This is a genomic window from Nocardia sp. NPDC050378 (genome assembly GCF_040655675.1).
Classification (GTDB): domain Bacteria; phylum Actinomycetota; class Actinomycetes; order Mycobacteriales; family Mycobacteriaceae; genus Nocardia; species Nocardia coubleae.
Genome location: NZ_JBFAKI010000015.1, coordinates 56,838 through 113,914, shown reverse-complemented (window position 1 = coordinate 113,914; position 57,077 = coordinate 56,838). Strand labels below are relative to the sequence as shown.

Here is a 57,077-nt window from a genome sequence, read left to right as displayed (position 1 = left end):
GTTGTCCACGGTGGTGCGCCAGGTATCGGCGGGCGACGGCAGGATGTAGGGCTCGACGAGCTCGAATCTCGTGACGGCCCACCAGGCGACGACGAGCACCGCCACCAGGGCGAGTGGCCGCCAGACGGTCGACCAGAGACCGGCCGGGGAGGGAAGCTTTCGGCGCCGGGGGCGAGCGGGTTGCGCCGCTTTCGGTGCGGGGGAACCGGCCTCGACGGACGTGACTACCGCCATCTGGAGTCCTAAAGCTAGTAGTGGAGCGGGATTCGAACTGCACCCGCTGGGAATGCGCTTTCCGAAGCTGGATCCGAGGCTAGTGTGACCCGACCCACAGTGTCAAGGGTTTCGAATCGGGCCAGGTCACGGGCGGCGCAAAACACTGCTGTCGCGCAGGATCACCCGACCGGGCACGAATTCGTGTGCGCGCGAGGACGTCGCGGTGTCGTCGAGCGCGAGCGCGACGGCCCGTTCGCCGATGTCCACCAGCGACAGCGCCACCGTCGAGAGTCCCGGCACGTGGTCGCGCAGCGTGGGAATGTCGTCGAACCCGGCGACGCAGACATCGTCGGGCACCACCAAGCCGAGCTCGCGCCAGGCCGCGATCGCCCCGATCGCCATCACGTCGCTCACGGCGAAGACGCAGGGCGGGACCGCCTGCCCGTGGCGCAGTTCCAAGGCCGCGGCGAGGCGACGCGCGGCGCTGAAACCACCGTCGCGGGAGAAGTCGCCCGCGATCTCCACCAGCGGTGTCACCCCCTGTGACGCGAGTGCCTCGACGAAGCCGTTGCGCCGGTCGACGGCGGTCCTGATGTGACCGGGCCCGCCGATCACCGCGAAGTCGCGATGCCCCTGACCGAGCAACGCGTGCGCCAATTCCGCTGATGCCACATAGTTTTCGGGCTCGACGGCGGCACCGAAGGACAGCGGTTGCCCGACGACGACCACCTTGCCGCTGTTGTCCAGATACCGCGCGCACTCCTTCTCGAGATCGCGGTCGAGATCGCCGCTCTGGCGCGACCCCGCGAGGATGATCGCGTCGGCGCGGTGCGAGATGAACGTGCTCACCGATTCGCGCTCGATGTCGAAATCGCGTTGCGTGCTGGCCAGCAGGACGAGCTTGCCCGCCCGGCGCGCCGCCGTCTGCACCCCCTGCACGATCGAGGAGAAGTAGGGGTCGGCGATGTCGTGCACGACGAGCCCGATCAGCCCGGTCGACGACCGCGCCAGGGCCTGGGCCTGGGCATTCGGCACATAGCCGAGCTCCGCGGCGGCGGCGCGCACCCGGTCGGCCACGCCTTCGCCGGGCACCCGCGACGATCCGTTGAGCACCCGGGAGGCGGTCGCCTGGGAGACGCCCGCCCGGATCGCGACGTCTTGCAATCTCACAGCCGCCATGACTTCGTGCCTCGTTCCCTCGGTTCGGGGTGGGGTTGACCGGACTCGGTGACTTAGCATAGCTTGGAAAGCGCATTCCGAGCTGACTTGTCCATCGCCGTGGTGCGGAGTTCCTCCGCACCGTCCGCGACCCATTCTGCGGGTCGTCAGCCACGCAAATCAGAAGAGGCACAGAACAATGCCCGATTCCACTCCCCCGCGCACGCTCCGCATCGCCATGAACGGCGTCACCGGTCGCATGGGTTACCGCCAGCACCTCATGCGCTCGATCCTGCCGATCCGCGACGCCGGTGGCCTCCTGCTCCCGGACGGCAGCCGCGTCCAGGTGGAGCCCGTCCTCGTGGGCCGCAACGCCGCCAAGCTGGCCGAACTCGCGGCACAGCACGGTATCGCCGAATGGAGTACCGATGCCGCCGCCGTCATCGCCGACCCGTCCATCGGCATCTACTTCGACGCACAGGTCACGTCCCGGCGCGCGGAGGCGCTCGCAGCGGCGATGAAGGCGGGCAAGCACGTGTTCACCGAGAAGCCGACCGCCGAAACGCTCACCGAGGCAGTAGAACTCGCCAGAGTCGCCGCGAACGCGGGCGTCACCGCTGGTGTCGTGCACGACAAGCTCTATCTGCCCGGCCTGGTCAAATTGCGCAGGCTGGTCGACGAGGGTTTCTTCGGGCGGATTCTGTCACTGCGTGGCGAATTCGGCTACTGGGTCTTCGAAGGCGACGGCCAGCCCGCCCAGCGTCCCAGCTGGAACTACCGCGCCGAGGACGGCGGCGGCATCGTCGTCGACATGTTCTGCCACTGGAACTACGTGCTCGAGGGGTTGCTCGGCAAGGTCGAGGCGGTCACCGCGAAGGCGACGACCCATATCCCCACCCGGTGGGACGAACAGGGCAAGCCGTACGACGCCACCGCCGACGATGCCGCCTACGGCATCTTCGAGATGGCGAACGGCGTTGTCGCGCAAATCAATTCGTCATGGGCGGTGCGCGTGTACCGCGACGAGCTCGTCGAGTTCCAGATCGACGGTACACACGGTTCGGCCGTGGCCGGGTTGCGCAAATGTGTCGCGCAGCATCGCTCGCATACGCCCAAACCCGTGTGGAACCCGGATCTTCCGGTCACCGAACCGTTCCGCGATCAATGGCTCGAGGTGCCGGCGAACGCCGATCTGGACAACGGCTTCAAATTGCAGTGGGAGGAATTCCTCGCCGACGTCGTGAACGAGCGGCCGCACCGCTACGGGCTGCTCTCCGCCGCGCGCGGAGTTCAGCTCGCCGAACTCGGCCTGCGCAGCTCCGCCGAAGGCCGCCGCATCGAGATTCCAGAGGTCACGCTGTGACCGCGGCCCCGACCGATGTGTCGGTACTGCTGCCCGCCGGCGACCGGCTCGAACGGTACGTGCTCGGCGCTCCGGGTGCGTGGACGCGGCCGCCCCGGCCGATCACCTCGCGGGTGGCTTTCGCTGCCGCGCATGTGATTCCGCGTGCCACGGCCGACAACACGCCGGGCGCGCCCGTGACGATCGACTGGGACGCGACGCTGGCCTACCGGCACGAGCTGTGGTCCTACGGGCTCGGTGTCGCCGATGCCATGGACACCGCGCAGCGCGGGATGGGCCTCGACTGGCGGACCACCGCCGAATTGATCCGGCGTTCCGGCGGTGAGGCCGCCTCCACCGGGGGCAGGCTCGCCTGCGGTGCGGGCACCGATCAGCTCGACCTCGACGGCCTGCCCGCCGGGTCGGCCGGGCTCACCAGGATCGTCGACGCCTACCGCGAGCAGATCGACGTGGTCACCGAGGCGGGCGCGCAGGTGATCCTGATGGCTTCGCGGGCTCTCGTGCGGGTCGCGGAGTCGGCGGCCGACTATGTGGACGTCTACGAGCGGCTGCTGGCGGGTGTCGACCGGCCGGTGATCCTGCACTGGCTCGGCACCATGTTCGATCCCGCGCTGCACGGCTATTGGGGTAGCGACGATATCGCCACCGCCACCGAGACCTTCCGGACGCTCATCGAGAACAACAGGTCGAAGATCGAGGGCGTCAAGGTCTCGCTGCTGGATGCCGGACACGAGATCGCGCTGCGACGCGCCTTGCCGCCGGGGGTACGGCTCTACACCGGCGACGATTTCAACTATCCCGAACTCATCGTCGGTGATACACAGGGGCATTCGGATGCGCTGCTCGGCATCTTCGCGGCGATCTATCCGGCCGCGTCGACCGCGCTGCAGGAACTCGACAACGGCAACGTGGCGCGGGCATCCGAAATACTCCGTAGCACACAGGAACTCGGGCGCCACATCTTCGCGGCGCCGACGTACTACTACAAGACCGGTATCGCGTTCCTGTCGTGGCTCAACGGTCGTCAGCCCGGCTTCTCCATGGTCGGCGGGTTGTCCACGGGCCGTTCCGTGCCGCACCTGGCCGAACTGTTCCGGCTCGCCGACCGGGCCGGGCTGCTGTCGGACCCCGAACTGGCCGTGCACCGAATGCGGCTTTACCTCGAACTGAACGGACTCGGATCATGACATCGGTTGTCGCGCAGCAGGTCCCGTACGACTCGGCGGCTCCGTACCGCTCACTGTCGCTGAACACCGCGACGACCAAGCGCTGGACCTTGGCCGAGGCGGTGGACGGTGCGGCAAGGGCCGGACTCGGCGCGATCGGACTGTGGCGTGACCGGGTCGACGAGGTCGGGGCCACCACCGCGGCCAAGATCGTGGCCGACGCGGGTCTGCGCGTCTCCAGCCTGTGCCGCGGCGGCTTCCTGACCGGGAAGGAAGACGGACCGGCCGCGCTCGACGACAACCGCCGTGCCATCGATGACGCGGCGACACTCGGCACGCGGGAACTGGTGATGGTGATGGGCGGGATCCCCGATCGGGATCTCGCCGGTGCCCGGGCACGGGTCGAGGAGCGGCTCGCGCTCCTGGTCCCTTACGCCGCCGACCGCGGCGTTCGCCTGGCGCTGGAACCGTTGCACCCCATGTTCTGTGCCGATCGAGCCGTGATTTCCACACTGGCGCAGGCACTCTCGATGGCAGCGCCGCATCCGGCCGACACCGTGGGCGTCGTGGTCGACACCTTCCATCTCTGGTGGGACCCGACCCTGGCGCAACAGATCGCGCAGGCCGGTGCGGCCGGGCGGATCAGTTCGTATCAGGTGTGCGACTGGCTGAACCCGATGACCGCCGACCCGCTGCTGTCCCGGGGCATGATGGGCGACGGCGTCATCGACTTCACGACCATCGGCCGCTGGGTCCGCGACGCCGGGTACCGAGGCGACGTGGAAGTCGAGATCTTCAACGCCACGGTGTGGTCCAGCGATGGCCACGAGGTGATCGAGACGATGAAGCGGCGGTACCGGGAGCTGGTACTGCCGTCTCTCGTCGGAGAGCGGACATAGCGGCTGATGCCGAGCAGGTCGCCCACCAGCCGCTTACCTCAGCTACCGCGTTCGCAGCACCCTGCGCAGGCCGTTTCGGAAGCGGGACACGATCTCCTCGTCGAGCAGGTCGAGCAACGCCTCGGCCTTGCTGGGACACCGATGATCAGGGTCGGGGAACCTCGACCAGCTCGGCCAAGCGCAGCCGGTGCGTCCCGGCGGTACCGAAGGCGAGCTGGTCGGCCTTGGCGCGCTTGAGGTACAGGTGGGCCGGGTGCTCCCAGGTCATGCCCATGCCGCCGTGCAGCTGCACCGCCTCCTCACCGGCGTGGACCGCGAGGTCGCTGCAGAACGCCTGGGCAACCGAGGCCGCGACGGGTGCGTCGGCGTCGTCGGTGGCGAGCGTGGCGGCGGCATAGCGGGCAGCGGCGTTGCCGGACTCGACCGCGGTGTAGAGCTCGGCCAGCCGGTGTTTGATCGCCTGGAAGCCGCCGACCACGCGCCCGAACTGGCGACGTTCCCGCAGGTACGCCACGGTCTCGTCGAGGCACCACCGCGCCAGACCGTACTGCTCGGAGGCGAGCAGGGCGGTACCGGCCGCGAGCGCCCGGCCCACCGCCGCCGCACCGTCGGCGACCACGAGTTCGCCTGCGGCACCGTCGAACCCGAGGTCCGCCAGCTGGCGGGTCATGTCGAAGGAGACGACCGGCGTGAGGTTCGCATCGGCGGTCGAGATCGCGTACAGCGCAACACCTTCCGGCCCCGTGGCCGGCACCAGCAGCACATCGGACTCGAGCGCACCGGCGACACTGGTGACATCGCCTGTGAGCCGTCCGTCGGCGTCCGCCGACACGGTGGGCGACACCGCGTGGGCGGCCGTGGTCAAGGGCACGGCCAGGGCGGCCGTGCGCTCCCCCGCCGCCAGCTGACCGAGCAGCGCCGAACCGGAGCCGAGCAGTGCGGTGGTCGCGACCACGGCACTGGTCAGGAAGGGCACCGGGGCGACGAAACGCCCGAGCTCCTCGAGCACCACCGCCGCCTCACGAGCCGAGGCACCCGCGCCACCGTCCGCTTCGGGAACGAGCAGTCCGGCCAGGCCGAGGTCGACGGCGATGTTCTTCCACAGCCCCGCGACCAGCGCGCGGTCGCCGTCGTAGAGGGCGGTGACCGCGCCGGGTTCGCACTGCGCGGTCAGCACCGAGCGCACCACGGCGCGCAGGTCGTCCTCGACTTCGGTGTAGAGCAGATCAACGTCGGTCATCGCGCGACTTCTTTCCAGGGACGGTCCTTGTCGGTACGCGGCTCGGCGGGCAGGCCGAGGATGCGTTCGGACACGATGTTTCGCAGGATCTCGGAGGTGCCGCCCTCGATGGAATTACCCTTGGCCCGCAGGTAGCGGTATCCGGCATCGCGCGCGTTCATGTCGACACGCTCGGGACGGACCATGGTCCAGTCGGAATAGCGCAGGCCTTCTTCGCCCAGCAGTTCGACCTCGAGTCCGGACAGCTGCTGCGCGATCCGGGCGAAGGACAACTTCATCGCCGAGCCCTCCGGACCCGGCTGACCCTGAGCCAGCTTCTGGCGCAGGCGAAGTCCGGTGAGCCGGGCGACCTCGGCGTCGACCCACAGCCGCAGCAACCGGTCGTGCAGCTCCGGGGTGCGCCGTTCCGGGTTCGCCCGCCACGTGTCGGTGACCACGCCGATCAGCCCCGATTCGCGGGCACTCGCCCGGCCGCCGATGGCGACGCGCTCGGTGTTGAGGGTGGTGTTGGCGATGCGCCACCCGTCGCCCTCGGCGCCGAGGCGCTGTTCGTCGGGGACGCGGGCGTCGGTGATGAAGACCTCGTTGAACTCGGCCTCACCGGTGATCTGGCGCAGCGGCCGCACCTCGATACCCGGCTGGGTCATGTCGATCAGGAAGTACGACATGCCACGGTGTTTGGGGACGTTCGGGTCGGTGCGGGCGAGCAGGATGGCGAAGTGCGCCAGGTGCGCGCTCGAGGTCCACACCTTCTGCCCGTCGACCACCCACTCGTGACCGTCGCGGACCGCGCGCGTGCTGACATCGGCCAGGTCGGAGCCGGCGCCGGGTTCGCTGAACAGCTGGCACCAGATCTCCTCGCCTGTCCACAGCGGGCGCAGGAAACGCTTCTTCTGCTCCTCGGTACCACAGGCCAGGATGGTCGGACCGGCCATGCCGAGACCGATCACGTTGGCCGCCGGATTGTTGTCCGGGGCCCCGGCCTGCTCGAAGAGCTGGTCCACCTCGGTCTGCCAGCCGTGCGGCAGACCGAGACCACCGTGGCCTTCGGGGAAGTACACCCACGCCAGACCCGCGTCGTAGCGAGCGCGCAAGAATTCCAGGCGCTCGGTGGTCGCGGGATCGTTGGCGGCGAGGAATTCCCGGATCCTGGTGCGGAGTTCGTCGATGGTCATCGGCTCTCCCGATATTTGCGCAGCTCGTTCTTGGCCAGCGCGTTCTTGTGGACCTCGTCCGGTCCGTCGGCGAAGCGCAGGGTGCGGTTGCCCGCGTAGGCGGCGGCCAGCGAGAAGTCCTGGGACACACCGGCGGCGCCGTGCACCTGGATGGCTTTGTCGAGAATCCATTGGACGGTGGCCGGGGTGGCGATCTTGATCGCCTGGATCTCGGTGTGGGCGCCCTTGTTGCCCACGGTGTCCATCAGCCACGCGGTCTTGAGCACCAGCAACCGCAGCTGCTCGAGCTTGACCCGCGACTCGGCGATCCAGTCGCGGATCACGCCCTGCTCGCTGAGCGGCTTGCCGAACGCGACACGCGCCTCGGCGCGGGCGCACATCGCCTCGATGGCCCGTTCGGCCACGCCGACGGCTCGCATGCAGTGGTGGATGCGGCCGGGCCCGAGGCGGGCCTGCGCGATGGCGAAGCCGTACCCCTCGCCGCCGATCAGATTGGTGGCCGGGACCCGCACATCGGTGAAACGCATCTCCGCGTGGCCGCCGTGCTCGTGGTCGTCGTAGCCGAAGACCTCCATGCCGCGGATGATCTCCACGCCAGGGGTGTCGCGCGGGACCAGGATCATCGACTGCTGCTGGTGCCTGCTCGCGGTCGGGTCGGTCTTGCCCATCACGATGAAGATGCGGCAGTTGGGGTTCATGGCGCCGGTTATCCACCACTTACGCCCGTTGAGCACGTAGTCGTCGCCGTCGCGCTCGATGCGGGTGGAGATGTTGGTCGCGTCGGAGGAGGCCACGTCGGGTTCGGTCATCGCGAACGCCGACCGGATCCGCCCGTCCAGCAACGGCTCGAGCCATTCCTTGCGCTGCTCTTCGGTGCCGAATTGGGCCAGCACCTCCATGTTGCCGGTGTCGGGCGCCGCGCAGTTCAGCGTGGCCGGAGCCAGATGACCACTGCGGCCGGTGATCTCGGCCAGCGGGGCGTACTGCAGGTTGGTCAGCCCGGCACCCTCCTCGCCGGGCAGGAACAGATTCCACAGGCCACGCCTGCGGGCCTCGGCCCGCAGCTCGGTCATGATCGGCACCGAATCCCAGGCCCAGCGGTTGTCGAGCTGGGACACCTGTTCGCGGAACACCGGTTCGGCCGGGTAGACGTGGGCGTCCATGAAGTCGATCAGCGAGGCACGCAATTCCTCGGTGCGGGCGTCGTAGGCGAAATCCATCAGCGGTACTCCTTCAGTGCGGTGAGGCCGGTTTCGAGGAGGGGCTCGATCGCCGAACCGATGGCATCGAAACCTTCGCCGACAGTCTGGCCGTGCAGATAGCGGTAATGGATGCCTTCGAGGATCGCGGCCAGTTTGAACGCGGCGAGCCCGAGATAGAAACCGAACCGCGACATGTCGCGCTCGCTGCGCGCGGTGTAGCGGGCGATGATCTCGTCTTCGGTCAGAAAGCCCGGTGCCACCGTCGCGTCGGCAACGACGGCGCTGCCCGCCCTGGCCGCGAGGCGGCCGTAGACGACCATCAGCGCCAGGTCGGTCAGCGGATCACCGAGGGTGGCCATCTCCCAGTCGACGACCGCCGCGAGCCGGTCCTCGGGATCGGTGAGCACATTGTCGAGCCGGTAGTCACCGTGCACGATGCCCACCGCCGACTCGGCGGGGACGTCCGCGGCGAGCAGCGCGTGCAGTTCCTCGGCCAGCGGGAGGTCGCGGGTGTGCGACGCGTCGAGCTGCTTCTTCCATCGGCGCACCTGGCGTTCCAGGAAGCCCTCGGGACGACCGAAATCGGCCAACCCGACTGCCGCGGGATCGACCGCGTGCAGTACCGCGAGGGTGTCGATCAGATCGGTCGAAATGGCGCGGGTGCGTTCGGATCCCAGCTCACGCAGTTCGGCGGCGGTCCGGTACGGCGTGCCCTCGATGTACTCCATCACGTAGAAGGGGGCACCGAGCACGGTGTCGTCCTGGCACAGTGCGTACATGGTCGGCACCGGGACGTCGGTGTGCTGTAGGGCCGCCATCACCCGGTATTCGCGGGCCATGTCGTGGGCGGTGGCCAGCACATGGCCCAGCGGTGGGCGGCGCACGATCCACCGGCTGGTGCCGTCGGTGACCACATAGGTCAGGTTCGATTTGCCGCCTGCGATCAGCGTGGCGCTCAGGGCCGAGCCCGCCACCGGGACCTGACCGCGTAGCCAGGTGGAGAACCGGCCGAGATCCAGGCCGGGAAGGTCGGCCGGGGTCTCCATCAGGCCACCACGAGGGTCAGCGATTCGACCACGCAGACCGGCTTGTCGCCGCCTTCGCGTTCGACCGTCACCCGGGAAGTGACCAGGTGGCCCGCGGCACCCGCCGCGACCGAGACCAGCTCGATGCCGGCGCGCACCTTCGAGTCCACCGGGACCGGCGCCGGGAAACGCAGCTTGTTTGCACCGTAGTTGACGGCCATCCGCACGCCCTCGACCCGGTACACCTGCGGGACCAGCAGCGGCAGCAGCGACAAGGTCAGATAACCGTGCGCGATCGTGGTGCCGAACGGACCGTCTGCGGCCTTCTCGGTGTCGATGTGGATCCACTGGTGATCACCGGTCGCGTCGGCGAACGCGTTGATCTGCGCCTGGGTGATGGTGTGCCACCCGGAGTAGCCGAGATGGGTTCCGACAGCACCCTCGAGGTCGGCGACGCCCTGGAAAACTCTCATGCCTTCGGCCCTCCCGCGACGTAGAGCACCTGACCGGACACGAAACCCGCTCCCTCGCCGGCGAAGAACGACACGGCGTGCGCGATGTCCTCGGGCACACCGGTGCGAGCGACCGGAATCTCCTTGGCCGCACCGGCTTTGAAGTCCTCGAACGGAATGCCGACGCGTGCCGCGGTGGCCGCGGTCATCTCGGTCTCGATGAAACCGGGGGCGATGGCGTTGGCGGTGACACCGAACTTGCCGAGCTCGAGGGCGAGGGTCTTGGTGAAGCCCTGCACGCCCGCCTTGGCCGCGGCGTAGTTGGCCTGGCCACGGTTGCCCAGCGCCGAGGTGCTCGACAGATTGACGATGCGGCCGAACCCGGCCTCCGTCATGTACTTCTGGACCGCGCGGGTCATCAGGAACGCGCCGCGTAGGTGCACGTTCATCACCGTATCCCAGTCGTCGGTGGTCATCCGGAACAACAGGTTGTCGCGGATCACGCCCGCGTTGTTGACCAGCACGGTCGGGGCGCCCAGCTCGGCGACGACCCGCTCGACGGCCCCGGTGACGGCCGCCTCGTCGGAGACGTCGGCGCCGACGGCGATCGCCCGGCCGCCCGCGGCCTGGATCTGCTCGACGACCGGCTTACAGGCGACCTCGTCGAGGTCGATCACGGCGACGGCCATGCCGTCGGCGGCGAGCCGACGGGCAACGCCCGCGCCGATGCCCCGGGCGGCGCCGGTGACGATCGCGGTCTTGGTCGGTGTGCTCATTGGTTTCTCCTGAGGTTTTCGCCAGTAGTGGTTGTCAGACGCCGCCGGTCAGCGTGACGCCGCCGTCGAGGACCAGTAGTTGTCCGGTGACCCAGGACGCGTCGTCGGAGAGCAGGAACGCCACCGCGCCCGCGATGTCCTCGGGCACGCCGAGCCGCTTGAGTGGGTAGGTCTCGGCGAGCTCCTGCTCCTTGCCCTCATACAGGGCGGTGGCGAACTTCGTCTTCACCACGGCGGGCGCGACCGCGTTCACCCGGAGCTTCGGGCCGAGCTCCACGGCCAGCTCCTGGGTGATATAGGTCAGCATCGCTTTGCTGGCACCATAGAACCCGATGCCGGGCGCGGGCTTGATTCCGGCGACCGACGACACGTTCACCACCGCGCCGCCGTGCTCGGCCATCCACGCCTTGTGCACCTGCTGGGTCCACGCCAGTGCCGCAAGGCAATTGACCTCGATGATCTTGCGCGCGGCCTGCAGGTCCATCTCGATCATCGGACCGTACACCGGGTTGATGCCGGTGTTGTTCACCAGTAGATCGACGCTGCCGAACGTCTCGATCGCGCGGGCGACGGCGTCTTCCTGATGCGTGGTGTCATCGGCGCGGCCCGCCACGCCGAGCGCGTGCTCGGGGCCGCCGAGCTGGACCACCGCCGCGTCGAGGGCGTCCTGCTTGCGGGCGGTGACGACGACCTTCGCGCCGTCGTCGACCAGGCGCTGCGCGATGCCGAGCCCGATCCCTCGGCTGGCGCCGGTGACGATCGCGGTCTTGCCCGCGAAACGGCCGGTCACGAGAGCCGCTCCAGCACCATGGCCATACCCTGGCCGCCGCCCACACACATCGTCTCCAAGCCGAACTGCTTGTCGTGGAAGCGCAGCGAGTTGATCAGCGTGCTGGTGATGCGGGCACCGGTCATGCCGAACGGGTGACCGACCGCGATCGCCCCACCGTTGATGTTCAGCTTGTCCTCGGGGATGCCGAGTTCGCGGGCGGAGCCGAGCACCTGCACGGCGAAGGCCTCGTTGATCTCGACCAGGTCGATGTCGTCGATGCTCAGACCCGCGCGGCGCAGGGCCTGCTTGGAGGCTTCGATCGGGCCCAGGCCCATGATCTCCGGCGACAGGCCCGAGACACCGGTGCTGACGACCCGGGCGAGCGGGGTCAGTCCCAGTTCTCTGGCCTTGGTGTCGGACATGATGACCAGAGCGGCGGCGCCGTCGTTGAGCGCGCAGCAGTTGCCCGCGGTGACGGTGCCGTCGGGACGGAACACCGGCTTCAGCTGACTCACCGCCTCGAGGGTGACACCGGCACGCGGGCCGTCGTCGGCGCTGACCACCGTGCCGTCGGGCAGTGTCACCGGAGTGATGTCGGTTGCCCAGAATCCGTTGGCGATCGCCTTCTCGGCCAGATTCTGCGAGCGGACACCGAATTCGTCCTGCTCGGCACGGGTGATCCCGGTGAACTGGGCGACGTTCTCCGCGGTCTGCCCCATGGCGATGTAGACATCGGGCAGCAGACCGTTCACGCGGGGGTCGGCCCACGACGGGGCACCACCGGCGGCACGTTCGGCGGTGCGAGCGACCGCGTCGGCGAAGACCGGATTCTGGGTGTCGGGCATACCGTCGGCATTGCCCTTGGTGAAGCGGCTCACCGTCTCGACCCCGGCCGAGATGAAGACGTCGCCCTCACCGGCCTTGATCGCGTGCAGCGCCATCCGGGTGGTCTGCAGGCTCGACGAACAGTAGCGATTGACGGTCGTGCCGGGCACCGTGTCGAGCCCGGCCAGCACGGCCACCGTGCGGGCCATGTTGAAGCCCGATTCGCCTGCCGGCTGACCGCAGCCGAGGACGAGATCCTCGATCTGGGTCGGGTCGAGGTCGGGCACCTGAGCCAGCGCGGCACGCACCATCTGCACGGTCAGGTCGTCGGGACGCATGTCCTTGAGCGAGCCCTTGCCCGCTCGACCGATCGGGGAACGGGCAGCGGCGACGATCACAGCTTCCGGCATTCGGATCTCCTTTGATGACTAAGCGCTTGCTTAGTAGCATAGTGCAGGGTGGTCTGGATCACCGTCAACAGCAAACCCGACTTCGATGCCTGTTAACCACATCACACCAGCCGTGACCAGCGCGGCTTCCCCGAGGCGAGATAATGGCGACCCCATGACCGAAACCACCGGACCCCGCGGCGACTCCACCCGCGCGCGACTCCTGGAAGCCGCCGTCGCGGCCTTCGCCGAGAAGGGCTTCAACGGAACGACGACGCGCGATATCGCCGGGGCGGCCGGCATGAGCCCGGCCGCGGTCTACGTTCATCACAGATCCAAAGAGGAACTGCTCTATCTGATCTCGCGATCGGGCCACGACGAAACCCTCGAGCTGATCCGGAAGGCGGCCGCGTCGTCCAGCGACCCGGCGATCGCCCTGCGCACCGTGATCCACGATTTCGCCGTCCATCACGCACGCGGTCACACCGGCGCCCGGATCGTCAACTACGAACTGAACTCACTGAGCCCCGAACACCTGACCGAGATCCGCGCGATCCGCCAGCAGATCGATCAGGCCATGCGCGACCTGGTCCGCCGCGGGATCGAGGAGGGCGTCTTCGACACCCCCGACGCGCGAATGGCGTCCACCGCCCTGCTCTCCCTCGGCATCGACATCGCCCGCTGGTACCGCGACGAGGGCGACTGGTCCCCGGAAGACATCGCCACGGCTTACGCCGACATGGCGTTACGCATCGTCGGGGCCGGCTGACCCGGGCCTCACACAAGAAGCGAATCGACCGGGACACCGTCGACCGGGTCGCGCCACCGAGGTCCGCTGGTGCGGCGCCCTCCCCCCTTTCCGCGTCCGATCCGGGACCGCGCGTACAGGTCTGGAATCACACTCCCCGACAGCCGCTACGCCGTCGCCTGTCAGCCGATCCTCAGGTTTGCCTGGGAAGGTCGGTAACGCAGCAGACAAAGGAGTCGTTTGTGTTCAACCGTTGGGGCGACCTGGTCCATCGATTTCGCTTCGCCGTCATCGCGATCGTCGGTGCCGCGCTGCTCGGACTCGGTGGGTACGGGCTCGGATTGTCCGACCATCTCACCTCGAGCGGGTGGGACGACCCGGGTTCGGAATCCTCGCAGGGCTCGCGGATCGCCGACCAGGCATTCGGGCGCGACCATACCGCCGACGTCATCGTGCTCTACAACGCTCCCGACGGTAAGACGATCGACGATCCGGAGTTCAGCGGCACGGTCGTCGCTGGTCTGGACAAGGCACTGGCCGAGCACCCGGGCGAGATCGACAAGATCAACGGCGCCTACTGGCGGGTGGGCGACGCGCCCGCGGTGCCGTCGGTATTCGGGTCGGCCGACAAGCGGCACGCGTTCGCCTCGGTCGCGCTCGTCGGTGACAACGACACCGACCTGCTGCGCAGCTACCGGGCGGTGAGCGACGCCTTCCACATCGACGGTGTGGACGTGGAGGTCTCGGGGCTGCAGGCCATCGGCGGCACCCTCAACGACACCATCGCCACCGACGTACACCGGATGGAACTGCTGGCCATTCCCGCTGTGGCGGTGCTGCTGTTCTTCATCTTCGGTGGCGTCGTCGCCGCCGCGCTGCCGCTGATCATCGGTGGGCTCACCATCTTCGGCGCCAACGGCATCGTCATGGCGATCACGAACTTCACCGACGTCAACTCGTTCGTCTCCGCCGTGGTGTCGATGATCGGCCTCGGCCTGGCCATCGACTTCGCCTTGTTCATCGTCAGCCGGTTCCGGGAGGAACTCGCCGGCGGTTACGACACGCGCGCGGCAGTCCGGCGCACGGTGATGACCGCCGGACGCACCGTCGTCTCCTCGGCGACCATGATCGCGGCCAGCCTCGGCGGCATCCTGCTGTTCCCCCAGGGCTTTCTCCGCTCGGTCGCCTACGGCACCATCGCGACGGTGTCGCTCGCCGCCCTGACCGCGGTGACGATCCTGCCCGCGATGCTGGCCGTCCTCGGGCCACGGGTGGACATGCTCGGCATCAAACGCTTCCGCAAGACCAAGTCCGCCGAGGAGATCGAGAACGGCTTCTGGGGCAGACTCCCCCGCTGGGTGATGCGACACCCCTTGAAGGTGGCGGTGGCGGTCGTCGTCGGGCTGCTGTTGCTGATCATCCCGATCAAGAACCTGGCCTTCGGCGGCATCAACGAGAAGTACCTCCCGCCCGACAACAGCACCCGGCTCGCCCTCGAGCACTTCTACGAGGTGTTCCCACTGAAGAAGACCGACCCGATCCAGCTGGTCTTCGTCGGTAAGGACACCACCGCCATCGGTGCGGTATGGAAGCAGGCCAACCAGGCGCCCGGGCTCGTCGGCCAGTTCGGCGTGCCGAGCAACACCGGCTCCAACGATCCGGCGGTATACCGCACCTCGGCCACCCTGGTGGATCCGACCGGCAACGCCGAGCCGACGATCGACTACCTGCGCGCCATCGACGTACCGGACGGGGTGGACATGTATGTCGCGGGGCAGCCCGCGATCATGGCCGACAGCATCGACAGCCTGCTCGACCGGATGCCGCTGATGATCGGGCTGGTCCTGCTGGTCACCACACTGCTGATGTTCCTCACCTTCGGATCACTGGTACTGCCGATCAAGGCGGCGCTGATGAACGCCCTCGGGCTCGGTTCCACACTCGGCATCCTGACCTGGATCTTCATCGACGGTCACGGCGCCGGGGTACTGAACTTCACGCCACAACCCATCAGCGCACCGGTGCTCATGCTGATCATCGCGGTGATCTACGGCCTGTCGACCGATTACGAGGTCTTCCTGATCTCGCGCATGGTGGAGGCACGCGCCCATGGCGCGTCCACCACCGAAGCGATCCGCACCGGCACCGCACAGACGGGCCGCATCATCACCGCGGCCGCGCTCATCCTGCTCGTCGTCACCGGTGCGTTCGCGTTCTCCGATCTGGTGATGATGCAGTACATCGCCTACGGCATGATCGCGGCGCTGTTCATCGACGCGACCATCCTGCGCATGCTGCTCGTCCCCGCCATCATGAAACTGCTCGGCGACGACTGTTGGTGGGCGCCCAAGTGGGCCAAGCGAATTCAGGAAAAGGTCGGCCTGTCCGAACCGTCCCTCGCCGACGAACGACCCGACCGGGACGCGATGGTCGACCTGGTGCGGACGACTCCCGTCACCGACCCGCCGACCATGCGGATGGCCGCCGTCCCCGACAGCGAACTGGCACGCACTCCCCGCCGCCCGCGCACCGTCGCCGAGATCGAAGCCGAAGCCCCGACCCATCGACTGGGCAGAATCGTCGACCGCCCATTGCAGTAGGAGGCCGCTCCGGCGCGTTCCTGCTACAACGGCCACACCGGGTCGGCTCGTGCCGGTCAGGCCTTCATCTCATAGGTCCCGGCCAGCCCGCGCGCCTTGCCGAGCACACGCTCGAAGCGGGCCTTGTCGAAGGCGGGGCGCCGCACCAGGTCGAGTGCTCGGCGTTGCTGGACGGCAGTGGCGGTCGGCTTGTTGTGCAGGGCGAGGGCGTTCGTGGAGAAGCCGCGAACGAAGCCGTCGAAGATCTGGTCGATGACCGCGGGGTCGGTGCCCTCGATCGCCGCCTGCTCCAATACCAGCTGCGCGTAGGGCACCGCCGTGAACAGCTCGCCGAAGGCGAACAGGAAGTCGACGTCTTTCCGCTGCGACGGCGTCGGCGCGGCGACGGCGAGCAGTGCTTGCAGCGCGAGCACCTGTTCGAGGAACACCGCGACATTCGGCACGTCACCGAAGCTCTCGAAGACCGGGCGCCAATCGGCGAAGCGGATCCGGCCGAGGCCACTGCTCGGTCCCTGCCGGAACAGGAACTCGTCGTCGGCGGTGTCGTGCCGTGTCGGTACCGGTTCGTAAGCGGCGCACGCCAATTCGTCGCCGAGTGGTTTCACGATCGAGCCGAGACGTGGAGTGAGCTTGCGACTCGTCCACGACAGCGCACCGGCGGCGGCGCGGGTGGCGACCGTGGGGGCCACCGCGACACCGGGCAGCGACCGCATCGCGGCCAGACCGGCATCGGCCGGATGGAACATGTAGTTGGCCATGAACTTCAGCGACAGCGCCATGTTGACGTGGACGGTGCCCTCCAGCCTCGGGAGCCCGAACATGGCTGTCATCGCGACCGGGAAGTACATGTCGTTCTCGAACCCGCGTGCGGCGATCACATCGGCGAGGTCCTCGATCACGCGCTGTCCCTGGCGGGTCACCGACATCTTCTCGATGGCGTTGAACAACAGGTAGCGACGGTCCTCGGGTGCGGCCGAACGCATGTAGTCCACCGCGCGAGCACTGTAGAGCTTCATCGCGACGATCCGCGCGTAGGAATCGGTGATCAGCGCTTTGACCTGCGGGAACTCGGTGACTCGGTGCCCGAACAGAATCCGGTTCTCCGCATGGTCGATCGCCTCGTAGAAGGAGTGCTCACAGGCGCCGATCGCGCCGAAGCCGAGATTGAACTTGCCGACATTGACCGTGTTCATCGCCGCGTGGAACGCATCCTCCCCGCGGTGCAGGATGTCCTCCTCGGCGACGGGATAGTTCTCGAGCTCGAACGCGGCGACATAGATCTGGCTGTCGACCACGTTCTTGCGCAGCTTGTACGCCTCGTGCTGGGAGTCCGCGACGAAGAAGAGATAACCCTCGTAATCCTCCTGCGCCGGTTTGCCTCGCATCGCCGCCGCGCTGTCGATGATCGGCTTGTCCGAGCGACGGCCGAATACCGAGACCATCGAGGCCAGGTTGCCGTTGCCGATGTAGTACTTGCCGCCGGTGGCGGTGTATCCACCGTCGGGCTGGGGGTCGACGATCATGTCGGTGGAGTACACGTCGGCGCCGTGTTCCTTCTCCGACAGGCCGAACGCGAAGATCTCGCCTGCCTCGAGCCGCGCGGCCGCCTTCTGTTTGGCGATGGCGTTGTCGCTCTGCCAGATCGGCCCGAGACCCAGGATGGTGACCTGCCAGATGTACCAGTAGGTCATGCCGTAGAAGCCGAAGATCTGGCTCAGCACGGCGTTGCGCGAGGTGTCCCAGCGCTTGTTCGGGTCGCTGCCCGCCTCGGCCGCCGGGGTGAGGAAGGTCGCGAACAAGCGCTCCTTCTTCACGAAATCGAGGAACTCCGACGGCCAGACGCGGGTGCGATCGTCGGCGAGCAACCTGGTCTTGCCCCGCGACTCGAACCAGTCGACCGTCGCGCGCAGCAACCTGCGCGTCTCCGGGTCGAACTGCGCGAAGTCGGCGGTGTTCGGGTTGAACAGATCTCGGGGCATCACGGCTCCTCCTGCTGGCGTCCGGCACAGTCGGACGGTTCATTCAGCAATGTAGCATTTTCATACATCGATGTAGGAACACTGGCCGGGTTGCTATTGTGTGCGCATGGGTAGCGAGACGGCAGTGCAGCGGCGGGGGCGGGCCGCGCATCTCGGCCCCGAGCGGCGCCGACCTCAGGTGCTCGACGCGGCACTGGCCATCGCCGCGGATCACGGCGTCGCAGCGGTCACGATGGGCGCGGTCGCCGATTACATGAAGGTGACCCGCCCGGTGGTCTACGCCTGCTTCCCGGATCGGGTCGAACTGATCGACGCACTGATCCAGCGCGAGGAGAACTTCTTGATCTCCGGCGTGCTCGACGTGCTGCCACCGCGCACCACCAACGCCGACGAGACGGTCTTCGTGGAAGGGTTCCGCACTCTGTTGCACAAGGCGTCCGAACGGCCCGACGCCTGGCGGCTGATCTACGGCAATCCCGATCCCGCGGTCGTCGGTTCCTTCGGGCGCGGCCGGCGGCTGGCCGTCGAACGCTGCACGGCGCTGCTGCGCCCGACCTTGCACGCCTGGGGTGTCGAGGACGCCGAGCGCAAACTCCCCGCGCTGGTGGAGTTGTGGGTCTCGGCGGCGGAAAGCGCGGTCCGGACCCTGTTCACCAACCGGGACGAGTGGAATCCGGATGATCTGGGCGCCTTCGTCGGCTCGGCGGTCTATCGCGCGATGCGCAGCGCATAAGGCCGCCCAGACCCACCCGCGTCAGCCCGGCGTGCCGGTTGCCGGTACCAGCGTTACCGGATACCCTGAGCCTGTCGGTGCACAACTGTTCACTCAAATATGACAGGCAGGGCGGACCATGGGGTCTCGTTACACAGATTCGGTCAGTGCGTGGCGCGAGCAGGTGCGGAAGGACCTGCGCACGGTCACCGAGTTCGCCCAGGAAGCCCGGGCCGCCGCTACCGTCCGCGGGCGCGGAATCGGCCGCGTCGCCGACGGAGCCCGGCGTGATGTGACCGCGGAGGCACGGGCACTCGCCGAGGATCTCGCCGACATCGCCGATGCCGCTCTGCGTTCACGCACCGACGGCCGCAAGTCGCGGCTGGGCAACCTCTTCGGGAGCCGTGCGCGCAGACGCCGTTGAACCCGCCGTCGGCCGCGCGGGGTACGCGCGGTCCAGACCTCACGACGCGCCCGGCTAGCCTGTGAGGAAATGGCCGCGTGCGCGTATGTCGTCCGGCCACGGTGGCAACGACGACGACAAGGAGTCCACGGGTGGCTGTCCTGGACGCGAAGCTGAGCGGCATCTACGACGAGGTATTGCGCCGCAATCCCGGGGAATCCGAGTTCCACCAGGCGGTACACGAGGTTCTCGACAGCCTCGGTCCCGTCGTCGCCAAACACCCGCAGTACGCGGACGCCGCGGTGATCCGCCGTTTGTGCGAGCCCGAACGGCAGATCATCTTCCGGGTGCCGTGGGTCGACGATTCCGGCACCGTGCAGATCAATCGTGGCTTCCGGGTGGAGTTCAATTCCGCGCTCGGCCCGTACAAGGGCGGGCTGCGCTTCCATCCCTCGGTCTATCTGGGCATCGTGAAGTTCCTGGGATTCGAGCAGATCTTCAAGAACTCGCTCACCGGACTTCCCATCGGTGGCGGTAAGGGCGGTTCGGACTTCGACCCGAAGGGCCGCTCGGAGGGCGAGGTGATGCGGTTCTGTCAGGCGTTCATGACCGAGCTCTACCGGCATCTCGGTGAACACACCGACGTACCAGCCGGTGACACCGGAGTGGGCGGCCGCGAAATCGGCTACCTGTTCGGCCAGTACAAGCGCATCACCAACCGATACGAGTCAGGGGTACTCACCGGCAAGGGCCTGACCTGGGGCGGTTCGCAGGTGCGCCGGGAAGCCACCGGCTACGGCGCGGTCTTCTTCGTCGACGAAATCCTTTCCGCCGCAGGCCGGTCCATGGAGGGCCAGAAAGTGGTGGTGTCGGGTTCGGGCAACGTCGCGATCTACGCGATCGAGAAGGTCCACCAGCTCGGCGGCACCGTGGTCGCCTGCTCGGATTCCAGCGGTTACGTCGTCGACGAGCAGGGCATCGATCTCGAACTGCTCAAGGAGATCAAGGAAGTACAGCGCGGGCGGATCGCCGACTACGCCGAAAAACGTGGCGGTGCCGCACGATTCGTCGCGGGCGGTTCGCTGTGGGAAGTGCCCTGCGATATCGCGCTCCCGTGCGCGACGCAGAACGAACTCGACGGCGCCGCTGCGGGCAAACTCGTCGCGAACGGCTGTCGGATCGTCGCCGAGGGGGCCAATATGCCGTGCAGGCCCGAGGCGGTGCGGTTGTTCAACGAGGCGGGGGTGATCTTCGCGCCCGGCAAGGCGGCCAACGCGGGCGGTGTCGCGACCAGCGCGCTCGAGATGCAGCAGAACGCCTCGCGCGACTCGTGGAGCTTCGAGCACACCGAGGAGCGCCTGGCCGAGATCATGCGCGGCATCCACGATCGTTGCCTGGCCACCGCCGACGAATACGGCGTGCCTGGCAACTATCAAGCAGGCGCCAATATCGGTGGCTTCATCCAGGTCGCCGACGCGATGCTGGCTCTCGGCGTCATCTGAGCGCTGCCTGCCCGGCGAACACCGCGCCGCCCCCAATTGTGGGGGCTGGTGCGAATTCCCGGAATCTGCCCGAGGTGAATGCCTCACGGCGCTACCTTCTGTCTGCTCGCCGCTCAACGAGCAGATCGGAGTCGATTGATGTTCGCCTTGTCTCTGTCGCACCGCTTTCGGGTGGCCGCGATCGCTGTTGTCACGACCGCCGCCGCGTTGTGCGCGGTAGCGCCACCCGCCGCCGCCGCGCCCGCACGAGAGCCGATCCTCTTCGTCCATGGGTGGCGAGGTTCGGCGGCGAACTGGGACTACATGTGGGGCCGGTTCCAGAACGAGGGGTACACCACCGATCAGCTGGCACGGTTCACCTACGACAGCACCCAGTCGAACAAGGACATCGCGGTGCAGGTGAAGGCGCAGGCCGACGCGTTGCGGGCGCGAACCGGCGTGAACTACGGGACCTGGTGGTCACCGTGCGACGAGATCATCGACCCGGACGAGAGCACAGTCCTCAACGGCGCCACCAATATCCGCACGGCCTGCCTCGGCCACCTGCCCCTGCTGTCCTCGGCGCAGGTGTTCGAAGGAGTACGCGATTTCGTGAGGTAGCGGCCCGCCCCGCCCCTTCCAGGCCACCGACGGTCGTTTGTCTTTCGCAGGCTGGGTAGACCCGTGCAGTAAGGACAAAAGGGGCGGGATGCGAGGAGTAGACCCATGAGCACCACCAGTTGGATCGTGACGATCGTCGTCGCTGTTCTGATAATCGCCGTGCTGGCCGGCGTCGTCGCGGCGCTGTTGCGTAAGCGTCGTGAACACCACCGGGTCGAAGCGGCCGGAATCCGGGAACGAGTGGCGGGGCAGGAACTCGAGGTCGGGCAGCGGGAGGCGCGGGCGGAAGAAATCGCCGCCAGGAGCCGCGCGGTGCAGGCCGAAGCGGACGCCAAAGCCGCGCAGGCCCAACAGCTTGCTCAGCAGGCCCAGGTGCACCACAGCGACGCCGCGGATTCACGCGCCGAGCTGGACAAGGAACGCGAGCGCGCGGACCGGCTCGACCCGGACCGTAAGCGGGCGCGGACCGCGGACGATCAGCCCGAGCAAACGCCGAACACCTGACAAAGCCGAACCCATGAGGAGGTTGCCATGACATCGGCCGACCCCGATTCGACCCGGCTGCGCGAAGAGCGGGCGGAACTGCTCGACAGACGAGCGAAGTTGAGCGAATCGATCGAACGCGTCCAGCACGTCGGAAGCGCCGCTGACGGTGAGGAATACGTCGAGGCGCGGGAAGAGAAGGCCCTCGTCCAGACCCGTCTCGACGAGATCGACGAAATCCTGGCCGGGGATCGGCGGTCCTGACGCGTCGTCCGCCCCCGCCGCCCGGCAAGTATCGTTCACTTACGCCGAACGTGTGCTGGACGAGGGGGCTGACCACAGATGAACGACGTGCCGCGCATTCTCACCCCCGGCCAGACCTGCTGGCAGATCGCCCGAGCCGACCGCCTGGCCTGCATCATCGACGCGGCCGACTACTTCCGCTACGCCAAATCCGCGATGCTGGGGGCGCGCAAACGCATCGTTCTGATCGGCTGGGACTTCGACACCCGGATCAAGTTCGAACCGCAGGAGAAGACCCTCGACGGGCCGGACCGGCTGGGCAAATTCCTGTCGTGGCTGCCGAAACAACGGCCGGACCTCGACATCTATCTGCTGAAGTGGAATGTCGGCGCGTTCGCCGCGATCGGCCGGGGGATGACGCCGATCTTCGTCGCCAACTGGCTCACCGACCGGCGGCTGCACTTCGAAATGGACGGCGCGCATCCGATCGGCTCGGCGCATCATCAGAAGATCATCGTGATCGATGACCAGCTCGCGTTCTGCGGCGGCATCGACATGACCGTGGACCGCTGGGACACCAGCGACCACCGCGACGACAACACCTACCGAACCGCACCGAACGGCCGCCGCTACGGCCCGTGGCACGACGCGACCACCGCAGTGGACGGCGCCGCCGCGAAGGCGATCGGCGAACTGGCCAGGGCCAGGTGGAAGGCGGCGACCGGGCAGGAACTGGGCCCGGTCGACGAGGTCGCCGGGGATACACCGTGGCCGGCGGAGCTGGAGCCGACGATGCGGTCGGTCGACGTGGGAATCGCCCGGACCCTTCCCGAACTCGCCGACCGCGCCGAGGTCCGCGAGATCGAGGCGCTGTATCTCGCGGCGATCGCGGGCGCGACCCGTTCGCTGTACATCGAGAGCCAGTACCTGGCTTCGCGCACGCTCGCCGAGGCGATCGCCGCCCGCCTGCGCGAACCGGACGGCCCCGAGATCGTGCTGGTCCTCCCCCGGCACGCCGACGGCTGGCTCGAGCAACTGGCCATGGACGGTGCCCGCCGACGCCTGCTGCATCTGCTGTGGAAGGCCGATACCGAGCACCGGCTCGGCGTGTACTACCCCGTCACCGCCGACGGTGCGCCCATCTATGTCCATGCCAAGGTGCTGGTGGTGGACGACCGCCTGCTTCGGGTCGGGTCGTCGAACCTCAACAATCGATCGATGGGTTTCGACACCGAGTGCGACCTCGCCGTCGAGGTCACGCCCGCCACCCCCGACGGTGAGGTCCTGCGCGAGACCATTCTCGGCATCCGCCGCCGCCTGCTCTGTGAGCACCTCGACACCGACCCCGCCAAGTTCGACGCCACCCTCGCCGAAACGTCCTCGCTCGTCCGCACCGTCGAAGCGCTGCGCGGCGAAGGCCGGACGCTGATCCGATTCGAGCCCGAAACGGTCGCCGACGAGGACAGCCCGCTGGCCGAAAGCGAACTGATGGACCCCGAACGCACCCCGGCGAGGTTGTGGGACAGTCTTTTTCCGAGAGGCGTTCGCCGACCGGGGCCGACTCGATAATTACGACGCTGGTCGCGCGCCATTCCACTGTTACCGGGTCTTGATTGCTTCCTCGGTTCACACGGAGCAGAGTTGGGTTGCACAGCGCGAGACACCTTTCCCGAGCACACGCTGATCGGAGAATCATGGGTCACCGGACGAGTTTCGCAGTGTTTGTCGCGACCGTGAGTTTGTTCATCGCCACGGCCTGCGGAACGTCGTCGGATTCCGGCGGCGATACCACCGTCACGTCGGCGGGTGCGCAGGCCGAACCCGCGTATGCGGCCACCCTCCGGCCGATGATTACCCAGCTCATGAAGGACAACGTCATCCCGGGAGCTGTCGTGGTCGTCAGATCGCCGAAGCAGGGCGATTGGACCGAGACGTTCGGCACCCGTGTCATCGGTGCCGACGATCCCCTGTCGGCGGACGACTACTTCCGGATCGGCAGCAACACCAAAACCATGACCTCGACGGTCATTCTGCAGTTGGTACAGGAAGGCAAGCTCGCGCTCGAGGACCCGATCGATGAATATTGGCCGGGCGTGCCGAACGGAGACCAGATCACCATCGCACAGCTCTCCGAAATGCGCAGTGGGCTATACAGTTACACGTTCGACCCGGAATTCAATGCCACACTGGACAGCGACCCGGACAAGGTGTGGACGCCCGAGGAGATGCTCGCGATCGCCTTCTCCCATCCGGTGAATTTCGCGCCGGGGGAGAAATTCGAGTACAGCAATACCAATACGATCCTGCTCGGCCTCGTCATCGAGAAGGTCACGCAGATGTCGGCCGCCGAGAATTTCCAGCAGCGGATCTTCGAACCGCTCGGCCTGAAGCACACCTCGATGCCCGCCGCGACCGACAACTCGATCCCCGACCCGCACCCGCAGGGGTACGCGTTCGGCACCAATGTCTCCACCATCGACACGTTCGCCCTGCCACCCGAGGAGCAGGCCGCCGCCCTCGCGGGCACGCTGCGACCCGGCAACGCCACCGACGCGAGCCCGTCGTGGACGTGGACCGCCGGTGCCGCGATCGCGACAGCAGGCGATATGGCGACGTACGTGCGGGCGCTCGTCGAAGGCGACATGCTCGACGAGCAGCTGCAGCGAATCCGGATGGACAGCATCCAACCCATCGACCCCAGCGCCCCCGACGTCGCCGGCTACGGCCTCGGCATCGTCCGATTCGGAATGCATCTGTTCGGGCACGACGGTCAGATCCCCGGGTACATGACCTTCATGGGACACGACCCGGCCTCGGACCTGACGATCGTGGTCGCCACGAACCTCGCGACCGTGCCGTCGGGCGAGGGTTCGGCCCTGGTCCTGGCCAAAGCCATGCTGCCGACCTTCTACGGCAACGAACCGGTGCCGGACAGTCCGGCCGCACCGGACACCGGCACGACGATCGCGCCCACCGGCCCGACCACAACGCCACGGTGACGATGCCGTGCGGCTGACATATTCCGCCGTGCGCGGCCCAGTGGCCGAGGCGCTCCGGCAACGGCCCATGCCAGGATCCGGGCCAGGCCACCGAGAAAGAACAACAGCCCCAGCGCGTCGATCACCCTGGCGCGCCCGACGATGTCTGCCGCCGCCCAGACGAACGCCGCACCGTAGGCGGCGAAGAGCACGCTGTAGAAGCGCAGATCCGACTCCATGGTGGCATTGACCTCGCCGCCACCGATGTAGGTCGACTGACCGAACAGCAAGTGCGCCAACGCGATACCGACCACGGCAACGCCGAACACACGAAGCCACACCTGAAATACGCGCATCCCCATCCCCCTTGTTTGACAACAGCCGAACAGGATCACAGTAGCCGCTGCCCTCGACGGCGGCCCGGCAGTCCTGTTATGGTCACTACGACCATAACGAAGGAGAAGGCGATGGCCGACATCAGCAGCTACCCCGGACTGCGGCACCTCAGGGGAGCCCCGACAGTGCACGTCAGACATGTCCGCAAGGGCAAGCTCCGGCACGACGGCACGGGGCTGAGCTTCTGGTTCCGCCCGAGCACGGCGGTGCTCAGCGAGGTTCCGGTGGACGACCGGGAGCTGCCGATGCTCTTCCACGCCCGCACACACGACCACCAGGACGTCACGGTCCAGCTGACGGTCACCTACCGCTGCACCGATCCCGCGACGACCACGAGCAGGATCGACTTCTCGATCGACCCCGACACCGGGACCTGGCGCCAGGACCCGCTGAGCCAGATAGCGAACACCCTCACCGAGAACACCCAGCAACACGCCCTCGAAGTCCTCGCCACGCTCGATCTCGAGACCGCCATCCGCACCGGCGTGGAAAAGGTCAAGGAAGCCACCGGCAATCTGACCGCGACCCACATCGGGCTGGAGATCATCGACGTCCGCGTGGTCGCGATCCGCCCCGACGCGGAGATGGAGAAGGCGCTCCAGACCACGGTCCGCGAGAAGGTCCAGCAGGAAGCGGACCGGGCGACCTACGAGCGGCGCGCGCTCGCCGTCGAACGCGAGCGCGCGATCAGCGAGAACGAACTGCAGAACCAGATCGAGCTGGCGAAGAGGGAGGAGCTCCTGGTGGTCCAGCGTGGCGCGAACGCGCTGGAGAAGGCCGAGAGTCAGGCCAGAGCCGACCGGATCGCCGTCGACGCCAAGGCCGCCGGGATCCGCAAGCTCGCCGAGGCCGAGGCGGCCGGCGAGAAGGCACGCCTGGATGCCTACCGGGACGTCCCGCGGGACACGCTGTACGCGTTGGCGGCGAAGGAACTCGCGGGCAACCTGCCGGCGATCGGCAGCCTCACCCTGACGCCGGACATGATCGCGCCGATCCTGCAACGGTTCACCCGATGAGCCTGGCGCCGCGAATCGTACTGGTGCACAGGCGAACCGAGCTGTCGGAGCTGCTGGCGCGGCACGGGACGCGCGGGCAGGTGGAGTTCTTCCTGAACTCGCGTGGCAGGTCACTCGACGAGGTGGTGGAGCGCGACCGGCGGACCCGCGCGGCGATCGGCGAAGTCAGCGCGGCCATTCCGCTCGACTGGCGCCGTGGCACGGTCGAGCGGGAAGACCTGTCGCGGTTCCTGTTCGCCCCCGAGGACATCGTGGTGATCGTCGGACAGGACGGGCTGGTCGCCAACGTGGCCAAGTACCTCGACGGCCAGCCCGTCATCGGCATCAGCCCGGAACCGGGCGTGCTCGCCGAGCACTCGCCCGCCGACGCGACCGAACTCCTGCACAGCACCGGTAACACCGAAGACCGCACGATGGTCGAGGCGAGAACGGACGACGGCGCGACCCTGCGCGCACTCAACGAGATCTACATCGGCCATCCGAGCCACCAGACCAGCCGCTACCGCCTCCGTGACGAGCGCCAGGCATCGTCGGGCATCCTCGTCGGCAGCGGTACGGGTGCGACAGGCTGGTGCCTGTCGGCTCACCGCGAACGGAAAAGCCCTGTCCCGCTTCCTCATCCCACCGAGCGCAGACTCGTCTGGTTCGTCCGGGAGGCGTGGCCGTCACCGGCCACCTCGATCGCGCACACCGAAGGCGAGATCACCGGCGAAAGCCTGCGCATCGACGTGGAGTCCGAGGGACTGGTGGCCTTCGGCGACGGCATCGAGCACGACGCACTACGCCTCGGCTGGGGCCAGCGGCTCAGCGTCGGCCTCGCCACCACCAGCCTGCGCCTGGTGCGTTGAAGTAGACACTCGCCTACGCACACGTCACTGTCGCACACGATGTTCCGGCACAGAGGCGAACCGCGACGCTGATCGGAAAGCCATCGGTACGCTCACGGGATGGGTGGGGACTTGTCACATCGATCCGGGCGAAGCACGGGGCAACCAGGTGGGCGGGATGAGCACCAGAACACGACTCGCTCGGCCCGCCTCGACGCTCACAGTGCTGTCGCTACGGCCCTCGCCCTGCGCAGCGATCACGCCTTGCGCGAACTCGTCGAGGCGGCCACGCCGATCGGCACCGGGATCGGCGGGAAGTCGGCCCTGCTCGAGGTTTCCGGGACACCGGTTTTCGTGAAGCGGGTGCCACTCACCGACCTGGAACAGCAGCCGGAGCACGTCCGGTCCACGGCGAATCTGTTCGATCTGCCGCAGTTCTACCACTACGGCGTCGGCCTCATCGGTGGGGCAGGATTCGGGGCCTGGCGCGAACTCGCCGTGCACATCATGACGACGAACTGGGTGCTGGCCGCCGAACACGAGGGCTTTCCGTTGATGTACCACTGGCGGGTGCTGCCCGACACCAGCCCGCTGCCGGACGAGCTCGCCGACATCGATCGCGTCGTCGCCTACTGGGACGACCGACCGCAGGTGCGTCGGCGGATCGAGGCTGTGCGGGACTCTTCGGCGAGCATCGCGCTGTTCCTCGAGTACATCCCGCACACCCTGCACGAGTGGCTCGACGCCCGGATCGAGGCAGGTGAGGATGCCACCGATCAGGCCTGTGCCATGGTGGAGCGGGAACTGGCCGACCGCACCGCGTTCATGAACAGCCGTGGACTGCTGCACCTCGACGCGCACTTCCACAACATCCTGACCGACGGTCGACGCCTCTACTTCGCCGACTTCGGTCTCGCGCTCGCCTCGGGGTTCGACCTCGCCCCACCCGAAACCGCGTTCTTCGCCCGGAACCAGAGCTACGACCGCGGATTCACCACGACCTATCTGGTGAACTGGCTGCTCACAGCGCTGTACGGGCTCCGACGAACAGACCGTGAGAAGCGGCTCGCGATGGTGCGCCGCATCGCCGACGGCGAACCCGCGAGGGGAATCGCGGGCGGGGCCGCCGCGATCATCACCCGGCACGCGCCGGTCACCGCCGCGATGTCGGCGTTCATGCGCGCGTTCCAGCAGACGAGCCGACACACACCGTATCCCGACCAGGAGATCCGACGGCTCGCGGACGGTACGGCTGCCGGGTGGCGATGGCCCAGCTGATGACGATGTCGATGAGGAATACGAGCGCCCGTTCGGGGTGAATTCGCTGCGCGGTCGGTGGGGAATTCATCCTTTACGGGTGATTCCGTCGGCGCTGTCGCTTTCTACGCTTGGCCGGACATGGCGAAAGGATCGCGATGCTCGGCTTTCTCGTCCCCACCGATCAGCGCCGAACCCTCGACGAACTGACCGACAAACTCGACCTGTCGGTTGGCTCGGTGGCGGCGAAGCGCTCGGCCTTCTGGATCATGCTCGTGCTCTCGGCGGTGATCGCGATCTCCGGTGTGGTCGGTGATTCCACAGCCACCGTGATCGGCGCGATGATCGTCGCCCCGCTGTCGATCCCCATTCTCGGGGTCGTTCTCGGTGTGGCGACCGGGCGCGCGGCGCTGGTGGGTCGCAGCCCGCTGCTCGCTGTGGGCCGAGCAGATCTCCGACGTCGCCCGCGACTGGGTGCGCGAGCAGCCCGGCGCCCAGGTGGTGGACGTGACACCGCAGGGCGACACCGCCACCATCGCCGTCCTCGGTCCGCAACAGCTACCCGACCTGGCCGAATCGCAGCGCCGGGTCGACGATCTCGTGCCCTGGCATCCCGACGTCGTGGTCGTGCACAACGTCGGGAGCCGGGTGCGGCCACGGTGACACCGACGTCGCCGCGACACCCGATGTGTTCACCGGCCGGTGGGCGCTCAGCACGAAAGTGAGGGATCAACAATGGATTTCTGGGATGTCATCTGGGCCATTGTCGTAAGTTTCGCGTTCATCGCCTATCTGCTGCTGATCTTCGTCATCCTCACCGATCTCTTCCGGGACCGGAAAACCTCGGGCTGGGTGAAGGCGATCTGGGTGTTGTGCCTGTTCCTCTTCCCGTTGCTCACCGGGCTGGTGTATCTGATCGTGCGCGGTGACGGAATGGGCGAACGCACCGCCGAAGCCGAGCAGCAGGCCAAAGCCGCGACCGACCGATACATCAGGGAGACCGCCGGCACCAGTTCGGCGGCCCAGATCGCGGACGCCAAGAAGCTACTGGACTCGGGAGCCATCACCGAGGCCGAATTTCAGCAGCTCAAGGCCAAAGCGCTGACCTGAATCGTCGCCATGCCCGGACGGATCTCATCCGTGACGTGTGAGGCGGGGCGCCCACCTGTGCGTTTACCGTCGCGCTATGGGTCCGGTCATCGGAGATCTGCTTCCGCTCGCCGTCGGTGTCGCACTGTCGCCGATACCGATCGTGGCGACGATTCTCATGATTCTGTCGGCGCGCGGAAAAGGCGCCGCGATCGGATTCGCCACCGGGTGGATACTCGGCATTCTGGTGGTCACCGGGGTGGTGACGCTGTTCGCCGGCAAGCTGGGCGGGTCCGACGACAGCGAACCCGGTGCGGCGGCAGCGTGGATCAAGATCGTCCTGGGGGTGCTGCTCGTGGGGTTGGCGGTGAAACAGTGGCAGGCGCGCTCGCTGACCGAGGTGCCCGGCTGGATGCGCGCGATCGACACCCTCACCCCGGTGAAGGCGACCGGGCTCGGGGCACTGCTGTCCGGGATCAACCCGAAGAACCTGCTGCTGTGTGTGTCGGCGGGTGTCGCGATCGGGGCGGCAGGCCTGGGCATCGGCGGCGCGCTCGGCGCGATCGTGGTGTTCACGGTGCTCGCGTCGGCCACGGTGCTCGCCGTGGTGCTCGGCTATCTCGTGGCGGCCGAGCGGCTCGACCCGGCGCTGGACCGGCTCCGGATGTGGTTGCAGGACAACAATCACGCCGTCATGGCCATCGTGCTGCTGGTCATGGGTGCCGTGGTCCTCGGTAAAGGGTTGGGCGGATTGCAGGGGTGAGGTGGACGGTGTCGGCCTGGGTGGTGACCTCGCTGATCTTCCGCTTCGCCGCCTACTTCATCGGTGGCCTCACCGGCGCGATGATCGGCACCAAACTCGCCACGGTGCTGCAGCCGGGCGACAAGAACTGGGCGCTGAGCATGATCGTCGCCGCCGCACTCTGCGTGTCCGGGGCCTTCCTTGCCGACAAGTTCCGGGCCCGCGCCCTGCTGTGGCTGACTTCGATCGGCGGCGCGAGCATGATCCTGTCGGGCCTGGGCCGGATGGGTGACCTCGTGTTCCTGCGCGAACCCGAACCCGGCGGGCAGCAGATCACCGCCACCCTGGCCTGGATCGGGTTGTCGGTGTGTGGGTGGCTCGCGCAGCGTCGGCTGTTCGCCGAGAGGCTCGGCATCGAACCGGAGGCGGACGAACCGCCCTCGCGCAACATCGGTGGCAAATGGCCGAGCCGGTGACGACAGGAATTTCACCCGGAGCGGGTGAGGCGGCGTCATCTGCTCCGATGTGATGCTGCGGGAGCGGGCCGTCCGGCACGGTCGCCACGGGATAACCGAGCACGGTGGAAAGGGATTCGATGACCAGTCCGCAGGAAGCTTCCGAAACCATCGAGGCGGGCAATGCCGAGGCGCTGCGCACGATGCCCTTCGGCGACGACCAGGATTTCGCGGACGCCGATCGCGGGTTCGTCGCCGCGCTCACCCCGCCGGTGATCCGCGATGCCGCCGGTGACGTGGTGTGGGACGGCGGGTCGTTCTCCTTCCTCGACGACGAGTGCCCCGCCACGGTGAATCCGAGCCTGTGGCGGCAGTCGAAACTGACCGTGAAACAAGGTTTGTACGAGGTCACCGACGGCATCTACCAGATCCGCGGGCTCGACCTGTCGAACATGACGTTGATCGAGGGCGACACGGGAGTGATCGTGATCGACCCGCTCATCTCGGTGGAGACCTCGGCCGCCGGGCTGGCGCTGTACCGCGAACATCGCGGGGATCGGCCGGTGGTCGGGGTCGTCTACTCGCACTCCCATATCGACCACTTCGGCGGCGTGAAAGGGGTGACCACGCAGGAGGATGTCGACGGGGGACGGTGCGTGATCATCGCGCCGGCCGGTTTCACCGAGCACGCCGTCGAGGAGAACGTCTACGCGGGCACCGCGATGGGCAGGCGCGCGGCCTACATGTACGGCGCGGCCTTGCCCCGTGGGCCGGTCGGCGCCGTGGGCGCGGGCCTGGGGCCGACCACCTCGACCGGTCAGCCGAGTCTGATCATTCCCACCGTGTCGATCGACCACACCGGTCAGGCGGTCACCGTCGACGGTGTGGCGATCGAGTTCCAGATGACCCCCGGCACCGAGGCGCCCTCGGAGATGAACTTCTACTTCCCCGCCCGGCGCGCGCTGTGCATGGCCGAGAACGCCACGCACACCCTGCACAACCTGCTCACCCTGCGCGGCGCCCTGGTCCGCGACCCGCATGTGTGGTCCAAGTACCTCACCGAGGCGATCAACCGCTATGCCGCCAGGTCCGACGTGGTGTTCGCCTCGCATCACTGGCCTACCTGGGGCACCGAGCGGCTCACCGAGTACCTGTCGATCCAGCGTGACCTCTACGGCTACCTGCACGATCAGACGTTGCGCTGGATCAACAAGGGCGCCACGGGAACCGAGATCGCCGAAGGCTTCCCGATACCACCCGCGCTGGCGAACAACTGGTCGGCCCACGGGTACTACGGTTCGATCAGCCACAACGTCAAAGCCATCTACCAGCGCTACATGGGCTGGTTCGACGGCAACCCGGCGAATCTGTGGCAGCACAGCACCGTCGAGGCCGCCGTGCGGCACGTGGACTTCATGGGTGGCGCCGACGAGGTCGTCGCCAAAGCGCGAAAGTCCTTCGCCGACGGCGACTTCCGGTGGGTCGCGCAGGTACTGAACTACGTGGTCTTCGCCGACCCGGACCATGCCGAGGCCAAGGCGCTGCAAGCCGACACCCTCGAACAGCTCGGCTACGGTTGCGAGAACGGCACCTGGCGCAACTTCTTCCTGATGGGCGCCTACGAATTGCGCAACGGCTCGATCGGCACCCCGACGGTCACCGACGCCGCCGACATCATGAACCAGCTCACGGTCGAGCAGACTTTCGACGCGATCGCACTGCGGGTCGACGGGCCGCGAGCCTGGTCGGCCGACATCACGATCGACTGGCGCATCAGCGACACCGGCGTCGCGCACCGCACCCATCTGCGCAACGGCCTGCTGGTCCACTTCGACGTCGACGGGAACCGCCCGCCCGCTGCGACCACCTTCACGCTCACTGCCGACGATCTTCGCTCGGCGCTACTGGCCGGCGGCGACCTGGCGGCGATGATCGAAGCCGGCGCGGTCACTGTCGACGGCGACGCCGGCAAGCTGACCGAGCTGATCGGCTACCTCGACGCCCCCGATCCCGACTTCGCCATCGTCACCCCCTGACCCGTGATCCGTCCGCGCGACGGTCACCGCGCGGACCGGATTCGGGCGAGCTCAGGCCTGGGGCGGGTCGACGAAGATGTCGTATTCGAGATCGTCGCTGCCGCCGTAGGCGGAGAAGTCGGTCCGGCCTTCGGCTCGCAGGACCTCCACGTCGAGGAAGGTGTTGCCGGTGACCGTCCGGGCGTCCTTCTCGAGAATCGCGATCGCGGCGTCGGCCACGATCTGCGGGGTGCGGGCTTTCGCGGTCGCTTCGTCGCCGCCGAGCAGGTTCTGTACCGCGGCGGTGGCGATGAGCGTTTCGGGCCACAGGCAGTTGGCGGCGACGCCGTGCTCGGCGTACTCGGCGGCCCAACCGAGCGTCAACAGGGACATGCCGTACTTCGCCACCATGTAGGCGGGGTGGGCACCCAGCCAGGCGGGTGCGAGGTTCAGCGGGGGCGACAGGCTCAAGATGTGGGCGTTGTCGCTGCGGCGCAGGTGCGGCAGGCAGGTGCTGGTGAGCAGATAGGTACCGCGCAACTGGATCTGCTGCATGAGATCGAACCGTTTGACGGGCAACTCTTCGGTCGGGGCGAGCGCGATGGCCGACGCGTTGTTGACGCAGTAGTCGATGCCACCGAACCGCTCGACGGTCCGGCGCACGGCCTCGGTGACCGATGCCTCGTCGCGGACGTCGCCGACCACCGCCAGCGCCTGCCCACCCGCGGCCTCGATCTCGGCGGCCGCCGTGTGGATGGTGCCGGGCAGCCGTGGATCGGGAACATCGGTCTTGGCCAGTAGCGCGATATTGGCGCCCTGACGTGCGGCGGCGAGCGCGATGGCCAGCCCGATGCCGCGGCTGCCGCCCGACATGATCATCGTGCGCCCGGCCAGCGGTGAGGTAGATGTCGTCATGCCCAGCGACATTACATATCTTCAACAGCCGTAGCAATAGTGAAATATGTACACTCGACCCGTGAAATCCGAGGTCACCGGTTCCGGCATGGTGGTGCGTCCGGTGTCGGCGCGGTCGGCGCTGATCCGCATCCTCATCGCGGCCGACTCGCCGACGATGACGTCACAGCAGATCTGCGCCGCCACGACCGCTGCGGGTTACCCGGAGGCCACCGTGCGCGTCGCGGTGTCGCGGATGGTCGCGGCCGGTGAGCTCGTGCGCGCGCGTCGCGTCTACACCCTCGCCCCACACCTGCGTGCCCGGCGCCGAGACCTCCTCGCGCCCCACACACTGCCCTGGCAAGGCGATTGGGAACAGGTCGTCATCACCGCCACGGGACGACCCGCCGCCGACCGCGCGGCACTGCGCGCGACACTGCTCTCGCTGCGTCTCGCCGAACTCCGTGAGGGTGTGTGGATGCGTCCGGCGAACCTCGCGCGCGACCTGCCCGACGACCTCGGCGACACCACGATCGCCCTGCGCACGCGGGCCGTGGACGACCCGGTCTCGCTGTGCGCTCGGCTGTGGCCGCTGACCGACATCGACCACCGCGCCCGTGAGCTGCTCGAAGCCATCGAAACCGCCGACCCCGCCGCCCGGTTCACGACGGTGTGCGCCGGCCTCGACCTGCTCACCACCGACCCCGCGCTGCCCTCCGAACTGCGGCCCGCCGACTGGGCGGTCGACGCGCTGCGCGAGACGACGACGGCTTATCTCAGCTGGTTCCAGGAACTGAGTCGCGGCACCGAGGACTGACAACGACCTCACCGGCGAAGAATTCGTGCTCCGCCACGACGGCATTGGTGATCCGGCACAAGTCCGCGCCGGTTCGCCTGTGAGTTCGGCAACGTAGGCCGAGAATGCCCATGAGCGCACCGCGGGAAAGAGGCACCCATGGCAGACAAGCAGGTACCGACCGGACGGCTGTCACGCAGCGCACGGCTCGGCCGGTTGGCCGCGGGGCAGGCCGCCCGCGGACTCGGCACCCGGCTGGCGATGATCGGGCGAACCGAACAAGCGCGCCGCACGTTGGCCGAACGCTCGACACTGCAAGCCGCACAGCAGATCGTCACCGTGCTCGGTGGGATGAAGGGCGCGGCCATGAAATTGGGGCAGATGGCCTCGGTGCTGGATCTGGACATGATCCCGGAGGAGCACCGCGAGATGTTCCGCACGAAGCTGGCGAAGCTGCGCGACAGCGCACCCGAGGTGCCGTTCGCGCAGATGCGCGCGGTGATCGAACAGGATCTGGGGCGGCTGAGCCGGGTGTTCGCCGACTTCGACCCGGAACCGGTGGCGGCGGCCTCGATCGGCCAGGTGTATCGCGCCCGGTTGCGCGACGGGCGGGCGGTCGCGGTGAAGGTGAAGTATCCCGGCGTAGATCGTGCGGTGCACGCCGATATGCGCAATCTCGAGTTCTTCAGCGGCCTGTGGAAATCGTTTCTGCCCTCGGCCGCCGACACCGAGGTGCTCGCCGAGATCTCCGGCAACATCGTCGCCGAACTGGACTACCGGCGCGAGGCGGCCAACCAGCATCGGGTCGCCGCACGCTACCGAGGCCACCCGTTCATCCTGGTCCCCGACGCCGTCGAGGAGTTCTGTGGCGACAACGTGCTGGTCACCGAATTCGTCGAAGGGATCTCCTTCGACGACATCCGCCGCCTGCCCGCCGCGCGCCGCGATCACATCGGTGAGCTGGTGTACCGCTTCTACATCACCGGCATGTTCCGCGACGGCGAGTACTGCGCCGACCCGCATCCGGGCAATGTGCTGCTCGCCGACGACGGCCGGGTCGGCTTCGTCGATTTCGGGCTGTACAACACGATCGAGCGCGCCGACCTGGATTTCGAGCGGCAGGTGATCCGCGCGGCTCACCACTTCGACAGCGACGAAGTATTCCGGCGCTGGTCCGAGCGCGGCATCATCGCCCCCGATTCGCCGGTGACGCCACGGTCGGTGCTCGAATACGTGTGGGCCGCCTCGGGCTGGCATCTGCTCGACGAGGAGATCACCCTCACCCCGGAGATCGCCACCAGTGCGGTCGTGCTCGCCACCGACCCGCGCGCGGCGCAGCGGCGCGAGGTCCGCCACCTGCTGCTGCCGCCCGAGCACGTCTTCTCCCGCCGCGCCGACCTTTTCACCCTCACCGCGCTCGGCCAGCTCGAGGCGACCCGGAACTGGCACGACCTGGCGCGCGAATGGCTCTACGACGAACCGCCGGTGACCGAGATCGGCCGGGAGATCCAGGCCTGGCGGCACACGGTCGCCAATGCCTGAGGTGTTTTGTGAACTGACACAGTGCGGATGGAGTTCCGGCACAAAAAGCCGAACATAGGCCGTACCGCGCGCGGCGCCGGCCGACCCCGGCGAACGAGAACTCTCCCCATGAATCCCGCGGGCTCGGTGGGCGGAGCCGAATACGCACCTCGGTGCGCAGAGATACGCAGTTCTACCGATGTTCCGGCGTGCTCCGCCCGGCACGCTCGACGAATGCCACATCGGACACCCTCCGGAACCGCCCTCCTGAGCAGATCGGCACCGGCGCACGCGGCACCGCGATCGACGATCGACCGCGTGGTACGGACGGCCGTCACCGATGGCCCCGCGGGGCGAAATATGCTGCGGCCCCAGCAGATCCGCACCATCGGGCTGGTCTGCCTCGAGCTGGTCGCGGCCATGAGCTCCGGGTCGGCCACGGCCGTCCCGCTCGCTCACCTCGAACACGCCACCGTCGAATGGGCACGCGACGGCATCGGGGTGGAGGCGATCCTGCACGCCCTGCACCGCTGTGCGCGCATCGCCGTCGATCTGACCGGAGCGCAGGTCGACGTGGCCGACCTGCTCGAGCACGCCGCCACGACGGTCGCGAGCGCCTACGTGCGGTACACCCTGGAACTCGCGGGCCGCTCCGAACACGCCAAAGACGCACTGGCCCAGCAGGTCATCGCGGGCACCCACTCGCGCGCCGTGGCCCGCGACCGCGGCGTCGAACTGGCCGACGAGTACTGGGTGCTGGCGCTGAGCATCGCGGGCGAACCGACGGACGGGCCCGCCGACGGCGTCGACGAGCGGGTGCGCGCCCGCCGCGCCATCACCCGCATGCGCGCCGAACTCGACCGCCGCTGCGACGGTGAGTGCCTGGTCGCCCTGTCGACGCGCGGGGGCACCGCACTGGTGCCGAGCCACACCGACACCGACATCGACGTCGTGGCGGCCGCGCTCACCCGCGCCGCCGGTCGCCAGGTGACGGTGGCGGTCGTACTGTCCGACCTCGACGAAGTGGCCGACGCGACCGAGTGCGCGCACGAACTGCTCGAGATCGTCCGGCGGCTCGGCCGCAGGGGCGGCGTGCACCGGTTCGGCGATTACGCGCTCGAATACCAGCTCACCCGGCCCGGTCCGGCCCGCGACCACCTCGCGACCGTGCTCGAGCCGCTGAGCGGACATCCCGAACTCCTCGAAACGCTGCGCTGCCACGTCGCCAACAACCTGAACCGGCGCCGCACCGCAACCATGCTGCACCTGCACACCAACTCGATCGACTACCGCATCAAGCGCATCGCCGAACTCACCGGCTACGACGCCACCCGGTGCGCCGATCTGTGGTACCTGCGCTCCGCGCTCGTGGTGTCGGGGTTGCACGACCCGGCCGCGTAGTACCGCGGCACCGTAGGAAAGGACAACGATGTTTTTCCGATGCACAACCCTGGCGGCGGTCGCGGTGACCGGCCTGCTGGCCGCCGCACCCGCTGTGGCGAGCCCGCCATCGGCCGGGTCGGCCGGTTCGTCACAGGTGGCCGACCCGGTGGGCGCGGTGACGGTCGACAAGTGGGCCGACCACACGGTGTACCGGCCCACCGAGCTCGGCACGACCCGCCATCCGGTGGTGCTCTGGGGCAACGGCACCGGCGCCGGGCCCGGCGTCTACGCCGACACCTTGCTGAAGCCCTGGGCCGCAGCGGGTTTCATCGTCGTCGCCGCGAACACCACGATGGCGAACTCGGGTGCGGAGATGCTGGCGGGCGGGCGGGAACTGCTGCGGCGCAACGACACACCGGGCAACGCGTATACGGGCAAGGTGGCCACCGATCAGGTGGCGGCCGCGGGTCATTCCCAGGGCGGGGCGGGCGCGATCAACGCGGGCGCCGACGCGATCGTGCGCACCGTGCTCGCCCTGCAACCCGGCCCGCTGGCGGCTCCCGGAAAGATGGTCGGGCCCGCGCTGTTCCTGGCCGGGGAGGCCGACCGCATCGTCGACGCCGACGGCATCGTCATGCCCCTGTTCGAGAAGGCCGACCAGGTACCCGCGATCTTCGCCGAACTCGGTGGCGCCGGCCACCTGGCCTGGGGACGATACGCCGAGGTGATGGCCGACTGGCTGAAGTACCAGCTGCTCGGTGACCCCGTCGCGAAAGCCCGTTTCCTCGGTGCCGAGTGCGGCCTGTGCACCGACGTCGTATGGACGAGAGTTCTGCACAACGCGAGGGCGCGAGCGCTGGGCTGAGTGCGGACATCAGCGAATTCGCGCCGCTCCCGGGACGACGGCTGAGTACGATCGCCGATACCGATCACACCCGTGAGCCGGATCGACAGCACGTGTCGTCCGGTACGACCCGAGACGGCAGATGGTTCGAAGCACGCTCGACCCGGCGGCGACCAGCTACCTCGGCCGCGATGCCGAGGTAGCCGCGGTGCGTGCGTTGCTCGACGACGGCTGCCTGGTCTCCATCACCGGCCAGGGCGGACTCGGCAAGACCCGCCTGGCACGCAAGGTCGCCGGGCAGCTCGCCGCCGACTACGACGACGGCGTCTACTTCGTGGAGCTGTCCGGGCTGCGCCACGATCACGAAGTCGGCACAGCGGTGGCGGCGGCACTCAGAGTGCGGATCAAGACCGGCGAGTCGGCGACCGAACGGGTACTCGACCATCTGGTTCGCCGGGCGCCGCTGCTGGTCCTCGACAACTGCGAACATCTGCTCGACGGCTGCGCCGACTTCGTCATCCAGGTGCTCGCGACCTGCCCCGGAGTGACCCTGCTCGTCACCAGCAGGCAGACACTCAGCGTGGCGGGCGAGCAGGTCTATCGGCTACCGCCACTGGCCGTGCCACCACCGGAGCTCGACGATCCCGCCCGGATCGCCGAATACCCGGCCGTGGCCCTGCTCGTCGACCGGGCGAGGGCGGTGCGCGCCGATTTCCGGATCACCGAGTCGAACGCCGCCGCCATCGCCCACCTGTGCCGGTTGCTCGACGGGATCCCACTTGCCATCGAATTGGCGGCGGCCCGGCATCGCTCGCTGTCGCCCGCGCAGATCATCGACCGCTGGTCGTGTGGGCTGACGCTGCCGTCGGCCTGGACGCACGGGGTGCCCGACCGGCACCAGACGCTGCGCAACACTGTCGACTGGAGCTACCGGTTGTGCACCGAGGACGAGAAGCGGGTGTGGGCGCGCCTGTCGATCTTCCAGGACTGGTTCGAGCTGGAAGCCGCCGAAAACGTCTGCGCCGACCCGTGTTCGGTCGCGCCGGTGGTGTCGATCGTCGATTCGCTGGTCGACAAGTCGATCCTGGAACGGCGCGGCGACGACATCACGCACTACCGCTTGTTGCGGCCGGTGCGCGAGTTCGGCGCCGAGAAGCTGACCGCGGAGGGCGCGATCGAGGCCGTCGCCCGCCGGCATCGGGACTGGTTCCGGGACGTGATTCTGCTGGCCGACCGGGAGTTCTTCAGCAAGAAGCAGTACGAACACGTGCGTCGGTTGCAGGTCTGCCAACCCGATCTGCGCTTGGCGCTCGAATGGTCGCTCGAGACGCCGGGCGAGGCCGAGACCGCGCTCGAGATGGCGGCCTGCGTCGACGAGTTCTGGCGGATGGCAGGCTCGGATCAGCTCGTGAAGGTCTGGTTGCAGCGTGCGCTGCACGCGGTGCCGCATTCGCCGCACGCGGCGCGCGGCTGGGCGGTGCTCGCCCTGCATTCGATCTGGATGACCGATCGTGACAGCGCCTATCGCGAACTCGATCAAGCCGATCGGGAGGCGGCGCGCTCCGGCGACCCGGTCGTGATCGCCCTCGCGCAGGCCGCCCGGTCCGCCGCGGCCAAGATCGACCTGGACAACGACAACGCCGCCGCCCTCGCCTGGGAAGCCACCCACACCCTGCGCGCCCACGGGCACCTGCGTGAGTCGATGGGGGCGTGGAACATCTACGCGCTGGCGACCGCCGCCGCCGATCCCACCGGTCGCCTCCAGGAGCTACGCGAGGCGGTGCGGCTGTGCGAGGAGCACGGCGATTACTACTATCGCGGGCTCTACCTGTTCGCCATCTCGCTGATCGAAGTGATGCTCGGCAATCCCGACGCGGCCGAGCGAGCCGGACACACCGCCCTGCGGATCTCGCGCCGGTGGGGAAGCAGATTCGGCGACGCCTATCACGTGGAAGCACTGGCGTGGGTAGCCTCTGCACGCAACCAGCACTTGCGCGCCGCCACCCTGTTCGGTGTCGCCGCGTCCGCGTGGGAGCAGCTGGGCTCCGACCCCGACGTCATCCTCGTGCGCCCGCACACGCTCTTTCGCGACGCCTCGATCCAGGCACTGGGCGACGACCGTTTCGACACCGCGTTCCTGGCCGGGCAGGCCATGCCGATCGACGAGGCCTTCGAGTTCGCGCTGGCCCCGCACCGTGAACCGGCGACTCGGCATCCTGTCGCCATCGCGCCGCTGACCCCACGCGAGTACGAGGTGGCGACCCTGATCGCCACCGGGCTGACGAACAAGGAGATCGCCGCCCGCCTCGTCATCGCGCCCCGCACCGCCGACACGCACGTGGGCAACATTCTCACCAAGCTCGGCTCGTCGAACCGGGCCCAGATCGCCACCTGGGTCGCCACCCGCGGCGCCGACTGAGTCCTCTTACTCCCGGAACACTTTCGACAGCAGCGCCGACAGCGTCCGGCGTTGTTCCACGTCGAGCCGCTCGAGACCCGCGCGCGTGCGGTGCATCTTCGCGCGGATCGCGTCGGTGACCTGCTCCCCCTCCGCGGTGATGACGAGGTGGGTGACGCGCCGATCGGCGGCGCTGGTCTCCCGGCGTACCAGCCCACGCTTCTCGAGCCGATTGATGATGCCCGTGATGTTGGAGGCATCGCAGTACATGGTCTCGGCCAGCCTTCGCATCGCGATGGGCCCACGGCGCAGCACGGTGAGAGTCTTGGCCTGGATAGCGGTGAGCTGCTCGCCGGCCGCGGCGGCGGTGAAGTCTCCGTAATACACGCCGAGCGACACCGACAACAGCTCCATGAGCTGGTCTGGATCGTCGCGGGGAGGCTCTGACATGGTTCAAGACTAGCGCCAGAAACTTGACGACCTCAAATATCTCCGCCTACGGTGGCGGCATTGCTTGAAGTTCTCAACCTTCGACATTCTCAAGTAAGCAGGAGCATTCATGACCGTCACCGTGTCCGACGCCGCCCGTGCGACGCAGGCCCTGTCACGACCCATCACCCTGAACGGCCTGACCGTCCCCAACCGGATCGCCATGGCCCCGATGACCCGGATGTTCTCCCCCGGCGGTATCCCCGGTGACGACGTGGCTTCCTACTACGCCCGCCGAGCCGCCGCGGGCGTCGGCCTGATCGTCACCGAGGGCACCTATGTCGGTCACGAGTCGGCGGGACAGAGCGATCGCGTTCCGCGCTTCCACGGCGAGGCCCAGCTGGCCGGGTGGGCGAAGGTCGCCGCCGACGTGCACGCGGCAGGCGGCACCATCGTCCCGCAGCTGTGGCACATCGGCATGGTGCGCAACCACGGTGAAGCGCCCTACCCCGACGCCCCGGCCATGGGCCCCTCCGGCATTCGCGTCGACGGCACCGAGGGCGCGGGCCACGCCATGACCCAGCGCGACCTCGACGACGTGATCGCCGCCTTCGCCGACGCCGCCGCGGCCGCCGAACGCCTCGGATTCGACGGGGTGGAACTCCACGGCGCCCACGGCTATCTCCTCGATCAGTTCCTGTGGTCACGCACGAATCGCCGCACCGACGCCTACGGCGGGGACGCGGTGGCCCGGACCAGGTTCGTCGCCGAGGTCGTCCGGGCCGTGCGCGCCGTCGTCTCGCCGACCTTCCCGGTGATCCTGCGCTATTCGCAGTGGAAGCAGGACGCCTACGACGGCCGCCTGGCCCAGACGCCCCAGGAGCTGGCGGCGATCCTCGCCCCGCTGGCCGAGGCAGGCGTCGATGTCTTCCACGCCTCGACCCGCCGCTACTGGCTCCCCGAATTCGACGGTTCCGACCTGAATCTGGCCGGCTGGACCAAGAAGCTCACCGGTAAGCCGGTGATCACCGTCGGCTCGGTCGGCCTCGACGGCGACTTCCTGAACGCCTTCCGTGGGCACGGCGCCGAACTGGGCAGCATCGACAATCTGCTCGAACGGATGGAACGCGACGAGGTCGACATGGTCGCCGTGGGACGTGCGCTGCTCCAGGATCCCGAGTGGGCGCGCAAGGTCCTCGACGGACGCTTCGACGAGCTGAAGCCCTTCGACCCCGCCGCCCAGAAGACCCTCAGCTGAGCGGTCACAGCATCCGCGCCAGGTAGGGGGCGGTTCGGCTGTCCGGCGCGGCCGCGACGTACTTCGGGGTGCCCTCGGCGACGACCCGGCCGCCGCGGGCACCGCCGTCGGGGCCCATGTCGATCACGTGATCTGCCTGTGCGACCACGACCATGTCGTGTTCGGCGACCACCACGGTCGCGCCGGAGTCGACGAGCGAATCGAGTTGGGCGAGCAGCACTTCGGTGTCGGCGGGGTGCAGCCCGGTGGTCGGCTCGTCCAGCAGGTACAGCGTGCCCGCGCGGCGGGTGCGTTGGAGTTCGGTGGCCAGCTTCACCCGCTGGGCTTCGCCACCGGACAGTTCGGTGGCGGGCTGGCCGAGCCGCAGATAGCCGAGCCCGACATCGAGGAGCGTGCGGAGCGCCCGGTGTACCGCGGGCACGTCGGCGAAGAACGGTTCGGCCTGTTCGACGGTCATGTCGAGCACGCCGGCGATCGTCGTGTCCCGGTAGGTGATCTCGAGGGTTTCGGGGTTGTAGCGGGCGCCGTGGCAGTCCGGGCACGGAGTGTAGGTGCTGGGCAGGAAGAGCAGTTCCACGGTGATGTACCCCTCGCCCTGACAGGTGGGGCAGCGTCCTTCGGCGACGTTGAAGGAGAAGCGGCCGATGCCGTAACCACGCGCCCGCGCCGCGGGAGTGTCGGCGAAAAGGGCCCGGACGGTGTCGAACAGGCCGGTGTAGGTGGCCAGGTTCGAACGCGGCGTGCGCCCGATCGGCGCCTGATCCACCTCGACCACCCGGTCGACGGCCGAGTCGGCTTCGGCGCCCGCCGAAATCGCCCGCAGCAGACTGGTTTTGCCCGCGCCCGATACCCCGGTCACGGCGGTGAAGACTCCGAGCGGCAGGTCGACGTCGACACCGCGCACGTTGTTGATCTCGATTCCTCGCAACTCCAGCGTGCCGTCGCGCACGCGGGGCACCCGCGGTTCGCGCGACACCTCGTCGAACAGGTAGCGCCGGGTCACCGAATCGGGCACCGCACGCAGACCGGCCACCTCTCCGCTGTAGAGCACCCGTCCCCCGTTGACGCCGGCACCCGGACCGACATCGACCACCCAGTCGGCGTGGCGCACCACATCCATGTCGTGTTCGACGAGAAGGACACTGTTGCCGGACTTTTCGAGTCTGCGCAGGACGGTGGTGAGCGCGGCGGTGTCGGCGGGGTGCAGCCCGGCCGAGGGTTCGTCCAGCACGTAGACGACGCCGAACAGCCCCGACCGCAACTGTCCCGCCAACCGCAGGCGCTGCAGTTCGCCACCCGAGAGGGTGGGACTTTCCCGGTCGATACCGAGGTAGCCGAGGCCGAGTTCGATCAGTACGTCCAGCCGGGACGTGAGGTCCTGGGTGAGTACGGCCGCCGCGCCGGTGCCGGTGGTGTAGGGCCGTAGCACCTCGGCCAGTTCGTGCAACGGCAGTTCACCGAGTTCGGCGATGTTGTAACCGGCGAAGGTCACCGCCAGCGATTCGGGCTTGAGCCGGTGTCCGTGGCACAGCGGGCACACGGTGGTGTGCAGGAATTCCGCGGCCTTGGCCCGGGTCTTCTCGCTCTTGGATTCGGCGTGGGCTCGGCGCAGCAGCCGGCGGGCGCTGCTGAAGGTGCCCTGGTAGGGGCGGTGGATGCGGTGGGCCTCGCGCTCGGGATGCACGGTGACGACGGGTTGTTCGTCGCTGAACAGGATCCACTCACGGTCGGCCGCATCGAGTTCGCGCCAGGGGCGGTCGATGTCGTAACCCAGCGCGGCGACCACATCGCGCAGATTCTTGCCCTGCCAGGCACCGGGCCACGACGCGATCGCCCCCTCCCTGATGCTCAACGACGGGTCGGGCACCATCGATTCCTCGGTGGCCTCGTGGATCACGCCCTGCCCGTGGCAGCGCGGACACGCGCCCTCGACGGTGTTGGGCGAGAAGGCGTCCGAATACAACCGGTTGGTTCCCGCCGGATAGTGCCCGGGTCCGGTCCGCGCGGGCCCCGCCGGGTAGTCGCCTTCGCGCGACATCAACAGCCGCAGCGTGTTCGACAGGGCACTCACCGTGCCGACGGTGGACCGCGACGACGGCGTGGACCGGCGCTGGGCCAGCGCCACCGTCGGCGGCATTCCCGAAACCTCGTCCACGTCGGGCGCTTCCACCTGATTCAGCAACCGTCGGGCATACGGTGCGACCGACTCCAGGTACCGGCGCTGCGATTCGGCGTAGAGCGTCCCGAAGGCCAGCGAGGATTTCCCCGAGCCCGACACACCGGTGAACGCGACCAGGGCATTACGCGGCAGCTCGACATCGACATCGCGCAGATTGTGGACCCGGGCACCACGCACCCGAACCGACGAATCGATCTCGCGCGAATCCACGGCTATCGACCCTACTCCCCGCGCTGCGTTGCTACCCGCCGTTGCCGGTAGCCGAGCCCGGCTGTCTCATCACTCTTCTCGTCACGGCCCCCGCCGGACGACCGACAGCGCCTCGGCGCGGGAGACGATCATCGGCAGTGCACGCAACCACCAGGTGGCACCCGCGCGTTCGTAGGCATCGCGGTTCTCGTTCGCGGCCACCGCCACGTCGAAGCCGGTCAAGTCGCCGCGGTGCTCGGCGATGATGTCCAGCATGTCGACCAGTCCGTCGGGCTCGCCTCCGGACACAGACCGTCGTATCTCGCGGCGCGACGCAGGGGCGCTTGCCGCACCGACCACCGCTGAGCAACTCGAGCCCGACGCTCTCCCACGCGACATCATGTGGCCGCCGGCGCGAGAGCGGCGTGACCCTTGGCCCGAACACCGCCCTGGTCGTCGCGGCCGCGATGGCGGCCAAACCGATCCAGCAGTCGCCGACGGCGAGGCCGGCTTCATCGGCGCGGGCCACGTGATCCCAGACGAAGACACCGTCGAATCCCGCCGATTCCGCCCCGACTCGCCGACGGATCCGGTGCGGTCGCGAGCCCCGTCCTGGGGGATGCCACCCCGCTATACAGTGACCGGCAGCTTCCGCCTACATCGACCGGCGAAAGAGGGCACATGACGAAGTCTCGGAATGTTCGCGTGCGCAGGATCTACGAGGACCCCGAACCGGCCGACGGCCGACGCGTCCTCGTCGACCGGCTGTGGCCGCGCGGCATCAGCAAAGAACGAGCCGACCTGACCGCCTGGTGCAAGGACGTCGCACCGTCGACCGAACTGCGCAAGTGGTACCACCACACACCGGAGAAGTTCGGCGAGTTCACGCGCAGATACCGGGCCGAACTCGAGCAGCCGACCCAGGCGACCGCCCTCGACGAACTGCGTGAGATGGCGAAAAGCGGTCCGCTGACCCTGTTGACCGCGTCCCGCCTCGTCGACATGAGCGAGGCGACGGTGCTCGCCGACATCCTCGGATGATAAGTCACGGTTGTCGACCGATCGGAGAGGCGACTTTGACGCGGATCGCCCGGCACCTTTGACTGTCGGTGAGCAGTGCCTGCGATCCGACCAGAGAAGCGGAGAACACAGTGGGACGAGTGACCGTGCGACGACCTGTGCTGCGCATCAGGGACGGCGTGCACAGCGAACGTCCCGACACGCTGGTGAGCGAGGAACCCCTCGAGATCCGGGTGGGCGGCCGCCCGCTGACCGTGACGATGCGGACGCCGGGAAGCGACTTCGACCTCGCGGCAGGCTTTCTGGTGAGCGAGGGGGTCGTTCGATCGCCGGATCAGATCGCCGGAATCCGCTACTGCGCGGGCGCGACCGCCGAGGGCACCAACACCTACAACATCGTGGACGTGGTCCTGGCACCCGGTGTCGCCGCCCCTGACCCATCGCTGGAACGCAACTTCTACACCACGTCCTCCTGCGGACTGTGCGGCAAAGCCAGCCTCGATGCGGTGCGCACCGCTGCCACCTGGTCGGTGGCAGACGATCCCGTGCGCTGCCCGCCCGAAGTCCTGGCGACCCTGCCGGACCGGCTTCGCGACGCGCAGAAGGTGTTCGACACCACCGGTGGATTGCACGCGGCCGGCCTGTTCACCGCCGACGGATCGCTGCTGTACCTGCGTGAGGACGTCGGCAGACACAACGCGGTCGACAAGGTGATCGGCGCCGCCGTGCGGGCCGCACTGCTGCCGTTGCGCGAAACCGTTCTGATGGTGAGCGGACGGGCATCCTTCGAACTTGTGCAGAAGGCGCTCATGGCGGGCATTCCGGTATTGGCGGCGGTATCCGCGCCGTCGTCGCTGGCGGTGGATCTCGCTGCCGACAACGGGTTGACCCTGGTCGGATTCCTGCGCGGCGATTCGATGAACGTCTACGCCGGCGCGCAACGACTGGCGACGGACCATCGCCACCGGATACTCATTCGCTGACGATGCCCGCGCCAGGTTGCTCGTCGGCGCGAGGATGACGGTGCAGAGCACGAACCAGCCGGCCACTACGACAATCGTTGCGGCAGTGGCGATGCCGGTCAGCAAACCGAGTGCCGCTGCCGATACCGACGGCCGCAGCCGCCGCAGCACCGAGCAGGCGAGTGACCGCCGGCAACAGCAACGGACCGCTCATGGCGGGGCAGCGTCCCCAACGGTCCTCGATGATCCCGTGATCGTCGGTCAGCCCGGTGCGGGCTCGCCGAGCGCGGCGTCCAGGTCGGCGGCACCAGCGGTCGTGACCAGCGCCTTGGCCAGTACCGAGCCGGGCTCCCCCGCCGCCGTGACCAGCACGATCTCGGCGGAGACGGCCGGGTCGTCGAGTGCGAGTACCCGCACTCCGGTGGGCGTGGGCAAGGTTCGCAGCCAGGGCTGCGGCACGACACACGCCCAGCGACCGGTGCTCACATGCGCGAGCAACGCGACCACGGAGTCGGTCTCGACCTGCGGCGTAGCGCGCAGTCCGCGCCCGGCGAGCGCTTCGTCGAGGAGCTGTCGTCCCCGCATTTCCTTGTGCAGCAGGCACATCGGCATTTCCAGCGCCTCGGCCCAGGTGATCGTTGCGGTGCGTCCCGCCAGGAGTTCGGTGCCTGCGAGCAGCACGTGCCGTTCGGTGTAGAGCGGGGTGCGGGTGAGCCCGCTGGTGTCGACCCCGTGCGCGTAGATGATGCCCGCGTCGAGTTCGTACCGACGGATACGCTCGACGATGTCGAGTGAACGCAGTTTGGTTTCCAGCCGCACCCGAACCAGCGGATGTTCGACGCAGAACGGGTCGGTGAGCAGGGCGACGGTGCTCGATGCCGCCGGAATCACGCCGATCCGCAGCTCACCGGTCAAACCGGTTTGCAGTGCGGCGACTTCGTGTTCGAGCGCGTCGCGGTCGGCCAGGATCCGCCGAGCCCACAGAACCAGCCGCTCCCCTTCCGGTGTGAGCCCCTCGAAGCTGTGTCCCCGCCGGACCAGCGGCACGCCGAGCTCGTGCTCGAGTTTACGCAGCGCTTCGGACAGCGCAGGCTGGGATACGTAGCACGACTTGGCCGCACGGGCGAAGTGACGTTCCCTGGCGAGCGCCACGAAGTATTCGAGCTGACGGAAGAGCACGTCTGCCTAGCCGTCGTCTCGGGCGGCGGCCGTCGCGTGGGGTGCCTGGGGGATCTCGCGCGCGTGCTCGACGGGCGCCTGGTCCGGGTACGGTCCCATCACGACAGTATGCGGGGCCGGATCACGGATCAGCAATGCGACAGCTGATCCCACGGCCACGCCGATCACCGTGTCGAGCCCGCGCTCGGTGAGCATGGTGAGCGGATCGGTCGGGTCGGCGAGCTCGGTCATCGCCATGATCAGCGGCGTGAAGAAGCCGAGCGCCAGCGCGTAGTGACGCGCCATGAACAGCTCGGTCGGATACAGCAGCGCGATGATCGCGAGCCCGAGCACCGCCGGGCTCGGTCCCGGGATCAGCAGCGGTGTCGCCACGAGCAGGCCGAGGAAGGTGCCGATCACCCGGTGCATCCCCCGGGTCATCCGGTCGCGCGCGGTCGCCGCCGCCAACGGCACGGCCGCACCGGCCATGGCCCAGTTGGCGTGCCCGACACCGAGCAGCAGACCGATGCCACCGGACAGTGAGATCGCCAGTGCGTAGCGGCCCGCCTGGGTCGCCGAGTCGATGCCCCGGCGGTGCGGTGGACACCGGCTCGGCACGTCGGTGGCCGTACCGCGCCGCACGCGGCGAGTGGAGTCCAGGTATCCGACGGCGACGCACAGGATCGCGGTGCCCGCGCAGATCAGCAGCGCAGTGACCGGATGACGCTGGGTGTCGGCCACCATCGCGATCGCGCCGAAAGCGAAGATGCCGAAGAACGGGCCCTCCGGCCGCAACCCGAGCCGGTCGGTGACCGGTGACGCCACCGCGGCGAACACGGCGACGGCCGCGACCAGCACCGCGGGCGGAACGTGCAGCCGACCGAGCAGAATGCCCGCTCCCACCGCGCCGACCAGCATCACGGCGGCCTCGCACTGGTGGGCGAGTCGTTGCCTCGGTGCTTCGGCGAACCCGTACATGCCGGTGAAGGAACCGAACACCGCGTAGATGAGCAGATCGGTGCGTCCGGCGACGACGAGTATCAGACCGGGGATCGCCAAGCCGGCGAAGACGCGGGCGGCGGGCAGATGATCGATCTCGGTGACGAATCGCCGAAACACCGGGCGCGCCTGTTTCAGCATGGTGCGCAAGATTCCTCCGAGGGTCGGTCGCGGGCATGCCCGTAGGGCCGATGAACCACGGTGCATGAATCGTGCGCGAGGCGTCAACCGGCCGAAATCGGGCACATCGGACGAATTCAGGGGGTACGCGGCAGCGATAAACCACACCTATCGAGCAGTCGGAAGTCGGTCTTGGCCACGGCCGCCCGCGACGGCGACGATGGTGACGGCCCGCCTACCTCGAATCGTGGCTCCCCGGGGAGAGAATTCCGGCGGACGGGAAGACCGGCTTCGAAATCGTCGAAGGGACTGTCATGACCGATGCGTTTGGAGAGTTCGACCCCGACGACGGCCCGAGCGGTGCTCGCGACCGCGCGGCGACCCCGGAATTCGAGCCGTACCATCATCCGGCCGCCGGATGGGGCGCAGCGAAAGCGGTCACCGAGTTCATGATCGGCCAGGAGAAAGAACCACTGCTCGGCACCCGCGCCATCATCAAGATGAATCACGAGAACGGTGGTTTCGACTGCCCGGGATGCGCGTGGCCCGATTCGATCAAGGGCATCCATCTCGACATCTGTGAGAACGGCATCAAACATGTCACGTGGGAGATGACACACAAACGGGTGACGCGGGAATTCTTCGCCGAGCATTCGGTGGCGGAACTGTCCACGTGGAGCGACCACGACCTCGAGAATCAGGGCAGGCTCACCGAGCCGATGCGCTACGACCCGGTCACCGACCATTACGTCCCGATCAGCTGGGACGACGCGTTCGCGATGGCGGGCAAGGCCTTACGCGAACTCGACGACCCGAATCTGGCGGCCTATTACACCTCGGGTCGGCTCGGCAACGAGGCGACATTCCTCTATCAGCTGATGGCCCGGGAACTCGGCACCAACAATCTGCCCGACTGCTCGAACATGTGTCACGAGGCGAGCGGGCGCGCGCTGCAGGCCGCCCTCGGGACCGGTAAGGGCACCTGCGACCTCGAGGACTGGGAAACCACCGACGCGCTGTTCATCCTCGGCGTGAACGCCGCCTCCAACGCACCACGCATGCTGACCGCCCTCGCCGAGGCCGACCGGCGTGGTGCGCAGATTGTGCACATCAACCCGCTCGTGGAAGCCGGTGCGACGCGCACCATCATCCCGCACGAGATCCTGCGGATGGCGACGTTCCGCACGACCGATACCTCGACACTGAACCTGCAGCCGCGCATCGGCGGTGACTTCGCCCTGATGCGTGGCATCGCCAAGGCCGTGTTCGAGGAATCCGAATCCGATCCCAAGGCACTCGATCACCAGTTCATCGAGCGGCACACCCACGGCTTCGAGGAATACCGCGCGGTCGTCGAGGCCACGCCGTGGTCGACGATCGAGGAACAGTCCGGGCTCACCGAGGACGATGTCCGCAAGGCCGCGCGGGTGTACTGCGAGGCCGACCGCAGCATCATCAGCTGGTGCCTCGGGGTGACCCAGCACGAGCACGGCGTCGACACCGTTCGCGAGATCGTGAACGTGCTGCTGTTGCGCGGCAATCTGGGGCGCGAGGGTGCCGGTCCGTCGCCGGTGCGCGGGCACAGCAATGTGCAGGGCAACCGCACCTGCGGTATCGCCAACAAGCCGGCGGCGCAGTTCCTCGATCGGCTCGACGCGGCCTGCGGCATCACCTCACCGCGTGCCGACGGCTACGACGTCGTCGCCACCATCGAGGCGATGCAAGCCGGAAAACTGAAGGTGTTCATGGCGATGGGCGGCAATTTCGCGCTCGCCGCACCCGACACCGCCTACACCTACCAAGCCCTGCGCAAATGCGACCTCACCATCCAGGTGAGCACCAAACTCAACCGCAGCCACCTGGTGCACGGCACCGAAGCCCTGATCCTGCCGTGCCTGGGCCGCACGGAAAAAGACATCCAGCGCGGCGGGGAACAGCAGACCTCGGTCGAGGACTCGATGGCGATGGTCCACCTGTCCAAGGGCATGAAGAAGCCGGCCTCCCGGCACCTGCTGTCCGAACCTGCCATCATCGCCGGAATCGCGAAAGCCGCACTGCCACAGAGCAAGACGCCGTGGGACTACTACGTCGCCGACTACGACCGCATCCGCGACACCATGTCACGAGTGCTCGACGGATTCGAGGATTTCAACCGGCGAGTGCGTTTGCCGCTCGGCTTCCGCATCAAGCAGCCGGCCCGGGAACTGATCTTCCTCACGCCCTCGGGCAAAGCGGAGTTCTCCTGCGCCGATCTGCCCGATCTGACCCAGGAACCGGGCATTCTTCGCCTGGCGACGCTGCGATCACACGATCAGTGGAACACCACCATCTATTCCGACAACGACCGCTATCGCGGCATCAAGAATCTGCGCACCCTCGTTTTCATGAACGACGACGACATGCGCGAACGCGGCCTGTCACAATTCGACGAGGTGGATATCACCAGCATCGCCCGCGACGGCAGCACCCGGTCGGTCCACAACTACAAGGTCGTCCCCTACGACATCCCCCGCGGTTGCGCGGCCGGATACATGCCCGAACTCAATGTGTTGTGCGCGATCGGCGACATCAGCACCCAAAGCGATCAGCCGATCATGAAAAACGTGAAGGTCACCATCACCCGCTCGGCCTGAAGCACCGTCACCGAGGAATTCAACGACCGATTCGGACGATGCCTGTGGTGACTCCCTGTAGTACCTCGCCGTTGCGCAGAATCAACGGCGAGGTCTGCAGTGGGTCGGCGAGCAAGGTGGGTGGCAGTGCGTTTCGGCTCACCACTGCGCCGTCCTCGGGATCGATGACGGTGAAGGAGTAGCCGTCGATGGGTGTGGTGTTCGGTGTGCCGTCGCGGATGACCGTGTACATCAGTCCGTCCGCTGTCGAGAGGTGCGGTACCGCGGCACTGCGCACCGTGTTCTCCCAGACCGTTCGGCAGCCGTCGCGGTCCACGTCGACGCGCGTCATGCCGCCGGTGAACGGCGCTGTTCCGGGTTGCGCCGGACCCGCACCCGCCGGCACCGCCGGGTACGGATACCCGTAGGTGGAGGCCACGAAGACCGAGCCGCCGATACCGATCGGCGAGTTCTCGCTGCCCGCACCGCCGTTGCTGAGCACCGGCCGAGAGCAGACGAGTTCGCCACTGCCGGAACGGAATACGAGAACCTTCACCTGATCGGCGGCGTTGTCGACGATGGTCAGATAGTCGGCGCCGGTATCCGGGCCGAAGTACGTCGGTGTCGACCCGGTACCCCACGACAGCTGCCCCGGTTTGCGGGCCGGGCCCCGGTCGTAGGCCGCGCGCCACAGCCGCACCGGCTTGCCCGACGCATCGGTGCCGAATTCGTAGAGCGCGTGCGTGGTCGCGACCGCTACCCGGCCGCTCGGCGCGGAGGAGATGCTGTTGGCCACCTTCTCCTCGGCGGGCAGGGTCAGCGTGGCGATCACGCCTTCCGCGGTGACTGTCCCGACGATGCCGTTCTCCGTCGCGAACCACACCGTGCCCGACCGGTCGGGCACCAGGCCGGTGACGCCGTCGTCCGCCGGAACGGCCGTGGTCAGGTCGACGGCTTCCACCACCCGCAATTCCCATCCCCTGGCGCCGCGTTCGTGGGCGATTCGCAGAAGCGCGCGGTTGCCGTCGACCACGACCAGCCGGTCGGCGTGGTCGAGATAGGCGTACACCCCGCCGAGCAGACCCCCTTTGGCCAACGTCAACTGTGCGAGCGATCCGGACATCGCCGACCCGGTATCCGGATTTCCCCCGGCGGACGGGTCGATCAAATGCACTACCGGCGCACGATCGGCCACCGCCGTACACAGCGCCACGACGAGCCCGTCGGAGCCCTGCAGCAGAGTGGGGCAGGCCGCCCCGAGTGGGTACCCGCCGACGACTCGCGCGCCGGGCCCGGGTCCGGCGTGCGGCACCGCGTCCGACGACCCCGCGTCGCCGTGCATGGTCGCCGTACCCGTCGGTCCGAGAAACGGATTCGGCCCGGCGAGCGGCCCCCAGCCGGGACCGGCCGCGCCGGTGCCCGTGGACAACACAGCGAGCGCGCCGAGCACGAGCAGAACTGCCGGCGACCGGCTGGTATGACGAGCGAACATGAGGCAGATACTGCCGTATTCCGGCGAAGGGGACACACTGCCTGACACGCACCGATGAAGCACATCCCGAACATCGGTGCGCCGTAGGCTGACCGCCATGGGTGAGCCGCAGCGGGTCCTCGTTCCACTCACACAGGCAGCGATCTTTCTCGTCGCCACCATCGATGAGGGCGGTGAGGCGGCGGTCCGCGAACTCCTGGCCGAGGTCGACGACCTGCGCAAGTCGGACGGTTTCCGCACCCCGGATCAGCATCTCAGCTGTGTCGTCGGCATCGGGCACCGCGCCTGGGGCCGGTTGTTCATCGGTCCCGCACCCACCGAGCTGCACGAGTTCCCCGGCTATGCCGGTCCGGTGCACTCCTGCCCCGCCACTCCCGGCGACCTGCTGTTCCACATCAGGAGCGAGATGACGGGCACCTGTTACGAATTGGCGGTGGCGATCGCGACCAGGCTGCGCGACGCGGCGACCGTTGTCGACGAGACATCGGGGTTCCGCTACTTCGAACAGCGCGACCTGCTCGGGTTCGTCGACGGGACCGCGAATCCGGAGGGCGGCGCGGCCGAGGCGGCAGTTCTCGTCGGCGACGAGGATCCGGTGTTCGCCGGTGGCAGTTACGTGATCGTGCAGAAATACCTTCACCCACTCGACGAATGGAATGCCCTGACGATCGAGGAGCAGGAACTCATCATCGGGCGTACCAAACTCAGCGATTACGAACTGCCCGACGACGTGAAGCCACCCAGCTCCCACGTCACCATGAATACGATCGTCGATGCCGACGGGGTGGAGCACGATATCGTGCGCGCGAATATGCCGTTCGGCACCGTCGGAGACGGCCGGCTCGGCACGTATTACATCGCCTACTGTGCCACACCATCCGTACCGGAGAAGATGCTCGAGCGCATGTTTCTCGGCACCGACGAAGCACCCTACGACCGCATCCTCGACTTCTCGACCGCTGTCACCGGCGGTCTGTTCTTCGCTCCGTCCGCCGATTTCCTCGGCGATCTGCCTGATGCACCCTCATCCGTCGCCGACGAAGACGTCGATATCGATGTTCCCGAGTTCGCTCCGGTCATCGCCGCCGAGGCAGCCCCGGTGGTCTCGGACGGTTCGCTCTCCATCGGGTCAATGAAAGGGAGTAACTGAATGAACAACCTGCATCGCGAACTCGCGCCGATCACCGACGAGGCCTGGACACAAATCGAAGAAGAGGCCACCCGCACGTTCAAGCGCAATATCGCCGGACGCCGGGTCGTCGACGTGTCCGGTCCCCGAGGTGTGGCCTATTCGGCGCTGAACCGGGGCAGACGCACCCCGGCCGACTCCCCCGACGACGGTGTGCAGGCACACCAGCGCGTCGTGCAGCCGCTCGTGGAACTCCGGGTGCCCTTCACGTTGAGGCGCTCCGAACTCGACGACATCGAACGCGGCGCCCTCGACGCCGACCTCGACAACCTCAAAGACGCCGCCCAGAAGATCGCCTTCGCCGAAGACCGCGCGATCTTCGAGGGCTACGCCGCCGCGGGCATCACCGGCATCCGCGCCGCCGCCTCCAACTCCCCCGTCGCCCTGCCCGGCAATGTGGTCGACATCCCCGACGCCATTTCCCATGCCCTCACCGAGTTGCGCCTGGCCGGTGTCCAGGGTCCGTATTCGGTCCTGCTCAGCGCCGACCTCTACACCAAGGTCAGCGAAACCTCCGACCACGGCCACCCGATCCGCACCCACATCGAACGGCTCATCGACGGCGAGATCATCTGGGCACCGGCCATCACCGGTGGTTTCGCCCTCACCACCCGCGGCGGCGACTTCGAACTCGCCATCGGCCAAGACCTCTCCATCGGTTACCTCAGCCACGACGCCGAGACCGTCCAGCTGTACTTCCAGGAAACCTTCACCTTCCTGGTCGAGACCTCCGAAGCCGCGGTATCACTCGGGTCCTGAACCCCGAAAACCACGTTCGACGCTCCTCTCGACAGCGGCGCACACGCGTCTGCTTCGGCGACAGATCACAACGACGGCAGGAGACCGACGATGAGTACGTTGGCGATGAGCACCGTCGATATCTCGAGGTGGCAATTCGGTATCACCACGGTGTATCACTTCATCTTCGTCCCGCTCACCATCGGTCTTGCTCCGATCGTCGCGGGAATGCAGACGGCGTGGGTCGTCACCGGCGACGAAAAATGGTATCGGCTCACCAAGTTCTTCGGCAGATTGTTCCTGATCAATTTCGCGATCGGCGTGGCCACCGGCATCGTGCAGGAGTTCCAGTTCGGGATGAACTGGAGCGAGTACTCCCGTTTCGTCGGCGATATCTTCGGGGCCCCTTTGGCTTTGGAAGCCCTGGTCGCCTTCTTCCTCGAATCGACCTTCATCGGCCTGTGGATCTTCGGCTGGTCCCGGCTGCCGAAACTCGTTCACCTGGCCACGATCTGGTTGGTGGCCATCGGGGTGAACGCGTCGGCGTATTTCATCATCGCGGCCAACTCGTTCATGCAGCATCCGGTCGGTGCCAGGTTCGATTCCGAGACCGGCCGGGCCGAACTGGACAGCATCTGGACGTTGCTCACCAACAACACGACGCTGGCGGCGTTCCCGCATGTGGTCGCCGGCGCGTTCCTCACCGCGTCGGTGTTCGTCGCCGGTATCTGCGGGTGGTTCATGGTGCGCACTATGCGCAGCGGTGACGCGGCGAAACAGTCCGAAGCGACCACGCTCTGGCGTCCCGCGGCTCGCGCTTCGCTGTATGTGGTGACGGCGTCGATCGTGGTGGTGGCACTCACGGGCGATATCCAGGGCAAGATCATGTTCGATCAGCAGCCGATGAAGATGGCCTCGGCGGAATCGCTGTGTCACACGGCGACGGACCCGAAGTTCTCGGTGCTCACCGTCGGCACACACAACAACTGCGACAGCGTGGAGCACCTGATCGAGGTTCCCTATGTGCTGTCGTTCCTGGCCGAAGATCAGTTCACCGGCGTGACCCTGCAGGGCGTCGAGGACCTGCAACGTTCCTATGTCGAGCAATACGGGCCCGGCAATTATCGGCCGAATCTGTTCGTCACCTACTGGTCGTTCCGCACCATGGTCGGCCTGCTCGCCGGCCCGATGGTGCTGCTGCTTGCCGGATTCTGGGTGACCCGGGGTGGTCGCGCCCCAGACCGGCGCTGGTTCGCCTGGCTGAGCCTGCTCGCCGTCCCGACGCCGTTCCTGGCCAACAGTGCGGGCTGGGTGTTCACCGAGATGGGGCGCCAGCCCTGGGTGGTCGTTCCCGACCTCGCCGGCGACCTCACCATCCGCATGACCGTGGACCAGGGCGTCTCGGACCACGCGCCGGGCACCGTGCTGTTCTCACTGATCGTGTTCACCCTGCTCTACGGTGCGCTCGCGGTGGTCTGGTACTACCTCATGCATCGGTACACCGTGGTGGGCCCGGCGCCGGATTCGACCACGTCGCAGCACGACGATTCGGGCCCCGACGACGGCGGTGGCGGCGGCAAACACCGCGCCGAACCCGTCGAACCGCTGTCTTTCGCCTACTAGGGCGCCGATGGTCCGACGCCGTTCGGACTGTGTCGACGATTGTCGGCGCGGGACCGATCGACGGTCGGGAACAGTAACGTCATGCCCTCCGAATCCGACCGCAATGGTGTGTGGTGGGCTTTCGGCGACGGGACGGAGGGCAAGTGGCAGCCGGTCGGATGAGACGAACCGCGGTGGCAGCCGGCACCGTGGGTGTCCTCGGGGTCCTCGGCTACTGCGGGCTCGCGGCTGCCCAGCCCACACCGCCGCCCGGCGGCCAGGTCGCCGTCGCGGTGCTCGACCCTACCGCCGTGCCCGACACCTCGAAACTCCCCGACAGCGGCGCGCTCCGGTTCGTCGCCGAACCCGGGGACCACGGCAACGGGAACTCGGACCCTGGCAACGGAAACGGCAACCAAGGCAACAACGGCGGCAACCAAGGCAACAACGGCAACCCGAACCCCGGCAACGGAAACGGCAACCAAGGCAACGGCGGCGGCAACCAAGGCAACAACGGCAACCCGAACCCCGGCAACGGAAACGGCAACCAAGGCAACGGCGGCGGCAACCAAGGCAACAACGGCAACCCCG

General features: G+C 67.7%; 50 protein-coding genes and 4 pseudogenes (1 of these 54 only partly in view). 34 read left to right on the top strand and 20 right to left on the bottom strand.

Annotation, left to right across the window (positions count from 1 at the left end; genetic code table 11):
* Both AB0I35_RS26075 and AB0I35_RS26070 read right to left on the bottom strand, forming a co-directional pair.
* Positions 1 to 234 carry the 5' portion of an ABC transporter permease gene (locus AB0I35_RS26075; protein ID WP_357398946.1) on the bottom strand. Its footprint begins 639 nt before the window's first position, so the window shows 234 of its 873 coding nt (coding positions 1-234); the start codon lies at positions 232 to 234; its stop codon lies beyond the left edge, outside the window.
* Positions 235 to 360: 126 nt separating this feature from the next.
* Entirely contained in the window at positions 361 to 1,395 is a 1,035-nt protein-coding gene (locus tag AB0I35_RS26070) for a LacI family DNA-binding transcriptional regulator (protein ID WP_357398944.1), read from the bottom strand.
* Between the two features lie 178 nt (positions 1,396 to 1,573).
* Between AB0I35_RS26070 and AB0I35_RS26065 the strand changes: the two genes are divergently transcribed.
* Genes AB0I35_RS26065 through AB0I35_RS26055 form a run of 3 tightly spaced genes read left to right on the top strand, consistent with a single transcriptional unit; the run spans position 1,574 to position 4,802 of the window.
* Positions 1,574 to 2,737, top strand: a complete 1,164-nt coding sequence (locus tag AB0I35_RS26065) for a Gfo/Idh/MocA family oxidoreductase (protein WP_357398943.1) — start codon at positions 1,574 to 1,576, stop codon at positions 2,735 to 2,737.
* Complete coding sequence (locus AB0I35_RS26060; RefSeq protein WP_357398942.1) at positions 2,734 to 3,924, top strand: dihydrodipicolinate synthase family protein; 1,191 nt, start codon at positions 2,734 to 2,736, stop codon at positions 3,922 to 3,924. The genes AB0I35_RS26065 and AB0I35_RS26060 overlap by 4 nt, the downstream gene beginning before the upstream one ends.
* Positions 3,921 to 4,802 (top strand): sugar phosphate isomerase/epimerase family protein, encoded by an 882-nt coding sequence (locus AB0I35_RS26055; RefSeq protein WP_357398941.1) that lies wholly within the window; start codon positions 3,921 to 3,923, stop codon positions 4,800 to 4,802. Before AB0I35_RS26060 ends, AB0I35_RS26055 begins: the two co-directional genes overlap by 4 nt.
* 145 nt (positions 4,803 to 4,947) lie before the next feature.
* On the opposite strand, the gene AB0I35_RS26050 is transcribed toward AB0I35_RS26055, so the two are convergent.
* Genes AB0I35_RS26050 through AB0I35_RS26015 form a run of 8 tightly spaced genes read right to left on the bottom strand, consistent with a single transcriptional unit; the run spans position 4,948 to position 12,679 of the window.
* Positions 4,948 to 6,042, bottom strand: a complete 1,095-nt coding sequence (locus AB0I35_RS26050; RefSeq protein WP_357398940.1) for an acyl-CoA dehydrogenase family protein — start codon at positions 6,040 to 6,042, stop codon at positions 4,948 to 4,950.
* Complete coding sequence (locus AB0I35_RS26045; protein ID WP_357398938.1) at positions 6,039 to 7,217, bottom strand: acyl-CoA dehydrogenase family protein; 1,179 nt, start codon at positions 7,215 to 7,217, stop codon at positions 6,039 to 6,041. The genes AB0I35_RS26050 and AB0I35_RS26045 overlap by 4 nt, the downstream gene beginning before the upstream one ends.
* The gene (locus AB0I35_RS26040; RefSeq protein WP_357398937.1) at positions 7,214 to 8,437 is read right to left on the bottom strand and encodes an acyl-CoA dehydrogenase family protein; all 1,224 of its coding nucleotides are present in this window, start codon (positions 8,435 to 8,437) and stop codon (positions 7,214 to 7,216) included. Before AB0I35_RS26040 ends, AB0I35_RS26045 begins: the two co-directional genes overlap by 4 nt.
* Positions 8,437 to 9,465: a phosphotransferase family protein gene (locus tag AB0I35_RS26035; protein WP_357398936.1), complete on the bottom strand. Its 1,029-nt coding sequence runs from the start codon at positions 9,463 to 9,465 to the stop codon at positions 8,437 to 8,439. The genes AB0I35_RS26040 and AB0I35_RS26035 overlap by 1 nt, the downstream gene beginning before the upstream one ends.
* Positions 9,465 to 9,917, bottom strand: coding sequence for a MaoC family dehydratase (locus tag AB0I35_RS26030; protein WP_357398935.1), 453 nt, complete (start codon positions 9,915 to 9,917; stop codon positions 9,465 to 9,467). Before AB0I35_RS26030 ends, AB0I35_RS26035 begins: the two co-directional genes overlap by 1 nt.
* On the bottom strand, positions 9,914 to 10,672 hold the full coding sequence (locus AB0I35_RS26025; protein WP_357398933.1) for an SDR family oxidoreductase: 759 nt from the start codon (positions 10,670 to 10,672) through the stop codon (positions 9,914 to 9,916). The genes AB0I35_RS26030 and AB0I35_RS26025 overlap by 4 nt, the downstream gene beginning before the upstream one ends.
* Positions 10,673 to 10,706: 34 nt before the next feature.
* Positions 10,707 to 11,462 (bottom strand): SDR family oxidoreductase, encoded by a 756-nt coding sequence (locus tag AB0I35_RS26020; protein WP_357143004.1) that lies wholly within the window; start codon positions 11,460 to 11,462, stop codon positions 10,707 to 10,709.
* Positions 11,459 to 12,679, bottom strand: coding sequence for an acetyl-CoA C-acetyltransferase (locus AB0I35_RS26015; protein ID WP_357398932.1), 1,221 nt, complete (start codon positions 12,677 to 12,679; stop codon positions 11,459 to 11,461). The genes AB0I35_RS26020 and AB0I35_RS26015 overlap by 4 nt, the downstream gene beginning before the upstream one ends.
* Positions 12,680 to 12,833: 154 nt before the next feature.
* Here AB0I35_RS26015 and AB0I35_RS26010 point away from each other — a divergent pair, with 154 nt between their 5' ends.
* Both AB0I35_RS26010 and AB0I35_RS26005 read left to right on the top strand, forming a co-directional pair.
* Positions 12,834 to 13,427: a TetR/AcrR family transcriptional regulator gene (locus AB0I35_RS26010; protein WP_357398931.1), complete on the top strand. Its 594-nt coding sequence runs from the start codon at positions 12,834 to 12,836 to the stop codon at positions 13,425 to 13,427.
* A gap of 221 nt (positions 13,428 to 13,648) precedes the next feature.
* Positions 13,649 to 15,898, top strand: a pseudogene (locus tag AB0I35_RS26005) (MMPL family transporter); the annotation flags it as partial.
* Between the two features lie 164 nt (positions 15,899 to 16,062).
* Here the strand turns inward: AB0I35_RS26005 and AB0I35_RS26000 are convergent.
* Positions 16,063 to 17,985 (bottom strand): acyl-CoA dehydrogenase family protein, encoded by a 1,923-nt coding sequence (locus AB0I35_RS26000; RefSeq protein WP_357398930.1) that lies wholly within the window; start codon positions 17,983 to 17,985, stop codon positions 16,063 to 16,065.
* A gap of 106 nt (positions 17,986 to 18,091) precedes the next feature.
* Between AB0I35_RS26000 and AB0I35_RS25995 the strand changes: the two genes are divergently transcribed.
* From AB0I35_RS25995 to AB0I35_RS25960, 8 genes are all read left to right on the top strand, one after another.
* Positions 18,092 to 18,718 (top strand): TetR/AcrR family transcriptional regulator, encoded by a 627-nt coding sequence (locus AB0I35_RS25995; protein WP_357398929.1) that lies wholly within the window; start codon positions 18,092 to 18,094, stop codon positions 18,716 to 18,718.
* 118 nt (positions 18,719 to 18,836) lie between these two features.
* Positions 18,837 to 19,121: a hypothetical protein gene (locus AB0I35_RS25990; RefSeq protein WP_357398928.1), complete on the top strand. Its 285-nt coding sequence runs from the start codon at positions 18,837 to 18,839 to the stop codon at positions 19,119 to 19,121.
* A 131-nt stretch (positions 19,122 to 19,252) separates the two neighbouring features.
* Positions 19,253 to 20,602, top strand: a complete 1,350-nt coding sequence (gene gdhA, locus AB0I35_RS25985; RefSeq protein WP_357398926.1) for an NADP-specific glutamate dehydrogenase — start codon at positions 19,253 to 19,255, stop codon at positions 20,600 to 20,602.
* A gap of 138 nt (positions 20,603 to 20,740) precedes the next feature.
* Entirely contained in the window at positions 20,741 to 21,202 is a 462-nt protein-coding gene (locus AB0I35_RS25980) for a hypothetical protein (protein ID WP_357398925.1), read from the top strand.
* Between the two features lie 105 nt (positions 21,203 to 21,307).
* Positions 21,308 to 21,706, top strand: a complete 399-nt coding sequence (locus tag AB0I35_RS25975; protein ID WP_357398923.1) for a transmembrane domain-containing protein — start codon at positions 21,308 to 21,310, stop codon at positions 21,704 to 21,706.
* 27 nt (positions 21,707 to 21,733) lie between these two features.
* Positions 21,734 to 21,949, top strand: coding sequence for a hypothetical protein (locus tag AB0I35_RS25970; protein WP_357398922.1), 216 nt, complete (start codon positions 21,734 to 21,736; stop codon positions 21,947 to 21,949).
* Positions 21,950 to 22,027: 78 nt separating this feature from the next.
* Entirely contained in the window at positions 22,028 to 23,497 is a 1,470-nt protein-coding gene (locus tag AB0I35_RS25965; protein WP_357398921.1) for a phospholipase D-like domain-containing protein, read from the top strand.
* 149 nt (positions 23,498 to 23,646) lie between these two features.
* Positions 23,647 to 24,927: a serine hydrolase domain-containing protein gene (locus tag AB0I35_RS25960; RefSeq protein ID WP_357398920.1), complete on the top strand. Its 1,281-nt coding sequence runs from the start codon at positions 23,647 to 23,649 to the stop codon at positions 24,925 to 24,927.
* Here the strand turns inward: AB0I35_RS25960 and AB0I35_RS25955 are convergent.
* Entirely contained in the window at positions 24,837 to 25,262 is a 426-nt protein-coding gene (locus tag AB0I35_RS25955) for a DUF4345 domain-containing protein (protein WP_357398919.1), read from the bottom strand. The two genes, AB0I35_RS25960 and AB0I35_RS25955, sit on opposite strands and share 91 nt — an antisense overlap.
* Before the next feature lie 111 nt (positions 25,263 to 25,373).
* Between AB0I35_RS25955 and AB0I35_RS25950 the strand changes: the two genes are divergently transcribed.
* From AB0I35_RS25950 to AB0I35_RS25915, 8 genes and pseudogenes are all read left to right on the top strand, one after another.
* The gene (locus AB0I35_RS25950) at positions 25,374 to 26,318 is read left to right on the top strand and encodes an SPFH domain-containing protein (protein ID WP_357398918.1); all 945 of its coding nucleotides are present in this window, start codon (positions 25,374 to 25,376) and stop codon (positions 26,316 to 26,318) included.
* A gap of 23 nt (positions 26,319 to 26,341) precedes the next feature.
* Complete coding sequence (locus tag AB0I35_RS25945; RefSeq protein ID WP_357398917.1) at positions 26,342 to 27,166, top strand: hypothetical protein; 825 nt, start codon at positions 26,342 to 26,344, stop codon at positions 27,164 to 27,166.
* 99 nt (positions 27,167 to 27,265) lie between these two features.
* Positions 27,266 to 28,423 carry a protein kinase family protein gene (locus tag AB0I35_RS25940; protein WP_357398916.1) on the top strand — a complete coding sequence of 386 codons (1,158 nt, stop codon included), beginning with the start codon at positions 27,266 to 27,268 and terminating at the stop codon, positions 28,421 to 28,423.
* A 137-nt stretch (positions 28,424 to 28,560) separates the two neighbouring features.
* Positions 28,561 to 29,065 (top strand): annotated as a pseudogene (locus AB0I35_RS25935) (hypothetical protein).
* 72 nt (positions 29,066 to 29,137) lie between these two features.
* Positions 29,138 to 29,512 (top strand): SHOCT domain-containing protein, encoded by a 375-nt coding sequence (locus AB0I35_RS25930; protein ID WP_357398915.1) that lies wholly within the window; start codon positions 29,138 to 29,140, stop codon positions 29,510 to 29,512.
* A gap of 76 nt (positions 29,513 to 29,588) precedes the next feature.
* Positions 29,589 to 30,254: a GAP family protein gene (locus tag AB0I35_RS25925; RefSeq protein ID WP_357398914.1), complete on the top strand. Its 666-nt coding sequence runs from the start codon at positions 29,589 to 29,591 to the stop codon at positions 30,252 to 30,254.
* Positions 30,251 to 30,709, top strand: a complete 459-nt coding sequence (locus AB0I35_RS25920) for a DUF4203 domain-containing protein (protein WP_357398913.1) — start codon at positions 30,251 to 30,253, stop codon at positions 30,707 to 30,709. The genes AB0I35_RS25925 and AB0I35_RS25920 overlap by 4 nt, the downstream gene beginning before the upstream one ends.
* Positions 30,710 to 30,828: 119 nt before the next feature.
* Positions 30,829 to 32,724, top strand: coding sequence for an alkyl sulfatase dimerization domain-containing protein (locus AB0I35_RS25915; RefSeq protein ID WP_357398912.1), 1,896 nt, complete (start codon positions 30,829 to 30,831; stop codon positions 32,722 to 32,724).
* 51 nt (positions 32,725 to 32,775) lie between these two features.
* On the opposite strand, the gene AB0I35_RS25910 is transcribed toward AB0I35_RS25915, so the two are convergent.
* A complete protein-coding gene (locus AB0I35_RS25910; RefSeq protein ID WP_067494435.1) occupies positions 32,776 to 33,618 on the bottom strand; it encodes an NAD(P)-dependent oxidoreductase in 843 nt (280 codons plus the stop codon).
* Between the two features lie 61 nt (positions 33,619 to 33,679).
* Between AB0I35_RS25910 and AB0I35_RS25905 the strand changes: the two genes are divergently transcribed.
* The 5 genes from AB0I35_RS25905 (at position 33,680) to AB0I35_RS25885 (ending at position 40,560) form a co-directional block, all read left to right on the top strand.
* Positions 33,680 to 34,414: a PaaX domain-containing protein, C- domain protein gene (locus tag AB0I35_RS25905; RefSeq protein ID WP_357398911.1), complete on the top strand. Its 735-nt coding sequence runs from the start codon at positions 33,680 to 33,682 to the stop codon at positions 34,412 to 34,414.
* 138 nt (positions 34,415 to 34,552) lie between these two features.
* Positions 34,553 to 35,935, top strand: a complete 1,383-nt coding sequence (locus AB0I35_RS25900; protein WP_357398910.1) for an AarF/ABC1/UbiB kinase family protein — start codon at positions 34,553 to 34,555, stop codon at positions 35,933 to 35,935.
* 339 nt (positions 35,936 to 36,274) lie between these two features.
* Complete coding sequence (locus AB0I35_RS25895) at positions 36,275 to 37,315, top strand: helix-turn-helix domain-containing protein (protein ID WP_357398908.1); 1,041 nt, start codon at positions 36,275 to 36,277, stop codon at positions 37,313 to 37,315.
* Positions 37,316 to 37,343: 28 nt separating this feature from the next.
* On the top strand, positions 37,344 to 38,162 hold the full coding sequence (locus tag AB0I35_RS25890; protein WP_357398906.1) for an acetylxylan esterase: 819 nt from the start codon (positions 37,344 to 37,346) through the stop codon (positions 38,160 to 38,162).
* A 121-nt stretch (positions 38,163 to 38,283) separates the two neighbouring features.
* On the top strand, positions 38,284 to 40,560 hold the full coding sequence (locus tag AB0I35_RS25885; protein ID WP_357398905.1) for a LuxR C-terminal-related transcriptional regulator: 2,277 nt from the start codon (positions 38,284 to 38,286) through the stop codon (positions 40,558 to 40,560).
* A gap of 6 nt (positions 40,561 to 40,566) precedes the next feature.
* Here AB0I35_RS25885 and AB0I35_RS25880 read toward each other — a convergent pair whose 3' ends face one another.
* Positions 40,567 to 40,989, bottom strand: coding sequence for a MarR family transcriptional regulator (locus AB0I35_RS25880; protein ID WP_357398904.1), 423 nt, complete (start codon positions 40,987 to 40,989; stop codon positions 40,567 to 40,569).
* 109 nt (positions 40,990 to 41,098) lie between these two features.
* Between AB0I35_RS25880 and AB0I35_RS25875 the strand changes: the two genes are divergently transcribed.
* On the top strand, positions 41,099 to 42,226 hold the full coding sequence (locus AB0I35_RS25875; protein WP_357398902.1) for an NADH:flavin oxidoreductase: 1,128 nt from the start codon (positions 41,099 to 41,101) through the stop codon (positions 42,224 to 42,226).
* Positions 42,227 to 42,230: 4 nt separating this feature from the next.
* Here AB0I35_RS25875 and AB0I35_RS25870 read toward each other — a convergent pair whose 3' ends face one another.
* The 3 genes and pseudogenes from AB0I35_RS25870 to AB0I35_RS25860 all read right to left on the bottom strand — a co-directional run.
* Positions 42,231 to 44,615: an excinuclease ABC subunit UvrA gene (locus tag AB0I35_RS25870; RefSeq protein WP_357398901.1), complete on the bottom strand. Its 2,385-nt coding sequence runs from the start codon at positions 44,613 to 44,615 to the stop codon at positions 42,231 to 42,233.
* A gap of 81 nt (positions 44,616 to 44,696) precedes the next feature.
* Positions 44,697 to 44,903 (bottom strand): hypothetical protein, encoded by a 207-nt coding sequence (locus tag AB0I35_RS25865; RefSeq protein WP_357398969.1) that lies wholly within the window; start codon positions 44,901 to 44,903, stop codon positions 44,697 to 44,699.
* A gap of 100 nt (positions 44,904 to 45,003) precedes the next feature.
* Positions 45,004 to 45,123 (bottom strand): annotated as a pseudogene (locus tag AB0I35_RS25860) (LLM class flavin-dependent oxidoreductase); the annotation flags it as partial.
* Between the two features lie 152 nt (positions 45,124 to 45,275).
* Here AB0I35_RS25860 and AB0I35_RS25855 point away from each other — a divergent pair.
* Positions 45,276 to 45,635: a DUF488 family protein gene (locus AB0I35_RS25855; RefSeq protein ID WP_357398899.1), complete on the top strand. Its 360-nt coding sequence runs from the start codon at positions 45,276 to 45,278 to the stop codon at positions 45,633 to 45,635.
* Between the two features lie 110 nt (positions 45,636 to 45,745).
* Complete coding sequence (fdhD, locus tag AB0I35_RS25850; RefSeq protein WP_357398897.1) at positions 45,746 to 46,597, top strand: formate dehydrogenase accessory sulfurtransferase FdhD; 852 nt, start codon at positions 45,746 to 45,748, stop codon at positions 46,595 to 46,597.
* Positions 46,598 to 46,837: 240 nt separating this feature from the next.
* Here fdhD and AB0I35_RS25845 read toward each other — a convergent pair whose 3' ends face one another.
* Positions 46,838 to 47,755: a LysR family transcriptional regulator gene (locus tag AB0I35_RS25845; protein WP_357398896.1), complete on the bottom strand. Its 918-nt coding sequence runs from the start codon at positions 47,753 to 47,755 to the stop codon at positions 46,838 to 46,840.
* Positions 47,756 to 47,761: 6 nt separating this feature from the next.
* Positions 47,762 to 48,874 carry an FUSC family protein gene (locus AB0I35_RS25840; RefSeq protein WP_357398966.1) on the bottom strand — a complete coding sequence of 371 codons (1,113 nt, stop codon included), beginning with the start codon at positions 48,872 to 48,874 and terminating at the stop codon, positions 47,762 to 47,764.
* 293 nt (positions 48,875 to 49,167) lie between these two features.
* On the opposite strand from AB0I35_RS25840, the gene AB0I35_RS25835 reads away from it, so the two are divergent.
* Positions 49,168 to 51,486, top strand: a complete 2,319-nt coding sequence (locus tag AB0I35_RS25835; protein ID WP_357398895.1) for an FdhF/YdeP family oxidoreductase — start codon at positions 49,168 to 49,170, stop codon at positions 51,484 to 51,486.
* A 19-nt stretch (positions 51,487 to 51,505) separates the two neighbouring features.
* On the opposite strand, the gene AB0I35_RS25830 is transcribed toward AB0I35_RS25835, so the two are convergent.
* Complete coding sequence (locus AB0I35_RS25830; RefSeq protein ID WP_357398894.1) at positions 51,506 to 52,957, bottom strand: hypothetical protein; 1,452 nt, start codon at positions 52,955 to 52,957, stop codon at positions 51,506 to 51,508.
* A gap of 97 nt (positions 52,958 to 53,054) precedes the next feature.
* Between AB0I35_RS25830 and AB0I35_RS25825 the strand changes: the two genes are divergently transcribed.
* The 4 genes and pseudogenes from AB0I35_RS25825 to AB0I35_RS25810 all read left to right on the top strand — a co-directional run.
* On the top strand, positions 53,055 to 54,107 hold the full coding sequence (locus tag AB0I35_RS25825) for a Dyp-type peroxidase (protein WP_357398893.1): 1,053 nt from the start codon (positions 53,055 to 53,057) through the stop codon (positions 54,105 to 54,107).
* Complete coding sequence (locus AB0I35_RS25820; RefSeq protein WP_357398890.1) at positions 54,108 to 54,905, top strand: family 1 encapsulin nanocompartment shell protein; 798 nt, start codon at positions 54,108 to 54,110, stop codon at positions 54,903 to 54,905.
* Between the two features lie 105 nt (positions 54,906 to 55,010).
* Complete coding sequence (locus AB0I35_RS25815) at positions 55,011 to 56,507, top strand: cytochrome ubiquinol oxidase subunit I (RefSeq protein ID WP_357398964.1); 1,497 nt, start codon at positions 55,011 to 55,013, stop codon at positions 56,505 to 56,507.
* A gap of 173 nt (positions 56,508 to 56,680) precedes the next feature.
* Positions 56,681 to 57,077, top strand: a pseudogene (locus AB0I35_RS25810) (hypothetical protein); the annotation flags it as partial.

What these genes read in the sequence shown, in the direction of transcription:
- AB0I35_RS26070 (WP_357398944.1), bottom strand. Translation starts at nt 1,395, where the DNA reads ATGGCGGCTGTGAGATTGCAAGACGTCGCGATCCGGGCGGGCGTCTCC.
- AB0I35_RS26065 (WP_357398943.1), top strand. Translation starts at nt 1,574, where the DNA reads ATGCCCGATTCCACTCCCCCGCGCACGCTCCGCATCGCCATGAACGGC.
- AB0I35_RS26055 (WP_357398941.1), top strand. Translation starts at nt 3,921, where the DNA reads ATGACATCGGTTGTCGCGCAGCAGGTCCCGTACGACTCGGCGGCTCCG.
- AB0I35_RS26050 (WP_357398940.1), bottom strand. Translation starts at nt 6,042, where the DNA reads ATGACCGACGTTGATCTGCTCTACACCGAAGTCGAGGACGACCTGCGC.
- AB0I35_RS26045 (WP_357398938.1), bottom strand. Translation starts at nt 7,217, where the DNA reads ATGACCATCGACGAACTCCGCACCAGGATCCGGGAATTCCTCGCCGCC.
- AB0I35_RS26040 (WP_357398937.1), bottom strand. Translation starts at nt 8,437, where the DNA reads ATGGATTTCGCCTACGACGCCCGCACCGAGGAATTGCGTGCCTCGCTG.
- AB0I35_RS26035 (WP_357398936.1), bottom strand. Translation starts at nt 9,465, where the DNA reads ATGGAGACCCCGGCCGACCTTCCCGGCCTGGATCTCGGCCGGTTCTCC.
- AB0I35_RS26030 (WP_357398935.1), bottom strand. Translation starts at nt 9,917, where the DNA reads ATGAGAGTTTTCCAGGGCGTCGCCGACCTCGAGGGTGCTGTCGGAACC.
- AB0I35_RS26025 (WP_357398933.1), bottom strand. Translation starts at nt 10,672, where the DNA reads ATGAGCACACCGACCAAGACCGCGATCGTCACCGGCGCCGCCCGGGGC.
- AB0I35_RS26015 (WP_357398932.1), bottom strand. Translation starts at nt 12,679, where the DNA reads ATGCCGGAAGCTGTGATCGTCGCCGCTGCCCGTTCCCCGATCGGTCGA.
- AB0I35_RS26010 (WP_357398931.1), top strand. Translation starts at nt 12,834, where the DNA reads ATGACCGAAACCACCGGACCCCGCGGCGACTCCACCCGCGCGCGACTC.
- AB0I35_RS26000 (WP_357398930.1), bottom strand. Translation starts at nt 17,985, where the DNA reads ATGCCCCGAGATCTGTTCAACCCGAACACCGCCGACTTCGCGCAGTTC.
- AB0I35_RS25995 (WP_357398929.1), top strand. Translation starts at nt 18,092, where the DNA reads ATGGGTAGCGAGACGGCAGTGCAGCGGCGGGGGCGGGCCGCGCATCTC.
- AB0I35_RS25990 (WP_357398928.1), top strand. Translation starts at nt 18,837, where the DNA reads ATGGGGTCTCGTTACACAGATTCGGTCAGTGCGTGGCGCGAGCAGGTG.
- AB0I35_RS25980 (WP_357398925.1), top strand. Translation starts at nt 20,741, where the DNA reads ATGTTCGCCTTGTCTCTGTCGCACCGCTTTCGGGTGGCCGCGATCGCT.
- AB0I35_RS25975 (WP_357398923.1), top strand. Translation starts at nt 21,308, where the DNA reads ATGAGCACCACCAGTTGGATCGTGACGATCGTCGTCGCTGTTCTGATA.
- AB0I35_RS25970 (WP_357398922.1), top strand. Translation starts at nt 21,734, where the DNA reads ATGACATCGGCCGACCCCGATTCGACCCGGCTGCGCGAAGAGCGGGCG.
- AB0I35_RS25965 (WP_357398921.1), top strand. Translation starts at nt 22,028, where the DNA reads ATGAACGACGTGCCGCGCATTCTCACCCCCGGCCAGACCTGCTGGCAG.
- AB0I35_RS25955 (WP_357398919.1), bottom strand. Translation starts at nt 25,262, where the DNA reads ATGCGCGTATTTCAGGTGTGGCTTCGTGTGTTCGGCGTTGCCGTGGTC.
- AB0I35_RS25950 (WP_357398918.1), top strand. Translation starts at nt 25,374, where the DNA reads ATGGCCGACATCAGCAGCTACCCCGGACTGCGGCACCTCAGGGGAGCC.
- AB0I35_RS25940 (WP_357398916.1), top strand. Translation starts at nt 27,266, where the DNA reads ATGGGTGGGGACTTGTCACATCGATCCGGGCGAAGCACGGGGCAACCA.
- AB0I35_RS25930 (WP_357398915.1), top strand. Translation starts at nt 29,138, where the DNA reads ATGGATTTCTGGGATGTCATCTGGGCCATTGTCGTAAGTTTCGCGTTC.
- AB0I35_RS25925 (WP_357398914.1), top strand. Translation starts at nt 29,589, where the DNA reads ATGGGTCCGGTCATCGGAGATCTGCTTCCGCTCGCCGTCGGTGTCGCA.
- AB0I35_RS25915 (WP_357398912.1), top strand. Translation starts at nt 30,829, where the DNA reads ATGACCAGTCCGCAGGAAGCTTCCGAAACCATCGAGGCGGGCAATGCC.
- AB0I35_RS25910 (WP_067494435.1), bottom strand. Translation starts at nt 33,618, where the DNA reads ATGACGACATCTACCTCACCGCTGGCCGGGCGCACGATGATCATGTCG.
- AB0I35_RS25900 (WP_357398910.1), top strand. Translation starts at nt 34,553, where the DNA reads ATGGCAGACAAGCAGGTACCGACCGGACGGCTGTCACGCAGCGCACGG.
- AB0I35_RS25895 (WP_357398908.1), top strand. Translation starts at nt 36,275, where the DNA reads ATGCTGCGGCCCCAGCAGATCCGCACCATCGGGCTGGTCTGCCTCGAG.
- AB0I35_RS25890 (WP_357398906.1), top strand. Translation starts at nt 37,344, where the DNA reads ATGTTTTTCCGATGCACAACCCTGGCGGCGGTCGCGGTGACCGGCCTG.
- AB0I35_RS25885 (WP_357398905.1), top strand. Translation starts at nt 38,284, where the DNA reads ATGGTTCGAAGCACGCTCGACCCGGCGGCGACCAGCTACCTCGGCCGC.
- AB0I35_RS25880 (WP_357398904.1), bottom strand. Translation starts at nt 40,989, where the DNA reads ATGTCAGAGCCTCCCCGCGACGATCCAGACCAGCTCATGGAGCTGTTG.
- AB0I35_RS25875 (WP_357398902.1), top strand. Translation starts at nt 41,099, where the DNA reads ATGACCGTCACCGTGTCCGACGCCGCCCGTGCGACGCAGGCCCTGTCA.
- AB0I35_RS25855 (WP_357398899.1), top strand. Translation starts at nt 45,276, where the DNA reads ATGACGAAGTCTCGGAATGTTCGCGTGCGCAGGATCTACGAGGACCCC.
- AB0I35_RS25840 (WP_357398966.1), bottom strand. Translation starts at nt 48,874, where the DNA reads ATGCTGAAACAGGCGCGCCCGGTGTTTCGGCGATTCGTCACCGAGATC.
- AB0I35_RS25835 (WP_357398895.1), top strand. Translation starts at nt 49,168, where the DNA reads ATGACCGATGCGTTTGGAGAGTTCGACCCCGACGACGGCCCGAGCGGT.
- AB0I35_RS25830 (WP_357398894.1), bottom strand. Translation starts at nt 52,957, where the DNA reads ATGTTCGCTCGTCATACCAGCCGGTCGCCGGCAGTTCTGCTCGTGCTC.
- AB0I35_RS25825 (WP_357398893.1), top strand. Translation starts at nt 53,055, where the DNA reads ATGGGTGAGCCGCAGCGGGTCCTCGTTCCACTCACACAGGCAGCGATC.
- AB0I35_RS25820 (WP_357398890.1), top strand. Translation starts at nt 54,108, where the DNA reads ATGAACAACCTGCATCGCGAACTCGCGCCGATCACCGACGAGGCCTGG.
- AB0I35_RS25815 (WP_357398964.1), top strand. Translation starts at nt 55,011, where the DNA reads ATGAGCACCGTCGATATCTCGAGGTGGCAATTCGGTATCACCACGGTG.